Genomic DNA, 57,671 nt, shown 5'->3' with positions numbered 1-57,671 from the left:
TGCCATATCGGATGCTCCTTTGGAACCTCCACCTGAATTTATCAATCCTATCTTGCCCATATAGCAATTGGCAACCTGTAATCGACAAAGGTCTATAGGGTGCTCTGTCGTCAGATTCTCGTACATGGCATCGTCGTATTTTCCAAATTTCAGGTCTTTAAAACCAAAATTTGTGGTGGGCAACTTTTGTTTGATGATATCTGCCTGTATCGTTACCCCAAGGTGATTGGCCTGCCCCGTTAAATCTGCTGCTGCGTGGTAGTCCACTTTATCCGTTTTAAAAGCGTCGTTCCGGGTGTAGCACCATAAGATCGTAGCCATGCCAAGACTATGGGCTTCGGCAAATGCATCCGAAATTTCCTTTAACTGTCGATTACTTTCCCTAGATCCAAAATAGATGGTGGCCCCGATCGATATAGCACCCATGTTCCAAGCTTCCCTGACCTTTCCGAATAAGGTTTGGTCGTAGGCATTGGGGTATGACAGGAGTTCGTTATGGTTTATCTTAACAATGAAAGGAATTTTATGCGCATATTTACGGGCATAGAGACCCAACGCCCCGAAGGTTGAGACGACCCCATTACAACCAGCACTGATGGCTAATTTTATGATATTTTCCGGATCAAAATAATCGGGATTCTTATAAAAGGAAAAGGCTGCACTATGCTCAATACCTTGGTCAACGGGCAGTATACTTAAATATCCTGTATCTTTCAGATTGCCATGCCCGTAAAGCTGGGCAAGACTTCTTAGCACTTGTGGATTCCGATTACTATTGACAAAAACTTTAGAGACAAAATTTTCATCAGGCAAATGGAGTTCATCCTTGGTAATCCTTTCGCTTACGTGGTCCAAATAGAAAGATGCTTTGTCCCCTAAATGATTCACTAAATTTTCATATGTTTTCATAACGCTATGTTTATATGATTCCCAAACTTATATTGGTTTTGGCGATGGATTTTGCTGCATCTGTCTCAATCCCAGTAAGTGCACGAATGGCATCTATAGTCTCTGGGATAACAATCGCCTGGTTATCCACCACATAAGCATAAAAAAGCTCATCACCCACTACTTTAAGCATATCTTCCCACAGGGCCACCTCGTACATATCTCCCCAAGGCCTGCCCATATCCAAGAACATTTCTTTTATTGTATTGTTTGAAACCAAACCTTGGTCATAATTAATTAGCTTAATCCTTGTAGAAGTTTTAAAAGCATTTAGCACTTCTTCTTTTGTGGCTTGTTTTTTTAATTTCACGTTCCAGTAATGCATATGGCTCAATGTTTCGGGCACTTTTACTGCGGCAGTGATGACATCCAGTTCGGGATCCACACTTTTAGCGTCAGGACCTTGATGGCTTGGAATATCTTTTTCGGGAACCATTGTATTCATAATACCACCTAAATGGCTTTCCCATGGGTCGGTGGCCCTTCTTAATAATGTTCCCCGTGCATAGTCCAATAGATCTGCTCTCTTCAAAGTTGTCAGGGTTCGAAGAATAGAAGTGGTATTGCAAGAAACTACCCTTGTAGCATCTAAATTTATCGCGGATTGATAATTATTTTCTGCACTAAAGGAATGGCCAGTAGTATGGTGTTTTTCACCACCTTGAAGAATGAATTTTATACTCAGTTTTTTATATATTTCCACATTCTTTGCCGCTATATTCTTTGGGGTGCAATCCACCACTAAGTCTGTCTTTTTCAACAGGTCTTGCAGGTTACCCTTTGCTGGAATACTTGCGGCCTTCATTTCTTTTTCGGCCTCGGCGGTTGCCGCGTAGATATCATACTCTTTTCTTATGGCATTCTGTATCCGCCAATCGCTGATGACATCGCAAACCCCGATCAAGTTCATATCGTCTTGTACATTAATGGCGTCGGCCACTCTTTTTCCGATGACCCCATAACCTACTACTGCAATACTTTTCATATCCTTATTATTTTACTGTTATTAATTTTTTACTGTTTCTATGTAATAGTATAGCGCCTATTACACCTGCTAACATAGAAGCGAATAGGATACTTACCTTGGCCGTGAATATCAAAGACTCGTCTGTGAAGGCCAGCTCATTTATAAACAATGACATGGTAAAACCAATACCTCCAAGAAAAGCTATACCATAAATCATGTTCCAATTCACTTTTTCCGGTAGTTTTGCAAGTTTAAGTGCGACCAGTATTCTTGAAAAAGCGGCAATACCGATAAATTTTCCAAGAATCAGGCCCAGACCAATCCCCAAACTAACGGGGCTGGATAGTACTTTCAACAAATCACCATGAAGATGTATTCCTGTGTTTGCCAAAGCAAACAAAGGGAGAATGATGAAGCTAACTATTGGGTTTAAGGACCTTTCCAATTTTTGAAGGGGAGTCTCCGCCTCTGAACTTGTAGTCTTGATATCCTCCAAAATATCCAACTGCGTTTTTGAGATAAGCGCGCCCCTTATCGACTTGGTTTCTTGAAATTTTTTGTGTAAGTTGTCTAAACGGTTCAAAAAGGTATTTTCCTTAATTTTTACCCTGCCTGGAATTGCAAATGCGGTAAGAATTCCAGCTATCGTTGGATGTATTCCTGAGAAAAAGAAGGCCAGCCAAACACCACCTATACCAATAATGGCATAAAACCATGTGCTTCTTACTCCCGCATAATTTCCGATAATCAAAGCTCCGAAGAACAATAGTCCATGAAGTAGATCCATCTCGGAAATACCGGAGGTATAAAATAGCGCAATGACCAAGACACCACCCAAATCGTCCACTATAGCAAGAGTAATAAGAAAGACCCTCAAAGCGGAAGGCAGTCTTTTTCCGACAATGGCCAATACCCCTAGAGAAAAGGCAATGTCCGTAGCCATGGGAATGCCCCAACCATTTGATGCCTCGCCCGAGCTATTGAACATAAAATAAATAAGGGCAGGAAGTACCATGCCTCCAATAGCCGCTCCAATAGGTAATACCGCACTCTTTGGAGATGAAAGTTTACCGCCGATTATTTCACGTTTCAGCTCTAAGCCAACTTGTAGAAAGAATAGGGCCATTAGGCCATCGTTGATCCATAACAATAGCGGCTCCGATAGCTGAAGGGTGCCAATAGTGAAGGCAATATCGGTTTGCATTAAGTCGATATAATATTCCTTCCATGGCGAATTGGCCCAGACCATTGCGATGACTACAGTGATAAATAGAATAACACCATTGTTATTGAGTTCTTTGGCCGTGTTGCCAAAGAATTTCATAATACCGCTATTTGTATCTTGTTTATGCATCAGTGCTGGATTTTTTGTGTGTTTGTATCCTTTTCTTGAGCATTGCTAGTATTGTTTTTTGATGGAGTTTCCACGGTAGAATCACGTTTGAAATTCCGGATTATTACCCTATTGCTCTTTTCATAAGAAAAATAACTTATGGCCCAATTGAAGCCGACCAAAAGTTTATTTCTGAATCCACTGATTGACATCAAGTGCACCACGGACCATAACAACCATGCAAAGTATCCGGTAAACTTTAGTTTTCCCAGATCCGCTACCGCTTTTCGCTTTCCAACGGTCGCCAAAGACCCTTTATCAGTATATTTAAAAGGCTTTGATGGTATGTTGCTATTTAGGTTGTTCAACATTAGGGCAAGATAATTTCCTTGTTGAATCGCAGCCTGAGCTACCTGGGGATGGCCTTTTGGAGTCTCTTCGGAAATCAGAACCGCAATATCCCCGATGGCATAAATGTTTTCTTGCCCTTCAACCTTCAAATAAGCATCAGTTTTTAAGCGATTGCCCTTAGCTACATGCTTCTGATCGATACCCTTTGGAAAGTCCCCTTTTACACCTGCCGTCCAAATAAGGTTTTTGGCCAATATTCTCTTCCCGTTTTTGGTTTGGACAACTTTACCGTCATAATTGCTAACGGATTCATTCAACAAGACAGTCACATTTAGATTTTCCAGATAGGTCAATGTTTTTGAAGAAGCTTTGTCGGACATTGCTATAAGTAGTTTATCCATAGCTTCCACCAAAAAAATATTCATTATTGAAGAAGGATATTCTGGATAGTCCTTTGGAAGGATGTATTTGCAAAACTCAGCAAGTGCACCTGCCATTTCTACTCCCGCAGGGCCACCGCCCACGATTACAAAATTGGTAAGGGCATCACGTTCCACATCATCGCATGTAATTGCCGCCTGCTCCAAATTCTGCAACATCATATGACGGATATTTAGGGAATCCCGGATATCTTTCATGCCCAAACTATTTCTTTCCACTTCTTCCATACCAAAAAAGTTAGTTTTAGTTCCAGTCGCCAGTACCAAATAATCATAGGTAAGTTTTCCTTTGTCCGTTATGACAGTATTAGTAGAGGCCTGGATTTCCCGTACCTCGGCCAGTCTGAAGCTTACGTTTTTGTACCCTTTAATTTGTTTCCTAAATGGAAATACAATACTATCGGGTTCGAGGCCGCTCGTAGCTACCTGATAAAATAAGGGCTGGAATTGATGAAAGTTGTTACGGTCTATAAGCACTATCTGAACATTTTTGTTTTTTAGTCCTTCCACCAATGCCAAACCCGCAAAGCCACCTCCAACTATAACTATTCTCGGTTGCTCGGAATCGGGCAAGCAAATTTCATCTTCCACTTTACATTTATCATGATCTATACCGCCTAATATTTGATTATTGCACATGCCAAATTGATTTTAATACGTTTTCCGATACAAGTGCTTAAATAGTCCATACCCGCACTTACTAAACTTTTTTCTCTTATATGCTGCGTTTTCTTACAATCAAAACCGAGCAGTCCGCATGTGTTGCCAAGGACTGGGAAACCGAGCCAAGCAAAAATCTAGAGAATGCACCATGGCCCTGAGACCCGACTACGATTAAATCTGCATCAAAGGCTTCGGCCTTTTCTAGAATTGCACTTTTGGGAATCCCATTGACCACTACTGTTGAAATCGACAATTTGTTATTTTCGATTTTTAATAATTTTGAGGCATCATTAACAATTGCCTCTGCCGAATTTCTTGCATTGGATATAGCTTCTTCGTAATAATTACCAAGCGTGCCACCCATTGGAACGGCCAACATGGGATTTTCGAACACATTTAATATACATACTTCCGTGCCTGCAGGCAATGGCATCGCTCCAAGTTCATTTACGGCTATCTTGCTATAATCAGAACCGTCTATTGCTAATACTATTTTCATCTTATGATTTTTATTTTTTGTTTATATCTACGCTATGTCTCCTAATCTCAACTTATGATAATAGGCTTCATTAACTTTTTCCAATACAAGTGCTCGTATAGCCCTGACCAATACATTCCGAAAGTGAACGCGAACAGCAGTTCCTCAATTGGGATACCTAGAACAAGGATTTGGGTCAGATTTTCTAGGTTCCAGTACAGTTCTACATAATCTGGATAGAAGGGAAGAATACTTCCAAAATACACAAAGTAGAGCAGCGTGAACAAAAGACCCCCAACCCATATTTTCCCCTTTAGATCTGGCCGGCAATACAGCGTTGTCAAACCTCCCATGAACATGGCCAAAATCCCGCAATAAATATGGTTCAAATCGGTAAAGAGACTCAAAACCAAAAACACAAGAACTGGGACGAAAAGGATGTATATGTGAAGTCTGTGCATGGCATGTCCGCGTTCCGTATGCGGCATTTCAATGTATCTTCTCTTAAATAGAAGGTTATATAACACCATACCAATACCCCCAATGGCGAATGAAAAGATGAGACTTTCAATATCGAAGCCGGTCTTTATCGCTAAATCAAAAAGGGACGGCGGATGCCAATATTCAGGGACGAACAAAGTTTCTGTAAGCCCAAAGGGTATGGTAATCCAACTCATTTTGAGCATCTCTTTCCTAGAATCCTTTTTCAAAAGATAAACCAGGCCCCAGAGGGCGAGGAGAATAAGGGACCATATGAACCAGACGTATTGCATTTATTTCTTTAGTTGCACATTGTAAAAAGCCGCTATACAGGCCCCAATAAGCCATCCAAGGATAAAAGTTTGAATGATTCCGAAGAATGCTTCCGATAACGGCACATCCATTCTTATAATACTGGAAGTATCCAAACCGTGTAAAAGGCTGTTGAAAAATGATATTGTACCTTCTTGACCTGCTGTTGTCATTACAATCATACAGCCCAGATAAATTAAGGCGCCTGTTAGGCCAAAAGCAAATCCTAATTTTTTTACATTAAATCGATTCATAATTCTTGTTTTAAAATTAATTGTCCAGTTTTTAAATATAATTTTTGAAACCCGTACAAACTATTTACAGGTCCCTGTTAATGATCCATCTTTTTGTTGCCATCCATCTTTTCGTGCAAGGTCTTTTCCAAATTTTCATGTTCCAATGTGTGGTCGCAAAAAGTGTCGCTTAATTCACCGTGAGCCGCTATGACGGGCATAAAGTGGTGAGTTGTAAGGAGCATCAGGTCAGGGTATCTGGTAATCATATCGCTAAGTTTACCGGCCAGGATGGTATCGTTTGCAGCCGTTCTTACTAGTTCATCTACTATCATGCCCGTGGCATGGTCATTTTCCATCATCTTGGCAATATACTTTTTGCCCAAATCGTGGTCTTCTACCATCAATGTCAACACCTTCTCTTGTTGTGAAGGGTCTTTAAGCATATCCTTTACAGAACTTTCTTGTTTTTGTGCACAAGCCGACAAAGTGAAAGTGGCCAAAACAATTCCTATTGCTTTTTTAATTTTTGATTTCATTTCGATTAATTTTAATTGTTAAAATTTGTTGATACTTCCTATTCGGATTTTAGAATCTTTTTTGATTCTTCATATTCCTCTTTTGTAATCTCCCCTTTCGCAAATCTTTTTTTGAGAATTGTGAGCGGGTCTTCTTTTTTTGATTTTTGGTAAGGGATATCATATGGAACAAAGAATATCCATATTAAGAAGATGAACCATATGATCCACCATAAAAAGTGCATACCACCAAAGTGTCCGTTGAAAAAATGCATAGTTTTTAGTTTTAAAGATTAGACTTATTGCTTAAATAATTGTTGTTGATGTACTGACTGTTTTCTGTAATTATTTTTACGTTAAAAAACTATTTCAAGGTCTCCTTTACCGAACCGCATCCGGGCATTTTCAGCCCCATATAGGGATTGTTGATTTTTTCGCTCAGAGCTAGCCAATTTGCACCCTTACCATCCATGGCCATGGGACAATGATTCCAATAAAGTGTTTTCCCCTTCAAATCCCTTTTCTTGAAAATAGTGTACAGTTGTTTGGACAATGTTGCAAAGTATAATCGTTGTTCAGTAAGACTGGAGGCTATGGAAAGTTGATTCAAGGTCTTTTTCAGGTAGGTCTCGTTCACGGCGGTCGAGTCGTTAATCAATTTTATTGCCGCTTCCTGTACGGACTCGTAATTATCTTCGGCCAATGCATTTTCGATGTTCATATATCCCGCCAAAATTGAATCCATGTCCTCCTCTATACTTTTCTCCTTAAAGAAGCAATGTACTGCACAGGCATGAAGTTTGTAGTTTTTATGTATATAACCCAAGGAATGGCCCTTAGTATCCAATATTTTACATTTTTCATCATTTCCTTCAACATAGAGCACAAACTCACCACTATCGTTATAATACTGACCTCCTTTTTTTGCCTTTCCCAAGGAATTGCCCTCAGCATCATATACCTTCCCGTTTTTAATGAAACCGATTTTCCTTCCCAGGTTATTGAACACAATATCTTCCTTACTTATATAGCCAAGGGTTATACCACGGTCCGAGACTTCACCTTTACCGTTGATATACATCTGCCTTTTGGTTTTATCGCTTGCCTGTGCAGATATAGATTGTACCGAGAGCAGCATTCCAGTCAGGAATACAAGGCTCATGATGAGATGTTTTTTCATTGTTACTGTTTTTGCGTGTGTTTATGGCTTATTCATTTTAGGTATTGAAATCCCTCTTTAGGGCTTTATTTCATTTTCCGATTTTAATGTTCTTTTTAATTCCTCGTATTCTACCTGAGTGATCTCACCCTTGGCGAACCTTATTTTTAGAGTTGTGGACAGATCATCTTCCTTAGTTTCTGTGGAAGATGGGCTGGAGGGCGTAAAGAAAATCCACCATAAAAATATGAACCAAATTGTCCACCAGATAAGGTGCATTCCCCAAAAAAATCCATTGTTATAGAACATATTCTTAGTTTTAAGATTATTAATATTTTAAATTATCTCCGTAATGGTATAACCTTCAAGTTTGTTGAGTTGCTGTTGTAATTCCTCAACTGAAAGCCTCTCTTTCATACTGATGATCGTTTTGCCTTTCGGGTTCAAAAAGATTTCCGTTTTCTCAATGTCCGGATGTTCTTCCAAGGTTTTTCTTACCCTTGCCACACATCCGCCACAGCTTATTCCGTTTATTTGATATTTATGTTTCATCTGTTTTTCCATTATTAATGGTGACTATGGCCCTTATGCTCCTCCTTAGTTTCTGCCGACAATGGTTTTTCTTTACCATGTTCGTGTTGCTTATTATTCTGTTCCGTATGGTCATGCGCCCCGTGGCCATGTGCACCATGTGGCATAAAGAGATGAAAAATGAACATTAGGACTATGAAGCCAAAAAGCCCATTATATCCGGTAATGCCCAGTGAGGGAGCGAAAAATATTAGTAACAACGGCAATCCACAACCGATAACCATCCATATCCAGTGACCTTTCATAATTTTTATTTTTAGGTTTAAATGTTATATTCTTTAATGATGATCGCCATGGCTTTGGCTTTTGCTCAATTCGAGTTCGCCTTGTTCTTTGGCATCCAATTCATTTTCTTCCATCAATCCCATTCCTTTCATGTCCATTCCCTTGTTGCCCATCATCTTCTTGCACGACTCCATACAATCTTCGCTCATCATGCCTTTTTCGTGCATCATTTTCATCATATTGCCCATCATCTTGCCATCTTTCATCATGGATTGCATCATGTTTTTCGTCATCATGCTATCTTTCAACATCGTTTGCATTCCACCACTCTGCATCATATTGCCCATCATTTTATGGTTACCCTGCATCATCTGCATTGCATGATCGTTATCTTGCATGTTGTCCATGAATTCCGCCATGTAACTGTGGTTGCTGGCAATCGCCTCAAAAAGTTCCATTCTAGTTTCCGGATTTTCGAGGATTGCTGTGGGGTCTGATTTCTGATCGCAACTGGATAGGATAACCAGTACGAGGACAGAAATAATCATTGTTACTGTTTTCATTGTATTTAGTTTTAATTAATATTAATTTCTTTTTATTAAAGTACATTTCCCTAAAGCCCTAAATTTCCATTCTCATGGAAAATGTGCTTTACCAATTCAATTAATTCGCGGATTTCAGAAATTCCTCGATTTTTGCAACGTCCTTTTCTGTAAGATTGGCCCTTACGCGCATGTGCAAACTGATGGTTTCCCAATCCGTGTCGTTATAATCGGCTGGAGAAGGTGCTAAATGGCATCGATTACAGGTTTCTCCCCATAATTGGGCTCCTGATTTTTCCAGTTTGAACTCCTCTTCCACCCCTGCCACAACAGGAATATTATTTTCTGTAAGTGTTTTCTTAGAAGAAGAACAGGCAACTACGGTTATTCCAATGGTCAGGAAAACCATCACGATTACTAAAAATTTATTTATTGTCTTCATGTTTTCTATTTTTATGTATTCTTAAAATCCTATTGCCCAGTGGAGAAATAGCCCATTAGTAGTCGTTATGCCTTCTCCGCCATGCCCACCTTCGGTTTCAGTGGTCTGATAACTTATTTTGATAAGGGATCTCCAGGTTAACCAGTAGTTCAATCCAAAGGCAAATTGGGTCGATTTCTCTTCCCATTCAGAACCCTCCGGAGCATTGAAATTTGAATATCTTCCAACAAACTCCAATTTTTTCATGAAGTCACTCTCCGCCATGGTAGGTCGATAACTCAATTGCCCATAAAAGGAATTACTTTGGTTATCGAACGAATATTCTTCCTCATCTCCATCCTCATGCATCTCAATGAAGGTTGCCGTGTCCACATTGGAACTGTTGTATTGAGCCTTAATGTCAATAAAGCCAATAAGGGGCGACACTTGTTTAACAAAAGCAAAATCGATGGCATATAAGAAAGCACCAACGTCCTCATATGGCGAATCTTTTGCCCCGGCACCATTTGTTGAATAGGCCGAAATCCCTAATTCGGTAGAAGAATCTGAAAATGGCAATAACCCCAATCGGCCCCCAAAAGCCTTACTTGTATTATTATCTTCATAATTTTGAAACATGAGCATTCCCGCTTCCTCCGGCTCAATACTTCCGTCCTTTAATCGCGGACCGTTGGTAGAATAAATGGCATAGTTTAAAGAAGGACCGCCAAGATCAAAGGCACCTCTGAGTTCAACACCGATCCCTGAGGCAGGAGCTATCCCATCATGGCCAAAGCCCAAAGGTCTTGTCGGAAGTCTGTTTATCCATGCGGGATGAAGCCTCTCCATAAATGTTCCGAAAGGAAGTAAAAATTTTCCTGCCCTAACGGTCATGTTCTTGTTAAGGACATACATAACGTCGGCATATTCCAAGCCCACCTCAAGTTCGTTACTTTCTAGAACAAACTCTAATTCGGCTTCAAACATGAGTTTGTCCGAATGTTTGAATAAAAAGATCGGCGCGAAGGCCGAGCCTACATAAGAGGATTCTTTTTCATCTCCGTTACTCATATAGTTTAGCCCTGTATGTCCATAACCACGGATCATGAACTGGGTCTTACTTGGTTCAAAATTGTTGTATGTTTGGCTATATATAGGATTACCAAAAACAACTACGGTTAGTAATATTATTAGCTTTTTCATTTTTTAAGTGTTCTGATATAATTAATAATTTCCCATCGTTTGTTCTCCGGTATTGAGGTTTCGTATGAGGCCATTGGAGCCCGTCCTATTTGAATTTTCCAAAAAATGGCTCCATCGCTCTGGGATTGGAATTCTGCGCTGGTCAAATTTGTCGGTTTTGGCGTTAGACCTGCACCGGCCACACCATCACCTTTTCCTTTTGCCCCGTGGCATACAACACATAGTACTTTGTAAAGTTTTTGACCGTTGGCAGCCGCATTGACATCACCTTTTAATGGGTTGACAATCTTATCCGCACTAAGGGGTGCTACCCATTTTTCCTGGGAATGGCTATTGAATCCCAGGAATAAAAAACTTACAACCATTACTATGGTCATACCCGGAAAAATTCTTTTTTTCTTCATTTTATTGGCATTTAATTGTTAATAAATCTATTTCTTATTGAATGTTTACGTCTGCATAATCTTCGTTCATATTTATATAATTTCGTCAAGGAAACTTCTATCCCACATTTGGCCATTTTTATAATCGGTCATGCTTAATCCCGTAATGGTCTTAAACTGTCTCGATAAATGGTTTATGCTGCTGTAATCCAACAAATAGGCTATATCCGAAAAAGTGTGCTGTTGCAATTGAATAAGTTCCTTTGCTCTCTCAACCTTTAATTTTATAAGGTATTTTTCTATTGTGGTATTTTCATTTTTTGAGAATATTTTGCTCAACAACTTATAATCCCTATGAAGTTCAGATGCCAAATGTTCAGAGGTCTTTTCCTTAATATGAAATGGCAGGTCACCTACCAGTTCAATCAAAGCAATCTTTATATTTTCAACGATCATTTCCTCCTCGTTTTTCGCGATTTCAAATCCGTTGGAGTGAAGAACCTCGGTTATATTCGAATCGATTAGATTGTCAATACCAGTACTGATACGGACAGTAAGTTTCCCCAATTCGACGGAAAGTACTGCTACATCGATCTCTTCAAGCTCCTGTTTTATGACTTTCAGGCACCGCCTGCAAACCATGTTCTTGACCCAATATGTTTTTATGGATTCCATGTTCACAATATGTTATTGTTCCTTAAGTATAAGGTCCGTCAGAGTATTTAATCCCTGATAAATTAAAATTGGAAAAAGGTTGTCGTTGGAAAAAGGGTACGACATGAGGTAGCCTACAACTTGTTGCAGACTAATAGGAAGTACAGATTATCGTGACAATAATCTGCTCAATAATATTCAAATTAAGAAAGTTTCGTGAAGTACAAGGATGTCCTTCTCGATCCAAGGTGGATTGTAGTTTATAAAGGAAACCACATTAAATTCAAGTCCTTCAAAAAGATTTACGTAGGAATGGAAAAATGCCTGTAGGAAAACAATTTTATTCGTATCCAGTTCAACTTGTGACTTTTTAAGATTGTCTTCGGCCTTTTTTACAATAGATTTATTGCTACAGCAATCCATTTGCCCTATGGAACATTTTTTAAAAGGTTTTGATAAATTCTGCTTTTTATCTTTACAAGGCTTTGCTTTGCCAAAAACCGCAACATCTACCAACTTGTTGCAGCAAAAATGCATATCCACCATGAAAGACGAAGTTGCAAAAAGCACTGCGAAGGCTAGAGTAACGGACAATATTTTGGTCAAAATCTGTTTCACTTCCTAAAGATTTGAATTTTTTTTGTTCCAGTATCGGGTATTAAATTATTTTCAAAAAAATCATAGTTATTTTAAAAATAATATAGTTCGTGTTCTAAATGCAAAGAACAGTATCAAAAGTAGAACAAGGTTTTTAACCATCACATGATAAATGTCATATTGGTAACCTAAATTAGAAATTGGATGGCATTCTATTAAAGGCCTATGTAAGTAGATTGCCATTGCCATCCCATTCTGCCATGACCCCTCTTTGACTTTGATCTACACATTTTGCCAACCATTCTTCTTCATAGGCAACGCCATGCTGTTTCAATACGTCTGCGGGCACTCCGTCCCATACATTTGGGGTATTGCCCTTATACCCCAAATCCTCTAGGCCGATCTTCGATGTGTAATAACCTGTTAGCGTCAGATTTCGCAACATGGAAAAAAACTGTATTTCCAAGGGGCGTTCGCCCTCTGGAATTAATATATCGGGATAGGCTATAGTATCCAATAGTTTTTTTTGCCAAGCCTCAGCACTCGATTTGAATTCGGTACCGAATTGGGTATTGCTCTCATGGTCCAACCACATGAGGCCGCCCCTGAGGGTCGTTTGCAATTCTGGGATATCCTTGGCCATGAATTCTATAAAATTTGGTACTCCTGCGTCCGTAGCACTACCAAATTTATCATTGGAAGGCAATATCAGATCACTCAAAACGGCAATAGTCCCCAACTCGTGTCCGTTAAAAAATTGTACCGCTTCCAGTTCCATGATCCGTTCTTTCTCCTTCTGGGTCCGACCATATTTGTAACTATAGCCCTGCAGCACTTCAGTGTTCTCCGCTTTGGCCTCATCTTCAGGTTTGCAGCCGTGGACTGCCAATCCGCCAGCGACCGACCCTATGATAATCGATTTTATACTATTTCTTCTATCCATTTTCCTATATATTTTGCTGTTTCAATTTTTCTACAATATAATCAGATGTTCTCCAGGCTAGCGCTAGGATGGTCCAAGTGGGGTTCTTGTCGGCCTGTGACACAAAAGGCCCGGCATCGACGATAAATACATTGTCGGTATCGTGAAGTTGCTGAAACCTGTTCACTACAGAGGTCTTGGGATCATCGCCCATTCTTGTCGTACCCACTTCATGGATGATCCACCCTGGTGGGGATATACCATAATCTTGTTCCTTGGTGGGTTTTTCTCCTAAAGCTTCTCCGCCCATGTTGTGGATCAGTTCTTCAAAAGTGTCCTGCATGTGCCTTGCCTGCTTTCGCTCGTGGTCGGACCATTTGTAATTAAACCTAAGTACCGGAATTCCAAACTCATCTACTTTGGTAGAATCTATTTCACAATAGTTATCCTTCATGGCGATGGACTCTCCCCGGCCACCAAAACCAAGGACGGCACCATAGTATTTTTTAACATCGTCCCTGAGGCCATTGCCATAGCCCCCCACTTTTGTGCCGAAGAATTTATTGAACTCGTTCGCATTGAAACCAAACCCATAGTTGGGCATGCCCATTCCGCCCCATACCTCGATATGGTATCCGCGGGGGAAGTCCAATTTCCTGTTGTCGCCCCACCAAGGGGAATATACGTGCATGCCCCCCACGCCATCCTCGTTATAGGAAACTTTCCGGTTCATCAGATCCGGAATGAAGGCCACCCTGCTCGCTCCCGTGGAATCGTGAAGATATTTTCCAACAATATCGCTGCTGTTGCCCAATCCGTTAGGATGTTGGGCACTTTTGGAATTCAAGAGTATCCGGGCCGAGCTGCAGGCGGATGCGGCAAGGACTACGACCTTCCCTTTTAACTTATATTCCTTTCTATCCTCTTTATTGATGTACGAAACGCCCGTTGCCTTACCTTCTTGATTGGTAGTAACCTCCCTTACCATGGCATTCAGGAACAGATCGATCTGACCGCCGCTTTTTTGTGCCGGGAAAATCAAACAGGTTTCCGACGAGAAATCGGCATATACCATACATGCCCTGGAGCATTGCGCGCAATAAAAGCAGATGCCCCTATCCTCGTTTATCATTTTGGTCAGGATCGACATCCTTGAGGGATAAACGGGAATATTTGATTTCCGTGCCCCACGGATGTAAAAAAGCTCGTGCAACCGAGGTTTCGGTGGTGGCAGAAAGAAACCATCGGGATCATTAGGCAGGCCCTCGTTGGTGCCGAAAACCCCGATCAATTTATCTACTTTGTCATAATAGGGTTTGACATCTTCATAGCCTATAGGCCAATTATCGCCCAGCCCGTCCTCATTTTTGTGTTTAAAATCCCTTGGCCCGAAGCGCAATGAAATCCTGCCCCAATGATTGGTCCGACCGCCCAACATTCGCGAACGGAACCATCTAAAATTGCTTCCGTTACTATTTGTGTAGGGTTCTCCCTCGATATCCCACCCACCGTATGCGCTGTCGAAATCGCCAAAAGGCCGGACGGTACCTGCACCTCTTCTAGGCGATTCCCACGGCCACTTTAATTGGGTTATCTGTTCCGGGTCTTTAGGGTCAAAGAACGGCCCGGCCTCCACAACGGCAACCTTTAGACCTGAATCGGCAAGTATTTTGGTCGCCATGCCTCCGCCTGCCCCAGAGCCGACTATGATTACATCATATAGTGTCGAAGATTCCTTTATTTGCATGTTAATTTTTCTTTTGTAATATACTTAGCAGTAAGACCTGTTCATTTTAAGCGAAACCCCACATTCGGCTTGGGTGAACAGGCCTTTGGAATATAGATTTGAATTATGTTTCCTTTTCCGTTAAATAGCATAAAGATTTATAGATGCTTAGCATATCGTCATCTAGATTTTTTGTTTACACCCCAAGGGAACATAGGCAATAAAAAGACAAAAGCTTTTCTACTATTTTCAGAACATTGTATTGAACTGATAATCCTACAATCTATTACGTTTCCTTTTTTGCCATTATTGTTTGGCCGCTGTTAAAAGTATTAGTTCCCCGCAACCTTTATCTACATAATTTTCTTTCTTTTTTATATAATTTCTCTTTAGTACTTTCTCTTGAATTCTTGGTTTTCAAAAAAGACTATGGTTGTTTTTGTATAAACACTCTCAGCACAGCACTAAAAATAGGTGTGTGGTTTTGGGCATATTACAGTATATATGGGGGTGGTCAAATACTTAAATTTGGCCCATGTCTAGATATTGTAAATTTTATTTCATTTACAATATGCACTGAAGACCACATATGTGTTATCTGCATACGATTTTCAAGTAAAAGACGTTTAAAATTTAAAAGTTATATGTTATGGAAAGAAAACAGTTTTTAAGAAGTCTAGGGGCCGGTGCGGCATTCGCAATTGTTTTTCCATGTGTTCAAGGTTGTTCCAAAGATGGTAACGGAGACGTTTCACCAGAGGATATGAGGCCTATCCCTGTCGGAATCGATTTTAATATAGACCTTAGCTCCGATGAAGGAGTGGGTCTGCAGAACAATGGGGATTTTATATTAAAAAATTATGTGGTCGTAGTTAAAAATTTAGAAGGTAATTATGTGGCGGCAAGTCAGGTATGCAGCCATCAACAGACCGAGGAAGTGAGGTTTGTAGCCAAGGATGGAGGTGTGTATAAATGTTCCACCCATGGGGCGCGGTTTGACCAAACCGGAAAGCCCTTGAACAGTATTACGAGCAACCCTTTGAAAATATTCCAGACAGAACTTTCGGGAAACATACTTCGGGTTTTTGAATGAATTAGACTGTGCTAAGGTTTGGGTATCGTTTTGATTTTTACATTTTTCAATATGATTAGTGATAGTTCCTCCAGTTGTTCGTTTTCAAAAGCCTTCTCGATTTCATCAAAATCAATGCCTCCTTCTATTTTAGGCTGTAGGTTACGGTAATCCTGTAGGAGTACACCATTGACCTTACGAGTATTATAAGCTTCCCGAAATCGCATTCCACCTTTTCCGGTAAAATATTTGTACGCAAGATAGTCCATACTGTAATCCTCAACATCGAACCAATATAGGAACACATCCTCAAAATCATGGCCACCGCCCTCTTGTTTGAAAGTAACAAGGATTTTATGGTACTCCTTACCTTTTATCACACTTCTACCTTGATCTTCTAAAATGACTGCTGGGTCTTTTAGCCATAGGGGCAAAAACGCAAAACAGATGACCGAATTCACAGAATTGGTATAGGCATTTTTTCTTTTCTCGGTAAGGTTTACTAGCGTATCGGTAACATGGCGGACAAAATTTTTGTTGGTGTAAACATCGCGGACCAGTCTGTTTTCTTTATTCTTACCGATTCTTGTATAAGTAAATTGTCCGTTTTGACGTCTGTACTCATAGGTATCTTCACGGAAGATAAAGGTAGCCTCGGCATTCCTCATTTTTACCATTCCGGAAACCTCGATGGCCTTATCAACTATGTTCTCTTGTGCGATGGATAAGTTAAATAATAGTATGAATACGATTACTGGAATCGAAAAAAGCGATAGTTTATGATTTATTTGTTTCATGTATTCCTTAATCGGTCAATTTGTTTTTAACAATATATATTATTCACTGTTTACAGATACTTTCTTATTTTTCTTCATCAACAGCTTCGGCCTCTGCCCTTTAAAAAGTTGGGTGCCAAGAACTGTATCTGTTCCCGTGTTTTTTTTGCTTATCCTGTTCGCCTGCACTTACATACTGAACATAGCAATAGATATTTTTAAATTTTTGGTCGTCCCTTCAAAATAAATATTGGACTAGTGCAGTTTTAGGCCGTCATTAAATCACTAAATCAATTAAAACCCATAAGCCATAGTAAAATTAATCCCAAACGGGTGACCGGGTCTTAGTCCGGCCGGAACCCTAGATACCGCATAGGTTTTATCCAATACGTTTATGACATTAGTAGAAAATGTAATATTCTTATTGAAAAAATTGACTGATTTAATTCTAAAATTTTGTTAAATACAAACCATGAGTTAAAATTTTTGTAGTTTTGCATATCTGATGAAAAGAGTTTTATTTCAAATATCATCTTTTTTAATGGCACTTGTAGTGTTGTTCTCGACCTTCTCTTTTACGGTTGCACAACATTATTGTGGTGATGATCTTGTTGATTTCTCTTTCTTCGGCCAAGCGGAATCTTGCGGAATGGAGATTCAACAACCTTCGGATTCACACAAACACAATTTCGTAAAAAAGGATTGCTGCGACGATGTAACACTTTCAATAAGTGGACAAAATGACTTGAAACTTTCACTTGAAAAATTAAGTTTTGAACAACAACAGTTCGTTGTTTCATTCGTTTATAGTTATCTAAACCTTTTTGAGGGACTGCAAGAAAATATAGTTCCTTTCAGCCATTACCCACCACCTCTTTTGGTCAGGGATATTCAAATCCTAGATCAAACCTTCCTTATTTAAGAGCATTTTTATGAAGTATTACCATGCTATTGATTTAGTATGGTTATAGGCATTTTTCGCCTTTGGAACATTTCTTTTAATTCCAAATCAACATTTCATAATATGCTTAATAAACTAATCAAATATTTTTTGGAGAACAAGCTGGTTACGGTTCTCATTCTATTAACAATTATAACCTGGGGCGTTGCCACCTCGCCCTTTAATTGGGATACGGGATTCCTGCCCAAAGACCCGGTTCCTGTCGATGCCATACCTGATATTGGGGAAAACCAGCAGATTGTCTTTACCCAATGGCCCGGACGATCGCCACAGGATATAGAAGATCAAATATCCTACCCTATGACTACTTATTTATTGGGGATACCGGGCGTTAAGACTATCCGTAGTTCTTCGATATTCGGATTTTCCAGTATCTACATAATATTCAACGATGATGTAGAATTCTATTGGTCGCGTTCCCGGATATTGGAAAAACTAAATTCACTCCCAGCCGGGCTCTTACCGGATGCTGTGACGCCGACCTTAGGGCCCGATGCCACTGCTTTGGGCCAGGTCTATTGGTACACCTTGGAAGGTAGGGATAAGGACAACAATCCTACGGGTGGATGGGACTTACACGAAATACGTACCGTTCAGGATTTTTATGTTAAATATGGTCTAAATGCCGTTGAAGGTGTCTCCGAAGTGGCATCCATTGGAGGGTATGTTCAGGAATACCAGATAGACGTGAACCCCGACGCCTTAAAGGCCTATAATATCCCGTTGCACAAAGTGATGCAGGCTGTACAGAAATCCAATAAAGATGTTGGGGCAAAGACCATAGAGATCAATCAAGCGGAATATTTGGTTAGGGGCTTGGGCTATGTTAAAAAGACAGAGGACATCGAAAAGGCGGTCGTTGCAGTTCAGGACAACGTTCCAGTTCGAATCAAAGACATTGGTGTCGTAAGTTTAGGCCCGGCCACTAGAAGAGGTGTACTTGATAAAGGAGGGGCAGAGGTTGTTGGGGGCGTTGTTGTTGCCCGGTATGGCTCCAACCCATTGGCGGTCATTAACAATTTAAAAGAAAAGATCAAGGAAATTGCCCCGGGACTTCCAAAGAAGACGTTGGCCAACGGGACGGAAAGCCAATTGACCATCGTTCCGTTCTATGACAGGACGCAGCTTATCCACGAGACCATAGGGACATTGGAAAATGCGCTATCCCATGAAATCCTTATAAGTATTATTGTAGTATTGATTTTAGTACTTAATCTAAGGGCCTCCATTATCATTTCAGGGCTTTTGCCCGTTGGCGTTTTAATGACCTTCATTGTTATGCGGTATGCCGGTGTTGATGCCAACGTAGTGGCACTTTCGGGTATTGCCATTGCTATCGGGGTCATGGTCGATGTCGGGATTATTTTCATTGAAAATATTATTCGCCATCTAGAAATGCCAGAAAACCATGGTGTAAAGGGGAAGGAACTCATGCAGGTTATCTATAAGGCGACCATTGAAGTGGCATCGGCAATAACAACGGCCTTGGCTACTACCGTGGTCAGTTTTGTGCCTGTTTTTGCAATGGAATCTGCCGAGGGAAAACTTTTTAGGCCATTGGCATTTACCAAAACTTTTGCCTTGTTAAGTGCTTTTGTACTTGGTCTCGTGGTATTACCTGCCCTTGCACATTTCATCTTCGGCATCAACTATGACAAGAAAAGGGTCCGCAGGTTCTGGGGTATCCTTTTGATTGTGGCTGGAATTATTTTTGCGGTCTATGCCTCGATGTTGTTGCCACTTGCACTTACTTTAATTGGAATAAACAATCTTTTGGAACCCAGGTGGCCCAAAAAATATAAAGCATATCCCAATTATATCAATTTAGGGCTTACCATTTTTATAGCCTCTTTTTTCCTTACGGAGGAATGGATGCCCTTAGGGCCTCAAAATGGCATTATAATCAACTACTTCTTCGTATTGTTTTTGATAGGAATCATATTGGCAGCCTTAATGGCGATAGTGCATTTTTATGAACCTGTACTCAAATGGTGCTTGCAGAACAAAGGGAAATTTATGTTGATTCCCTTCGTAACCATATTTTTTGGAGTATTGATATGGCTAGGGTTCGACAGTACTTTTGGAATTGTAGCTAAAGGTTTCGAATTCGTAGGTTGGAAAAACGTCAGGCAAACTTCTGGCTGGCAAGCTTCCTCAAACAGATTTCCTGGAATAGGCTCTGAATTTATGCCATCTTTGAATGAAGGCAGCTATTTGTTAATGCCAACTTCAATGCCACATTCAGGGGTGGAATATAACCGAAATGTAATTGGTCAATTGGATATGCTTCTTGATGGAATTCCAGAAGTGGATATGGCAGTCGGAAAATTAGGACGTGTGGAATCGGCACTCGATCCTGCACCTATTTCCATGTTCGAGACCATTATCAACTACAAACCCGAATTTATCCTAAACGAAGCAGGTCATAGGGTCCATTTTAAAGTGGACCGTAAAGATCGGTTCATTACCGTTCAAAAGGATACCCTTACCAATGGAGAGGCATTGGAAAGGGGTATTACAGAAGAAGACTTGATTGCGGACGAAAATGGAGAATTTTATCGAAATTGGAGGCCCCACATCAAATCGGCAGATGATATTTGGGACGAAATCGTCAGTGTGACCAAAATACCCGGAATCACTTCAGCACCAAAATTGCAGCCTATAGAAACTCGTTTGGTAATGCTCCAGACAGGGATGCGCGCCCCTATGGGTATCAAAGTTTACGGCCCGGATTTGAAAACAATAGAAGATTTTGGGATGCAGTTGGAAGTGATATTAAAAGAAGTCGCTTCCGTAAAGTCAGAAGCGGTATTTGCCGATCGGATCGTTGGTAAACCGTATTTGCATCTCAATATCAATAGGGATGAAATATCACGATATGGTCTCAATGTTGAGGACGTGCAACAAAGCATTGAGACCGCCATTGGAGGAATGAAAATATCCTCTACCGTCGAAGGTAGGGAGCGGTTCCCAATTAGAGTGCGCTATCCAAGGGAACTAAGGGATGATCCTGAATCTTTAAGTAAGATATTGATTCCTACCCCCGTGGGGGCCCAAATTCCGCTTTCACAAGTGGTCGATTTTGAATATGTAAGAGGGCCACAGGCCATCAAGAGCGAAAACACATTTTTGGTTGGTTATGTTCTTTTTGACAAAAGGGATAGTTTTGCGGAGGTCGATGTGGTAAACGATGCACAAGATGCCATCCAACAAAAAATCGATGCAGGGGAATTAACGGTCCCTGCGGGAATAAGCTACAAATTTTCTGGCAGCTATGAAAACCAGATAAGAGCGGTCAAAAGATTGTCTATAGTAATACCGATCAGTTTGGTAGTCATATTCTTGCTGCTGTTCTTTCAATTTAAGACAGTTATTGCATCATCAATCCACTTCTCGGGGGTATTCGTCGCATTTGCGGGCGGATTTATCATGTTGTGGCTCTATGGGCAGGACTGGTTCCTAAATTTTGCCATATCGGGTGTGAATATGCGAGATCTTTTTCAAATGCACACCATCAATTTGAGTGTTGCTGTTTGGGTAGGATTTATTGCCCTCTTCGGTATAGCAACAGATGACGGGGTTATTATGGGGACCTATATTCATCAAGTTTTCGAGGAAAAAAAGCCAGATACTATAGAAGGGGTAAGGGCAGCTGTTTTGGAGGCCGGTAAAAAAAGGGTCCGCCCGGCAATGATGACCGCAGCCGTTGCTATTATTGCCCTCCTCCCAGTATTGACATCGACTGGTAAAGGCGCTGATGTAATGATTCCCATGGCAATCCCCACCTTTGGAGGAATGACCATCCAGATCATGACCATGTTCGTCGTGCCAGTTCTTCAGTCGTTTTGGAGGGAAACGGTCATTAATAATAAGAACAAAAAAAATAGAATAAAATGAAGAACATAATCGCACTGTTACTATTATTTACCTGTTTAGGATTGCAGGCACAGACATTGGAAGATTATTTCAAAATAGCTTCGGACAACAATCCGGGCCTACTTTCCCAATATAAGGAGTTCGAAGCGGCTTTGGAAAAGGTACCACAGGTAAGCACCTTGCCAGATCCATCCATTTCTTTCGGGTATTTTATATCTCCGGTAGAAACAAGGGTCGGGCCACAAAAGGCACGGTTTTCATTGACCCAAATGTTCCCATGGTTTGGCACGCTGAAGGCCCAGGGCGATGTGGCCACACTTATGGCAGAGGCAAGATACCAATCTTTTTTAGATACCAAAAACAAACTCTATTTTGAGGTATCCACGGCTTATTTTCCTTTATACGAATTGAGGGAGTGGATGAAAATCGAGGAAAGGAACATTGCCATACTAGAATCATATAAGTCCATTTCCAACTCAAAGTTCAAAAATGGTAATGGGACACTGGTTGATGTGTTGAGAGTGGATATCATGCTAAAAGAGGCAAAGACAAATTTGGGAATTCTGAATAAAAAAGAGACGCCCCTGTTGGCATCGTTCAATAAACTATTGAACCGCGACGAGATAGAACCAGTTATTATCGCCGATACCATTGAAATAGATCATATACTATTGGATTATGCGAAGGATTCCCTTGTTGTGGACCATCCACTTTTGAATTCACTTGAATTAAAAATAAAGGCAAGCGAGGCATCTGAATATGCTGCAATAAAACAAGGCTTTCCAAGGCTCGGGCTCGGGTTGGATTTTGTAATAGTCGATGAACGGACCGATATGGCTTTGCCTGACAACGGGAAGGATGTATTGATGCCAATGGTAACCGTAAGCCTTCCCATCTTTAGGGGAAAGTACAAAGCAGCTGTCAAAGAGGCGCAATTGATGCAAGAAAGTTATTCGCTTCAAAAAACGGAAACCGTAAATGCGCTGAATTCAAATTATGAAATGGCACTGTTCGATTTACGACAACAGACCGATTTGATTTCACTTTTTGATCAGCAGATATCGGAATCAGAACAAGTTCTCAATCTCTTGTTCACGTCTTATGGAAACTCGGGAAAGGATTTCGAGGAGGTACTTCGGATGCAGCAACAACTGCTTAAATACGATAGACTTAAAATAACCGCATTTACGCAATATCGCATTGCGCAAGCAAAACTGAATTACATCACAGCAAAAAAATAGTACTATGAAAACAGAAACTAAAAAAATAATAGGTATAGCTGCAATTACCTTGATCATAGGGTTATTGCTTGGATGGCTGTTTTTCGGAGGTTCGGAAAACAGGACAGTGGACGAACACCAACACGACGGCGAAATCGTCAGTGAGACCATTTGGACCTGCTCCATGCACCCACAGATCAGACAGAACGAACCGGGTAACTGCCCCATCTGCGGCATGGAATTGATTCCTTTGGATAACGATAGCAATGCTGAATTGGATCCCATGGCAATCAGCATGTCTCGGACCGCAATGCAGATTGCAAATGTCGGTACAGAAATTGTCGGAAAGACCAAGCCTGTAAAGTTATTGCGATTGAATGGAAAGGTACAGGCCGATGAACGGTTGGTCTATTCCCAATCTTCCCATATTCCTGGCCGCATTGAAAAATTGATGGTTAATTTTACCGGCGAATACGTTAATAAAGGGCAGGTAATCGCCTCTATTTATTCTCCAGATCTGGTCAATGCCCAAGAAGAACTTTTCGAGGCCCGAAAAATAGTCGAGACCCAGCCAATGCTTTTTAACTCGGCAAAGGAAAAACTTAAAAACTGGAAGCTTTCGGATATCCAGATTACACAAATTCTGGAATCGGGTACAGTTCAAGAAGAACTCCACATACTGGCCGATATATCTGGCTATGTGACAGAAAAGAAGGTCAATCTTGGGGACTACGTCAATAAAGGCATGCCTATATACCAGATTGCCAACCTGAGCACTGTTTGGATATTGTTCGATGTTTATGAATCCGACATGGTCTGGATAAAAAAGGGTGATGAGGTAAGTTTTACGGTACAATCTGTACCAGGCGAAACCTTTAAAGGAAAGATTTCGTATTTGGACCCTGTGATCGATCCTATGACCAGGGTTGCAAAAGCAAGGGTAGAAGTGAATAATCGGAATCTACAACTGAAACCCGAAATGTTCGTTTCCGGCACTGTTGAGGCTAAATTGCCTTTAAAGTCCGATGCAATCGTTATTCCCAAAACAGCGGTCATGTGGACAGGAAAGCGTTCTGTGGTCTATATAAAGAATATTTCGGACAAAGGTGTAAATTTTATGATGCGCGACGTCACGTTAGGCCCGGCTTTGGGCGAAAGTTTCGTAGTGAACGAAGGACTGGAAGAAGGTGAGGAAATTGCCATTAACGGAACCTTCAGCATAGATGCCGCTGCACAACTTGCCGGCAAGCCCAGCATGATGAATCCCGAAGGGGGCCCAGCCATGACAGGGCATAATCATGGAGGTATGGATAAGGGAGGAGAAAAAGAATCGGAAAGTGGAATGAGATCCAATGAATCTACGGACCATTCTGAAATGCCCGATAAGACTGACCACAGCCGTATGGAAAAGAGAATGGAAGTGTCAAAAATCTTTGTTGGGCAGCTTGAGAAAGTCTTTGACAACTATCTGGACCTCAAAGACGCCTTGGTAAAGGACGAGGCCACTGCGGCAAAAAAGGGGGCCGATAAATTGTTGGCCACATTGAAAAAGGTAGATATGAAACAATTGACCGACCAGGAGGCCCATAATCACTGGATGGCCATTTCAAAGGAGATCAAGTCATCTTCAGAAGCTATTGGCAAAACCTCTGATATTGAAAAGCAAAGGGGTCACTTTAAACATCTATCGGCACATTTATCAAAAGGTGTACGCCTGTTTGGTGTAAACAAGGAAGTATATGAGCAATTTTGCCCAATGGCAGATAACGAAAAAGGGGCATATTGGCTTAGTATCCATGAGGAAATCAGGAATCCTTATATGGGAAACAAAATGTTGACATGTGGCACCACGGAAGCTATCATCAGTAAGTAGCAATAACATTTTAGAAAATTAAAATATAGCTTAAAGTTGACATATAAAAGAATTAGGACCCTCTACAGTAAGAAATATTAATTGGAAATTAAAACAAAAAATGATAAGACAATGCGAATACTACTTTCAGGAATTTTAGTATTGACCTTAATGGGTTGTAAATCAGAAAATAAGAACGTGTCGGCACAAGATACTAAACAAGTGGTTGCCACTGTAGAACCTGAAGATATCATAAATAAAAATCCTCAGGTGGGCTCCCAAGTACCAAAGGAGTTGGTCTGTATGGTAAATGATGCCTTCATGGGAAAAATGCAAATTCCCGTTCCCGTAAATGGCAAGACTTACTATGGCTGTTGCGAAATGTGTGTTAAAACATTGAACAACAATGATGAAGCCAGAACGGGCATTGACCCTTTTAGTAAACATAAAATCGATAAAACAGAAGCATTCATTGTACTGATGGGCGTGGACAACAAAGTTGCCTACTTTGGATCAGAGGAGAATTTTTTAAAGTTCAAAGAAGTTAGCCGAATGGACCATTAGGACAAGTCTCCATAACAAATTGAGATTTATTTTCGAATATCAGCTTAGTGAAAAATTCAGAAAAATGATAGCGAAATTAATTTCAAAATGATTAGAAAAGAACACAAACTATGAAATGATGGAAATGTACTGGTGGGCTTTGGGTGTTGGTATTCTCGTGTTCATAATATCAATAGTCGTGGGTAGGTTCAAAGGACGGTCGGACCGTTCAGAGTAATACATAGCGTTTGATTGAAAATACAATGATGTTCAACCATATGTTTCTATTTCTTACGGAAATGGATAATGAGACAACTTTAAAATCAATCAAACCAATATATGTGCTAACCAAGGAATAATATGAACTTGAGAAAATAAAATATTAACTATGATTAAAAAAATGACAATACTATTTGTGTTTCTCATAACATCTATGAGCATCGCCCAAGTAGGTACCAATGGTAAGGATAGAAAGGAAGAAGGACGTGCCGTTAAGGAATACAGCCTTATTTTAGAAAACAATAAAATAACGCTTGGAGGGATAACTGCCCACGGGATGACCATCAATGGCAGTATTCCCGGACCAGTCTTGAAATTTACCGAAGGTGACCTTGCCATAATCAACGTAACCAATAAAATGGACGTTGAAACATCGGTACATTGGCACGGATTGATTCTTCCAAATTTCTATGATGGTGTACCGTATTTGACAACACCACCTATTGAACCTGGAGAAACATTCCAGTACAGAATTCCTATCAACCAGTCAGGGACCTATTGGTACCATTCCCATACGATGCTACAAGAACAGAAAGGTGTGTATGGTTCCATTATGATTCAGCCCAAGGAAAAAACCTTGGACTATGATAAAGATTTAGTTGTAGTACTGTCTGACTGGACCAACGAAAAACCGATGAACGTACTGCGTAACCTAAAAAGGGGAAACGAATGGTATCAAGTTAAAAAAGGTACAGCGGTCCCTTTGGGCAGGGTCATCAAGGAAGGTGCTTTTGGTGCACAACTTAAATTTTGGAGAGACCGTATGGAAGGAGCGGATATTGCCGATATCTATTATCCAGCATTTCTGACCAACGGGAAAATATTGGCAGAATATCCAGAATTCAATCCAGGGGAAAAGGTGCGGCTTCGCTTTATCAATGCTTCGGCCTCTACCTATTATTGGATGGATTTTGGAGGGGGTAACCCAATGGTGGTTTCCGGCGATGGTATTGATGTGCAACCTGTATCCAAAAGCCGATTTCTATTTGGTGTTGCCGAAACCTATGATGTAATCGTTACCATACCTGACGGTACTTTGGAAGTTAAGGCAACAGCACAAGATGGCTCTGGGCATACATCATTGCGTTTAGGACAAGGGACACTTTATCCTGCAAAAACGATTGACAGACCGGACAAAGTGGAAATGATGAAGCAAATGGCAAAAATGGATATGAAAATGGGAGCACCTGCAATGGCTGGTAATAAAAAGAAAAACACCCCTGAATTTTTAATGCAGAAGTATGGAATGAAGATGGATATGAAAGACGGTCAGATGAATATTGGGATGCACGATAAGATGTCGATGAACAATGGTAAGATGAATGATCAAATGGAAATGAAGATGGATGATAAAAAGCCTGTGAAAAGTGACCATATGAATATGGACAATAGGTCGGGAATGAAAAAAGACTCGATGCCAATGAACCATAACGGAACATCGGATAAAATGAAAGGCCATATGGGTCACAATATACCCAAGATGCAGCAGGATGCTTCCTCATTTAATTACGACACTCGTAAAACTTATTTCAACTACGACTTTTTAAAGGCCAAGGAAAATACCACCTACAATGCGGATTTGCCGACAAACGACATACTGTTGAACCTAACGGGAAATATGCAGCGCTATGTATGGAGTATGAACGGTGTACCACTTTCAGAAGCCGATAAAATAAAAATCAAGGGAGGTGAAGTAACGCGGATTACGCTCAATAACCTTACGATGATGCACCACCCGATGCACCTGCACGGTCATTATTTTAGGGTCATCAACGAAAATGGCGAACGTTCCCCATTAAAGCATACAATAAACGTACCGCCAATGCAAAAAGTGGTCATAGAGTTCTATAACGAAGAGTATGGCGATTGGTTTTTTCATTGCCACATACTGTATCATATGATGGGAGGTATGGCAAGGGTTTTCAGTTATGATACGCCAAGGGATGAAAGAATGAAGGATTATCCTGTTCAGAAACTTATTGATGAAACAGACCATTATTATTCTTGGGGAAGAGCACGTCTAGGTTCAAATTTTAATGAGCTCAATTTAATATCGAGTAATATTCGAAATGAATTTGGCCTACGTGCCGAATTTGACTACAACCAAAACACCGAAATAGAAGTGAATTATAATAGATACCTGAATGATTGGGTCCGTGTGTATGCAGGAGTAAATACCGAAACTTCTTCTCCGGATTCTTACGACACATTTAATACAGTAGGATTGGTTGGTGTTAAATATTTTATGCCTTATAGATTTAATGTAGATGTGAGTATGGATCATCAACTGCGCCCAAGAATACGTTTGGACAGAGAATTATTGATTTTTCCTAGAGTTTTTCTGGAAGGTGAATACGAGTATAGAGCAGACTTTGGGTGGGTAAATGATATAGAGAATAATAAATCCTTTGAAAGTGAAACCCAATGGTTGGTAGGGGTAGCATACATTCTTTCCCGCAATTTTTCAATCCAAGGAAACTACAATAATCGATATGGTTGGGGTGGTGGACTATTAGCCAGATTTTAAATATGTCACAGTACAAAAAAAATAGTCTCAGTTTAACAGGTGCCGTATCTCTTGGTACGGGAGTAATGATCGGTGCCGGTATCTTTGCATTATTAGGTCAGGTAGCCGAATTATCTGGCCAGTGGTTTCCGATTGCATTTTTAGTTGGTGCGATTATCTCTGGCTTTAGTGCCTATTCGTATGTTAAGATGTCAAACGCATACCCCTCTGCCGGGGGAATTGCCACCTATCTTAAAAAGATTTATGGCAAAGGTGCACTTACAGCTTCGGGGGCTTTACTGATGGCTTTTTCCATGGTCATCAACGAGAGTCTTGTCGCCCGTACTTTCGGCTCGTACACCTTGCAACTGTTCGATGTTAGCGATAATAGTGTCTGGGTTCCTGTTTTGGGGGTCATACTTTTGATTACGGCGTTCTTGATCAATATTTCGGGAAATAATGTTATCGGGAAATCTTCGTTGGTAATGGCCATCCTGAAAATAGGTGGTATTTCCATTTTTGCGATAGGCGGTCTATGGGCCGCAGGATTCTCCTTTTCGGAAGTAGTCCCATCCAGCAGTTTGTCCGAGTATCCGGTCTCCAGTTACCTAGGGGCTTTGGCATTGTCCATTTTAGCCTACAAAGGTTTTACTACTATAACCAACAGCGGTGGGGAAATCGTTAATCCTAACAAGAATGTCGGTAGGGCCATTATTATTTCATTGGCCATTTGTACCATTATCTATCTTTTGGTCGCTTTTGCGGTTTCCTCTAATCTTTCGATTGAGGAAATCATACGGGCCAAGGACTATTCCTTGGCGGAGGCATCTAGACCTGCCTTTGGTAAATACGGTCTTTGGTTTACGGTAGGTATTGCCATTGTTGCTACAATTTCGGGAGTTATAGCCAGTGTTTTTGCCGTTTCAAGAATGACTGCCATGCTAACGGATATGGATTTGATACCCCATAGGCATTTTGGAATGCCTGGAGGCATACAGAAGCATATGCTGGTATATACTGTAGTCTCGGCAATCGCATTGACCGTTCTGTTCGATTTGACAAGGATTGCATCTTTAGGTGCTATTCTCTATTTGGTCATGGATATTGGAATCCATTGGGGCATTTTGAGAAACCTTCGAAAGGAAATAAAGGCGAATGCAGCCATTATTGTAACCGCCATTATCCTTGACCTTATCGTTCTGGGAGCTTTTTTATGGATTAAAGTATCAAGTGATCTGTTGGTGGTCGTTGTAGCGGCGGTACTTACGGTACTCGTTTTTACTGGGGAAAAATGGTTTTTAAAAAAAACGGATAACATTTAAAATTTCAAATGATGATGATGTACGGGTGGGTAATTGTTTTAGCTGTTTTGGTTCTAGGCATATGGATGTATGTTGGGAAGAACGGGAACACGCTAAAAAGAAAACAGAAACCTATGGATATTCTGGACGAACGTTTCGCTAAAGGCCAGATATCCAAAGAAGAATATGAAGAACAAAAACGAATGTTGAATTCTAAAAATTAAAACAATGAAATATTATTTCAACAAGACTATTAACGAAGATTTTGAAAAAGTAATCGACAAGGTTACGGAAGAGCTGAAAAAAGAAGGTTTTGGTATTCTGACCGAAATCGATGTCAAAGAAACACTGAAAAAGAAACTCGATGTAGACTTCAAAAAATATCGAATCCTTGGTGCCTGTAATCCGCCCTATGCCCATCAAGCTTTGGAGGCCGAAGACAAGATTGGCACCATGTTACCTTGCAATGTGATCGTACAGGAAATTTCAAAAGGGGTTGTTGAAGTTGCGGCAGTAAATCCAATGGCATCGATGCAGGCTGTCGATAACAAACAATTGATGGAAATTGCCGATGAAATAACAGCTAAGCTTGAAAATGTAATTGAAAAACTTTAAGAGGCCAATCTTTAAATTATGTAAAAAAATTATATAAATAAATCTAAATCTAAAATCAGGTATTATGGGAAAATTAAAAGTGACTACAAGTATAATGGCGATTGCATTCGTAACCCTTATGGCTACTTCATGTAAAGACGCAAAAAAAGAACACAGTACTACAGATGGGCACCATTCAGAAATGGGAAGTGGCGAAAACCATCATGATGAAGGTATGGACATGCCCCATGATGGATCCCTGGAGTCAAAAAGCATGATGGGTGACGGGCAAAAGTCATCAAAATCGGATATGTTGGTGGCTAATTATTTGGAACTTAAAGATGCTTTGGTGGAGGATAACCAGAATGCTGCATCGAAAGCAGGTGGAAAAATGGTTATGGCTTTTAACAATTTTGATATTAGTTCTTATGCTTCCAAACAACAGGAAGAATTAAAGGACATCATCGAAGATGGCAAAGAACATGCAGAACATATCGCCGAGAGCCCAATCGAACATCAACGTGAGCACTTTGATGTTTTGAGTATAGATTTAATAGATCTGATAGCTATTACAGGAACGGAAAAAACCTTGTATCAGGATTTTTGCCCTATGTACAACAATAATAAGGGGGCACAATGGTTAAGTGCCACGAAAGAAATCAAGAACCCCTACTATGGTAGTAAAATGATGACTTGTGGCAGTGTGCAAAAGCAAATTAACTAAGAAGGTAGTTACGATCATAGGATCAATTTTGCTGGTAGTTTTGGTGGGTATCCAGTTTGTGCCCACCAAACCCAATCTGAGCGAAATTGTACCTGAAACTGACTTTATGGTAATCAATTCGGTACCTAAAACGATTCAAAACAAGTTACAAGTAAGTTGTTATGATTGCCACAGTAACAATACGGAATATCCGTGGTACAATAAGATCCAGCCGATCGCTTGGATTTTGGAAGACCATGTAGTACAAGGTAAGGAAGAACTTAATTTTAACGAATGGGGAAACTATTCAGCACGGAGGAAAAATAGCAAATTGAAGTCCATTATCAGCCAAATAGAAGACGATGAAATGCCGCTTTTTTCCTACACCATTGTACATGGGGATGCAAAACTCTCAGAAGAGGATAAAAAGGAAATTATAAAATATTTGACACAGGTTAAAAAAGACTTATAACAAAATGAAAGAATTAAGTCTCAGCATTTACGTCGTACCGACCATAGCATTGGTTTTGGTAATTCTCTTCTATTACCATTTTGTCAATCAAGTTGGGAACAAGCTAAATTATAGAAAGTCCATAATTACGGTGTCTTTATTGGCGTTTATTTTGAATTTTATTTGGGAATTCGCACAAGGTCCATTATACAAAGGATTTAAATACGATTGGCAGCATATTTCATTCTGTATGTTGGCATCCATAGCAGATATGTTGATGGTACTCATATTGCTCTTCTCGTTTGGATTGATTTATAAAAATTTGTATTGGATAAATAGTATGGATTTGAAAAAAGTGTTGCTTTTGGTCTTTGTCGGCTTTTCGGGTGCAATACTTGCGGAAGTTTTTCATACCATACGGGGCGATTGGTCGTATACCGATGCAATGCCTTTACTGCCAGTAGTGGAGGTAGGTATGTCGCCCGTGCTACAGTTTATGATATTGCCTTGGCTAATTTTTTTGTTAGGTAAGCATATGGTGAAAGAAAAATAATATAAAGCTCTGGGAATGATGGGGTAGTTTTTCCCACTAATGTACAGACCTTTATTGATTAAGACAAAGTCCTGTTATGGGAAGGGAATATTTAGTTAGTTATTAGTGTTTAATGCCCTTCCCTTGACAGGCACAATAAACTAAATGAGTTGTTATGACATGAGCCATTACAATTTTAGATACCAATAGATATTTTCAATGGCGCATTACACCCGCCTGAAAGAAATAGTCTGCCAGGTCTGATTTACAAAAAATAAATAGATATCATCAGATGAAAGATTGTTGTAAAAATAGACCTCCAAAGTCGAAAAAACGAGGTTGGAAAATTTGGTTCAACTATGCAATTTACATCATTATAGGCGCTATTGTCATAGGTGCACTTATTTTACAAATAATTAAAAACAATTGAACATGAAAATATCGATTTTATTTTCATTGCTGCTTGTAAGCCCCGACTCTGGTAGCTCGGGCTATTAGTTGTGCATTTTATTCTCCGTGGCTTTATAAACTATTTAGAAAAAACTGGTACTATCAAAAGAAAAGGTGAAACTAAAACTAATTCGTATGAATAAATTTATTACAGTTGAAAGTGATAGGGATTTATGTCTATCCAGAAACTTGATTATTTTATTATCGACCTTGTTACTGCTTCTTAGCAGTAATGTGTCGTCTGCACAAGTATATACCACCAAGGAAGGAATTGCGAATTTCAAGGCAAAAATGTCATTTAATTCATATACTGGCGTGTCCGACCGGTTAAACGGAACCATTAATTTTGCAACTGGAGAAGTAGCTTTTAGGCTACCAGTTAAATCCATAAAGACAGGTAAGGATAAACGTGATGAACACATGTACGAGTTACTTAAATTGCAAAAATATCCCGATGTTGTCTTTGAAGGAAAACTAATCGATGACTTTGATTTTGATAAAAAGGCCAAGCAAACGGTCAAGGTAAAAGGAGATTTTACCCTTGCGGGATCCACCCGACAAATAACGGTTCCCCTAGATCTGGATCCCGTGTCAAAAGGCATACAACTGAACGCAACATGGTCGCTGTTGATTACCGATTACGGTTTGGAACGCCCAAGTTTGGCATTTATAAAAGTTAATGATAAGCATGATTTAATGGTTGTTGCAGTGCTTAAAGAGAAATAAAATTCAAAAAAATATGACCTTACCAAAGATGATATCCAACGTATAATTTCCTTTTTCAGTAATCCAATAGTAATGGTAACAAGACAAACAGCAATAAAAATCAGAAAAGCACACCGGTATTTAGGTCTTTTTTTGGGTATCCAGTTCCTAATATGGACGATTAGTGGCATGTATTTTAGCTGGACGGATATTGATGAGATACACGGCGACCATTTCAAAAAGGAAATTCTGGAACAAACCGCTTTTTCCGATTTATTGGGCACAACACAATTAGAAATTGAACAACCAGTTCGATCTATGGAATTACTTGAAATTGCAGGCAGTCCCTATTATTGGATTAATGGAACAACCCTGTACAATGCCCGAACAGGGAACAAAAAAAATGAAATTACCCAACAGGAAGCCCAACAAGTAGCCAACCGGTATATGCAACCTGAATTAAAAGTGTCAGGAATCAAACGTATAGAAGAAGTGGATAAGCACCACGAATACCGCGGTCGCCCCTTGCCAGCTTATGAGATTTCCTATGAAACCCCTCAAAATCTCAAGGCCTATGTAGCGATTGAAAATGGGGAGTTCCAAACGGTACGACACCGCAAGTGGCGTTGGTTCGATTTTCTGTGGATGACACATACCATGGATTATGAAGGTAGGGATGACTTTAACACCTTTGTACTAAGGGCATTTTCCCTATTGGGATTGATTACCGTAGTAAGCGGATTTACCTTATGGTACATATCCTCGCCAACCATCATAAAATATAGAAGATAACAGTGAATAGCGAAAAGTTATAATACAATACAGCAAAATCAAGATGATAAATAGTATCCGAATGAAAAAATGAGAGGATGAAATTATGGCCATTATTGAACTAATATTAATTAACTATTAGGGTACTTTTAATAGAGAACTACGAGAGTATGGGTTTAGAATTAATTGAGGAATTATCATAGCGAAAATGTCTGTTGACAACCACAATCGTTATGAAATTTGTTAGAATGCGTTGATTATGCATTGATTAGAATTCAATTTTTTATTAAAATGCGTTGGAGTTATGTCCCAGAATAGAAGAAATAGAAGAAAAAATCAAGAGAAACGACTAAAAGGAAGTATTTCCAAACGAGATAAAATATACGGAATACTGGCGATAGTGTTGTTATTTCTTTTAGCGGCAATATTGGTTATTATCAATGCAATTAGATAATCGAGTGGCGTACTATACAATTTGAAACTGGAATTATATGAGCAACATCATCCACATAAAAAATATGGTCTGTCCAAGATGTATCTCTGCAGTATCCAATATTTTGGAACAACTTGAGATACCGTATGTTTCTATCAATTTAGGAGAGGTCAAATTACTTTCCTCTTTAGATACCAAAACTAAAAGCGATTTATCTAAGGCCCTTCAAAATTGGGGTTTTAATTTGATCGACGATCGTAAAAGTCAACTTATTGAACAAATGAAAACATTGGTTATAGATAAGATCCATCATTCAGCGAACGAATTGGATATTAAATGGGCAAACTATATAAGCGAAAAACTCCATCTTGATTACAAGTACTTAAGTTCCCTTTTTTCATCCGTGGAAAGCATCACTTTTGAACAGTATATCATCAACCAAAAAATTGAACGTGTAAAAGAACTTATAGTGTATGATGAATTAACTTTGAGTGAGATAGCTTTTAAACTTCACTACAGTAGTGTTGCCTATTTAAGCAACCAGTTTAAAAAGATAACTGGGATGGCACCTTCGGAATTTAAAAAAAGGACGAATAAGAACCGTAAATCTATAGATAGGATTTGATTGAAGAACCTTAAAGTTTGAGGTGGATTTAAACGCAAGTTCTTACTTTTCATAATTCCGTATTTAAGTATTTGCTTAATTACGTAATTAATTATATGTTTGTGCGACAAAGCAAATAACTTTAATAAAAATATATACACAAATGAAATTAGAAATTACCTGTACAAGAGCGGAAGCCAACCATAAGCAGTTACAAACCTGTATGGAGACATTGCATGAAATGGAAGGAAGTTTTCAAAAAATGACAAAACTTTTATCAATTGCCGGAAGCGATGTAAGATTGAAAATTCTTTATTTATTGAATTTAGAAAATGAGCTATGCCCTTGTGATTTAGCAGATATTCTAAAAATGAGTATGCCTGCAATCTCACAACATATGCGCAAAATCAAAGATGCAGGAATAATCAATTCAAGACGAGATGGTCAAACGCTTTACTATTCTTTAAATAGAGATGAAACAGAGATATTTAGTAGCATTTTTAAATCAATAGAATTAATTAGAAAAACAGCATAATTCATAAACAAATGAAAACAGAAAAAACATCAAAAAACGCTGCATACACAGGTTTATTTGCTGCTGTAGCAGCATCGTCTTGTTGCATACCACCTGTTATAGCATTAATTGCTGGCGTTGGAGGAAGTGCGTCTGCCCTATCTTGGATGGAACCATTTAGACCATATTTAATTGGTTTAGCTATAGTCGCAATTGGCTATGCCTGGTATAATTATTTAAAACCAAAAAATGCCGATGATTGTGGTTGTGAAGTTGATGCAAAACCAAAATGGTTTCAAACCAAAGGGTTTTTAGTTGGTATTACATTGTTTGCAACGTTTTCAATTGCTTTTCCTTATTATGCTCATATTTTTTATCCTGATAATAAGAAAGAAGTGGTTATAGTCAATCAATCCAATATTCAAACATTAAATTTTGATGTTAAAGGGATGACTTGTGCCTCTTGTGAAGAACACGTTAAACACACAGTTAATGAGTTAGAAGGTATTGTAAATATCAAGGCTTCCTATGAAAAGGCAAACGCAGAAGTGGAGTTTGATAATTCAAAAACTACTAAAGAGGATATAGAAAAAGCAATAAACTCAACCGGATATAAAGTAATTAATAAAGAAAAAGATGAGTAATAAAACAATAAATCTACATATAGATGGAATGACTTGTAGTGGGTGTTCATCACATATTGAAAAAGATTTGAACCATAAAGATGGTATTGTAAGTGGTACTGTAAATCACGAAACTGGAGAAGGTAAATTTGTTTTTGATACCAATATAATAAGCAATCACGATGTTATTAATGCAGTTAATAGTGTTGGTAATTATTCAGTTGTTGAAGATATTGAAAAGGAAGATTGCTGTGTTACAAATTCTAATTTCAAAAATCAATTCGATTTAATTGTTATTGGTGGTGGTTCAGCAGCATTTTCAGCAGCCATAAAAGCGGAAAGCATTGGTTTAACTACTTTAATGGTAAATGAGGGATTAGATTTTGGAGGAACCTGTGTCAATGTTGGATGTGTGCCTTCTAAAAATTTGATTAGAGCTGCCGAAACAGCGTATCACGCAACACATTCTAATTTTAAAGGAATTAAACCAAAAGGTGTTGAAATTGATTTCACGCAAATTATAAAAGACAAAAAAGCATTAGTTGCCACATTACAACAACATAAGTATATGGATGTGGTAAGTGATTTCAAAAACTTAACAATGCTTAAAGGTTGGGCAGAATTTGTAGATAATAAAACCATTCTTGTAGATGGAAAAAATACATACACCGCAACTAACATCATTATAGCAACAGGAGCAACAACAAACATTCCAAACATTGAAGGACTCAATAAAGTAGGCTACTTAACCAATGTTTCTTTATTCGATTTAGAAGAAAAACCAAAAAGCTTAACCATAATGGGAGCTGGATATATTGGATTGGAAATTGCAATGGCATATAACCGCTTGGGAGTAAAAGTTCGTATTATGGAATTTACAGATAGACCATTACGTAGTCAAACCAACGATATTACAGATGTTTTAGAAGCACAAATGAAAAGTGAAGGGATTGAAATCCTTCCGAATTTTAGAGCCATTAAATTTGAAAAAAATGGTGATAATACCATTATTCATTGCAAATGTCCTGATGGTTCTACCACTCAAATAATTGAAGAAGGCCATATTGTCGTAGCTACAGGAACAAAACCAAATACATCTAAATTAGGTCTTGAAAATATTGACTTAAACCTGACAGAAAAAGGACATATTTTAGTTAACGAAAAAATGGAAACTAATATTTCCAATATTTATGCAGCTGGCGACGTAACAAACACACCTCCTTTTGTTTATACAGCAGCAAAAGAAGGAAGTATAGCAGTAAATAACGCCTTTTCATTATCAAAAAACAGTGTAGATTATACATCGTTACCTTGGGTAGTATTTACAGATCCACAAATTGCAGGAGCAGGTATGGATGAAGTGGAAGCAGAAAAAGTAGACATCCCTTTTGAAGTATCTAAATTAGATTTAATTCACGTTCCAAGAGCATTAGCAGCACAAGATACCAGAGGTTTTATAAAGCTAATTCGCAATACGGTAACAGATAAATTAATTGGTGCAAGAGTAATAGCACCAGAAGGAGGTGAACTCATCCAACAATTAAGTATGGCTATTAAGTTTGGTATCACAGTAAAAGATTTGGCTGAAAGTTTTTATCCATACTTGACACTTGGAGAAGGAATCAAATTAGCAGCAATTACTTTTGGAAAAGATGTTTCTAAATTGAGTTGTTGTGCGAGTTAGTTTAAGCATCCAAGAAAAATAATTTAATATGAAAAATTGCGATGTATTTATAATTGGTTCAGGAATGGCAGGAATGACCATCGCCAATAAATGCGCCTCAAAAGGCCTGAAAGTCGGAATAACGGATGAATTACCATACGGTGGCACTTGTGCATTGAGAGGTTGTGACCCTAAAAAAGTGATTATAGGCGCTACGGAAGTACGAGACTTTGCCAAAAGGCTTAAAGGTAATGGCATTGATACCATACCTAAAGTCAATTGGAAGGATATAATGGGCTTTAAACAATCCTTTGTGGATGAAATGCCACCAAAAATTGAAAAAGGATATAAAAAAAACGGAATAGACACTTTTCATAGTTCAGCTAAATTCTTGTCAGAAAACTTGTTAGAAGTTGGAAACGATAAAGTAAAAGCTAACAAAATTGTAATCGCATCGGGTTCCAAGCCACGGGTTTTAGAATTTGAAGGTGGTCATTTTGCCAAATCCAGTACCGATTTCTTGAATTTGGCAGAATTACCAAAATCTTTATTATTTATCGGTGGCGGGTATATCGCTTTTGAGTTTGCGCATATCGCGGCTCGATGTGGAGCAGAAGTAACCATTGTTCATCGTGGAGAAAACCCCTTGGAAAATTTTGAACAGGACATCGTAAAACATCTTGTTTCTGCCACAAAAGAATTAGGTATAAAACTCATTCTGAATACAGATGTTACGGCTATTGAGAAAGTGGATAACCAGTATCGAGTGAAAGGTAAATCCGCGAAAAAAACAGCATATTTTGAAGCCAAAGCTGTTTTTAATTCTGCCGGCCGTCCACCAGCAATATTCGATTTAAATTTAGACAAAGCGAACATAGCCTTTACTAAAAAAGGTGTTACGGTAGACAAATACCTTCAAAGTACTTCAAACCCTCATATTTATGCAGCCGGCGATGCCGCAGATTCAGAAGGTTTACCTTTAACGCCAGTTGCGGTTTTAGAAGGTCATACGGTTGCCTCAAATATAATCAAAGGCAATTCTAAAGAAATAAGTTACCCACCAATGCCAACGGTAGTTTTTACATTGCCTACAATGGCGTCTGTTGGCCATTCTGAATCGAAAGCGAAAGAGCTTAATTACAATATTCGGATAAATTATAAAGAGGTCGGCAATTGGTTTAATGCTAAACGCTTGAACGTAGAAGAATATGCGTTCAAAACTATAATTGACGTAGAAACACAAACAATTTTAGGTGCGCATTTAATCGGACCACATACAGAAGAAACCATAAATCTCTTCGCAATGGCCATAAAAACAAAAATGAAAGTTAATGATATTAGAACAATGATTTTCTCATATCCAACATTGGCCTCGGACATACCACATATGCTTTAGTTAAAAAATGAATGCAAACCATATAAGACCGTGAGGCATAAGTTTAAAACAAAAGATATAGCGATGAAATTAGACAGAAAGAAACATTGGGAGACAGTTTATGAAACTAAAAGCCCAGACCAAGTAAGTTGGACACAGGAATCGCCTAAAACTTCTCTTGAATTCATTCATTCATTCGGACTAAAGAAATCTGCAAAAATAATAGATATTGGTGGTGGAGATAGCAAACTTGTCGATTACTTACTTGATGAAGGATTTGAAAGTGTGACTGTACTTGACATTTCGGCTAAATCACTCGAAAAAGCAAAAGACCGACTTGGAGAAAAAGCAAATAAAGTAAATTGGATTGTAAGCGACATAACAGAATTCGAACCCAATATGACTTTTGATGTTTGGCACGACAGAGCAACCTTTCATTTTCTTACTACGACTGAACAAATTACAAAATATATAAAAACTGCAAGAAAATCTGTAAGCGGATTCCTGACAATTGGAACCTTTTCCAAAAATGGACCTGAAAAATGTAGCGGTCTCGAAATAAAACAATACAATGAAGACGAGTTAACATTAAAGTTGATAAATGGATTTGACAAAATTAAGTGTGTAACGGAAGACCATTTAACACCATTTGACACAACGCAGAACTTCTTGTTTTGTAGTTTTAAAAGACAATTGAACTAAAAAACTAGTGGCTAACAAAGAACCGAGTGAATAAAACAGTATTTGAAATTACCAAAATGGATTGTCCATCGGAGGAAAATCTAATTCGGATGAAATTGGACGAAATTTCAAGTATTGCGAATTTAGATTTTGATATTCCCAATCGAAAATTGACTGTTTTTCACAACGGAGAAATTTACCAAATTGAAAAGTCAATAAACGAACTTAATTTAGGCGGAAAAAAATCTCAACTGAAAAAACTGAGCAAACCGATTTTGAAGAACATACTAACCAACGAAAATTACTTTGGACTGTTCTTGGAATTAACTTTGCTTTTTTTGTTATTGAAATGACAACGGGCTTGATTTCAAAATCAATGGGACTTGTTGCGGACAGTTTGGATATGTTAGCAGACAGTTTTGTTTATGGAATTAGTCTTTTTGCAGTTGGCGGAACTTTAATCAAAAAGAAGCGAATTGCAAAAATTGCAGGATATTTTCAAATCACACTTGCAGTTATTGGATTTATAGAGATTTTAAGACGATTTTTGGGAAACGAAAGACTTCCAGATTTTACGACAATGATTGTTGTTTCAATTTTCGCTTTAATCGCAAACGGAATTTGTTTGTATTTATTGCAAAAGTCAAAAAGCAAAGAAGAAGTGCATATGAAAGCAAGCATGATTTTCACTTCAAATGATGTGATTATAAATTTAGGCGTGATAACAGCAGGACTTTTAGTGAATTGGTTAAATTCAGGAAAACCTGATTTGATTGTAGGAACAATTGTCTTTGTTTTAGTTATCCAAGGTGCTTTTAGAATATTAAAATTGAGCAATTAAAGTGTCGTTAGTTTCCATAATCAGCTAATTCTACAAATTTTTCAGTAAATAACGTAATACATTAAAGTCCTTTAATTCCGAAATTTGAAGTGTACAAATAAGAATGGGATTATGGAGACAGTTAACATATTGGAAACCAAAGAAAAAAGCAATAAACAGGGAATAAAAGAATCATTCCCAGTTACAGGTATGACCTGTGCGTCTTGTGCAGCGAGTGTTGAATCTGTATTAAAACACACAGAAGGCGTTTTTGATGCCAGTGTCAACTTTGCCAATAGTTCTGTTCTTGTGGAGTATAATCAAGAGTTGAGCCCTAATCAACTTCAAGATGCGCTTCGCGAAGTTGGTTATGATATCATTATTGATGCAGAAGATCCTTCAGAAGTGCAACAAGAACTTCAGCAGAAGCACTACCAAGATATTAAAGAGCGTACTATCTGGTCGGCGATTCTTACACTTCCCATTTTTGTATTAGGAATGTTTTTTATGCAATGGGAACCTGGGAAATGGATATCCTTGGTATTAACTTTTCCTGTCCTCTTTTGGTTCGGTCGCAGCTTTTTCATCAATGCTTTCAAGCAAGCCAAACACGGTAAGGCGAATATGGATACATTGGTAGGCTTGAGTACAGGAATCGCTTTCCTCATTAGTGTATTTAATACTTTTTTCCCTGAATTTTGGTTGAGTCGCGGTATCGAGCCTCACGTTTATTTTGAGGCGGCTACGGTAATTATAACCTTTATTTCATTGGGGAAACTATTGGAAGAAAAGGCTAAATCCAACACGTCTTCTGCTATTAAAAAGCTGATGGGTCTGCAACCGAAAACCCTCAAAATTATTGAGAATGGGGAAGAAAAGGAAATTCCTATTTCCGCTGTGCAAGTGGGTCAGACCATTTTGGTACGTCCGGGAGAAAAGATACCTGTAGATGGAGAAGTTTCCAAAGGAAGCTCGTATGTAGATGAAAGTATGATTACGGGAGAACCTCTTCCAGTAGAAAAAACAAAGGATGAAAAAGTCTTCGCTGGTACGGTAAACCAAAAAGGGAGCTTTCAATTTACCGCTGAAAAAGTAGGTAGGGAAACCTTACTGTCCCAAATCATAAAAATGGTTCAAGAGGCACAAGGTAGCAAGGCTCCCGTTCAAAAACTTGTAGATAAAATTGCTGGAATATTTGTTCCAATCGTTTTGGGTATTTCTATCATTACGTTCATTGTATGGATGTCAGTAGGTGGCGAAAATGCATTTTCACAAGCCTTATTAACCACAGTAGCGGTATTGGTTATAGCCTGTCCCTGTGCATTGGGATTGGCAACACCTACCGCGATAATGGTAGGTATCGGTAAAGGAGCCGAGAACAATATCCTAATAAAAGATGCCGAAAGTTTAGAACTCGGTCATAAAGTAAATGCGGTCATTCTTGATAAAACAGGTACAATTACAGCAGGAAAACCATTAGTAACTGATATACTTTGGAATGGTAAACTTGAAAATAATAATGACTACAAGCAAATTCTTTTAGCCATTGAAGCGCAATCAGAACATCCTTTGGCGGAAGCAGTAGTCAACCACTTAAAGGAGGAAGATATTGAACAAGCTGAAATTGCTTCTTTTGAAAGTATCACGGGACAAGGTGTGAAAGCTCAAACAGAAAATGGTTCACAATACTATGTTGGAAACCATAAATTAATGCTTGAAAAAAATATCCGGATCGACCCTTCCTTAATGCAAACAGCAGAAAGTCTCGAAGAGCAAGCGAAAACGGTTATATTCTTTGGGAATGAAAAACAAGTACTGGCGATACTCGCCATTGCCGACAAAATAAAGGAAACCTCAAAATTGGCCATAGCAACACTTCAAGAAAGAGGTATCGAGGTATATATGCTTACCGGAGATAATAATAAAACCGCATCTGCTGTCGCAAAACAAGTAGGAGTAACAAATTACCAAGGCGAAGTAATGCCTTCAGAGAAAGCAGCTTTTGTTGAGAAATTACAAGCGGAAGGAAAGATAGTAGCTATGGTAGGTGATGGCATCAACGATTCCCACGCTTTGGCACAGGCCAATGTTAGTATTGCTATGGGTAAAGGTTCGGACATAGCGATGGACGTCGCGAAAATGACATTGATAACGTCAGATTTACAATCCATCCCAAAAGCGTTGGAACTATCAAAGAGGACTGTATTGGGGATACGTCAGAACCTGTTTTGGGCATTCATTTATAATCTCATTGGTATTCCTATTGCAGCAGGCGTTTTGTATCCTGTAAATGGATTTTTATTGGACCCAATGATTGCAGGAATGGCCATGGCTTTCAGTAGCGTATCTGTAGTTCTAAATAGCTTAAGACTTAAACGAGTAAAACTTTAATATTAATTATAAATTCAAATACTATGAAAACTTTAAAATTTAAAACAAATATTAATTGTGGTGGTTGTGTATCAAAAGTAACCCCATTTTTAAACAAGCAAGAAGGTATAGAAAGTTGGGAAGTGGATACCGATAATCCTGACAAAATTTTAACCATAAAAAGCGCTGGTGCTTCAGAAGAAGATGTAAAAACTACGTTGCAAAAAATTGGGTTCAAGGCAGAAAGTGTAAGTTCGAATTAGTGGCATTTTTTTGGTCAATTGGGAGAAAACAGAGCATTCAAAAACCATAATAAATTTGGAGCTTAGTATTGGCCATTTTGAATGTAATATTTAAATATCGTGAGGGGTGAAGGAGTACTATTTAGAAGTTTTAAAGAGTTTAATAAGTTATTGAAAATTCTCTATGGTGAAGTTTTGGATGATATCATTCGGATATTTAAACGAAAATAAAGAAGGAGTCTAAGAAACAACAAGCTCATTGGCCTCATCCAAAACAGAGTTGGTAAAACTTTTCAAATAGATTTCGGTAGTTCTTAAGGAACTATGACCTAAACCTTCACTGATTATTTCTGTAGATATGCCCATAAATTTGGCTATCGTGGCCCAGGAATGGCGGATGTAGTAGGTCGTGAATTCTCCTTCTATCCCCGCATCTTTCGCAATGATCTTAAGACGTTCGTTCATTCTCCTCCTTTGGGATTTGTACTTTTGAAAATGTTTGGTGCTGCCGTCGTAGTTCGTGGGAAACAAATAATCCTCTGGTTGTTTCCCCTTAAGGTAGAACTCCAGGGTGTTCCCCAGACTTTCGGTAATCCTGACGGAGAATGGGTCACCCGTTTTGCTCCTGCCATATTGAAGTCGGCCGTCCTTGATATTCTGCACTTTAAGCTTTACAAGATCTATAAAGTTCATTCCCCTGCAGTAGAACATGATCAGGGCATAGTTCTTTGCATGCCAAAGAGGGCTTTCGTGCTCATATTCCAATTCCTTTATATCCATAATCTTGACTTTTGCCACGGCCTTCTTTTTGGTCCTCGCCATTGATGGCGTCCTATAATGATCGAACGGATTTTTGATCGGAACAAATTGGTCCTCTTTAATGGCACTATTGTATATGGACCTAATCGCCCTGATGTACATCCCTATCGTGTTCTTGGAATTTCCCTTGCTCAGTTGTTGGGCCTCGAAGTCCTTGAGAAATGTCACGGAAATATCGTAGAGAAATATATCCTTTCCATTGTTAAATTTAGTCATGGCATCCAAGCCACTTTGGTACCACTGTGCCGTGCCCGGAATGTTCGCTGCCCGTTTTCTTTTTATCAACACACTTCCCCATTGGGATAATGAAATATTATTTTCCACCTTCTTTTTTATCTCAAAATCCAGTTCGGTATCCCATCTGCCCTTGATATGGCCCAGAAGGAGGTCTACGTCCATCCGGTCGATACTATCGCCGAGCTCGTATACCACTTGTTTGGCCCAATGGAACTTATCGCCAAGTTCAGCGTTTATCTTTTGGCAATCCGAACTATTGTTCACTGCTGCGGATTTGCGCAGAAGATGGTTTTTTGAGTCCCATCCTGCAGGGGAGGTGTAATGGCCAATGCCAAGCAGTCGATTCTTTATATGGAAGACCCTGAGGACTATGGGATATAGGCCGGTAATCCTACTTTTGGATTTCTTCCTTGTGTCGAGTATCAGACTTACCTTGGCCATTGATCCTTGGATATTATAAGTAAAAGGTAAGAAATAAAAACGCTCACTTTACGCTCACTTTTCCTTGATATCAAAAGGCTACAAATGACTACAAAATAAGTCAAAATGATTTAAATTGTTGATATTCAAGTACATAAGATAGGCATATAACATGTTTTGATGTCCTATCTTATAGACTTACAAGCAGGGGGTCACTGGTTCGAACCCAGTAGGGCCCACAGTAACAAAGATAAGCTTTTCAAGAAATTGGAAAGCTTTTTCTTTTTTACGGGTACAACATAGGTACAACAATATTATTTTTTATTTATTAAATTTAGTTCAGGCATACACTTCTTCAGGTTTGAACATAATAGATGAAATAATAGATCGGCTGGACGCTCTGGATAAATTTAAAGAGCGGGTCAAAACCTGGTATTACTTCAGAGATACCCAAGTAGCACTGGCGATCGTTCTGTTTTTGATCCTGATCGGAACGGTCCTTTATTTTATTTTTGATGTAGGCCTTCCCTGGTATTGGTCCCTGATCTTTGTTTGCTCATTATGTATTGGTATATTTTATTTGTTAGTCCGGCTTACCAAAAAGGAAAGGAAAAATATTGGAACGGTGGCTGTAGAACCCATTAAAACCATTGGGCTGGATTTTAACCGGATGGTTCTGGACAATATTTACTATGTCCTTAGGGGCTATGAAAAAATCGATGTTGAAAAGACCGGAATCGATAATTTCCATTCCGTGCTTACCCAGCGATTTGAGGAGACGGACTCGGAAATACATTTCACGGATATGAGCTGGGCGGAGGTACGATACCTATTGGAAAAGTTCAAGGAAAAATGTGGTGTGGAATATTCAACTTTTGAGAGATCCAATAAATTGTTCCTGGAGGGAAAGCCGGTTACTGCCAGGAAACTGTCCAACAATGGTCTAAGAAAGCACCCGGCCAAATACTTCAGCGATAAGATCGATAACTGTTTTCCAAAGTAAACAAGGGTGTGTTTGCAAATTGTAGGGGTGCATGTCCCCTTTTGTTGTGTCTTTGCCTGTCATCCAGCTATATTGGTCTTCGAATTCAAAATTGTAAACGGCCTTTTACTCATCATTAATTTCTAAAACCTGAAATCATGAATGAGCAAACAAATGTAAAGTCCGACCCGGACACGGACAAATCGGTCATTGAACTGTTAAAGGAAATAAAGGGGCTTATGGCCTTCAATAAAAAGGTCCTTAATCTGGAGGACCTGGTGCAATACACAGGGATGTCCGAAAGCACCATCTACAAACTTTCCAGACTGAATTTGATCCCCAAGGGCGATAATAGGGAAATCCGCAAACTCTTCTTTGAGAAGGATAGGATAGATGATTGGTTATTGGGGAAACCTGACGTTTCGGATGAATATCTGGAACAAAAATTCAATGAGCAGCTCTTGAAAAACAGAAGGCGTTAATCCACCCCATCTTTCTTAAACTGCTTATTATGATAGATATACCCTACATCCGGGTGGGCACTGCGTATTATAAAATGGTCAAGGTGCCCACCATCTCCGGCCATTTCAATGAAGTGCTCACCCACTGGAACATTGAGACCATTCGCCAGGACCATGGCAAGGATTACCTGAGCAAGGTGCCCAAGTACGATGGGTTCACCTGTATACCGAACCACATCGACTTCAAACAGGAATACCAAAAATTCTATAATACCTACTCCCCATTGGGCAAAGAACCGAAAGAGGGGGACGTCTCGACCTCCCTCGGATTTATCCGGCATATTTTCGGGAGGCACTATGAGCTGGGATTGGACTATTTTCAATTGCTCTACACCAAACCGGTTCAGATGTTGCCCATACTGTGCCTGGTCTCCAAGGAGCGATCCACAGGGAAGAGTACTTTTTTGAAATGGTTAAAGGCTATTTTCGAGAACAACCTTACCTATCTGACCAATGACAGCTTTGGTAGCCAGTTCAATGCCGATTGGGCCAACAAACTGCTAATCTGTATCGACGAAGTGCTGTTCAATAAGGAAGAGCTTACCGAACGGATCAAATACCTGAGCACCACCAATATCAATAAGTTGGAGGCCAAGGGGAAGGACAAAAGGGAAGTGGAATTCTTTGGCAAGTTTATCCTTTGCAGCAACAATGAGAACAACTTTATTAAGATAGATGGGAACGAGACCAGGTTCTGGGTATTGAAGATACCCCATCTGCAGAAAGAGAATACCCATTTTTTGGAAGCCCTTATTGAAGAAATTCCCGCTTTCCTATATTTTCTGAAGGGTCGTAATCTGACCACACGGCATATCACCCGCATGTGGTTCTCTCCCGGGCAGATCAAAACACCTGCCCTGAGGAACCTGGTGAGGCACAACCGTAACCGGGTGGAAAAGGAATTGGCCTCACTGATACTGGGAGCCATGGAGCATTTTGATATTACGGAATTAAACATATGTCCCTTGGATGCACTTCAGCTATTGAGCCGTACACGAATCAAGACCGATATTACCCATTTAAGAAGAATGCTGAAAAAAGATTGGAAACTGGAGAACAAGGACAATACCCTCAGCTACTACAAATTGGTGATCTGGCAGGATGCCACCATGCATTTGATGGAAGCCAAGGGACGCTATTTTACGGTGGATAAATCCTTTCTGCTGGAAAATTTTGATGAATCGATGACAGACTGATGTGAGGTCAATGCCCGTCGATGTTGGTGCGCTCATCATTATATCATCATTTGTTCATCAAAATAAAAAGTGATGACGACCAGGAAAACCTAAAACCATAATAGTGATGAATCGATGAATGTTTTGATGACCGGAAAAGCACCGTGAATAGGGGCTTTGGGACGGATTGTCATCAAAACATCAAAAAAATGGTTAAAAAGTATTGCTAATGAAAAGAAAAAGATTCCATAAACTATCGTGCGAAAGAGCCCGAGCCTTTCCCATCGAGAAAGCGCTGGCAAAACTCGGGCACTTTCCGACCAGATCAACGGAAAAAGAAGCTTGGTTCCTGAGTCCTTTCAGGCCAGAGGCCCAAGCCTCTTTCAAGGTATCCAAGGAACTCAATAGATGGTACGACCATGGTGCGGGCAAAGGGGGCAATGTGATCGATCTGATATGCCTATTGACCGATGGGACCGTCAAAGAAGCACTGAGCCTCATCCAACAGGGCCAAATCTTTTTTTCTTTTCAACAGCAACCATCTTTTAAAAAGAAGGCCCGGTCCCGGGTTATGATCCACTATGCCGCCACTATTTGTCATCCCGGGTTGGTCAACTATTTATATAAAAGGAAAATATCCATTGCCACAGCAATGTTGTATTGCAAGGAGGTTCATTACCTATTTAAAGGGAGGAAATACTTTGCCATTGGATTGAAAAACGATTCGGGCGGTTGGGAACTTCGGAACCGTTATATGAAGAATTCGAGTTCACCCAAAGATGTCGCACATATCAATAATGGTAGTGCCAAACTTATAGTTACCGAGGGCATGTTCGACCTATTGTCTATTGCGGAGATCAATAAAAAGCTAGAGGGCGGGCATGATTTTTTAGTATTGAACTCGATCGCATTTGTTGAACGGGCGAAGAAGATCTTGGATGGGTATGACCATATTGAACTGTATTTGGACAATGACAGGAACGGTAAAAAGATAGCCCAAACCTTAATCGGCCATTCCAAGAACATTGTGGATAGATCTGGTTTGTACGCAGGATTTAAGGATATGAACGAATGGCTCATTTCGGGATCAAAGGATTTAGGAGGGCAGCAAATTCAAGATGTGTTTTTGTTGCCACAAAAACGATCTTGCTTTGCTCCCGATGGTCGCAAAGAAACAAAAAATGAAAAGGACCTACATCAAATTCCGATGTTCCCTCTTCGAGAAGAAACTGCTTAGGATCAAGGCCAAAAAGAGCGGGCTCAGCCTCAGCGAATATTGCCGTCGTGCCGCCTTGGGGGACAGGATCGTCGAACGCTTGACGGAGGAACAGATAGATATCTATAAGATGTTGATCCAGTATGCTACAAACTTTAGACTGATCGGGAACATGTTCCGAAAACGGAATCCCAAACTGGCCGAAGAGGTCACAAAGCTGGCCGAAGAAATACGGGACCACCTTAAAAATTTCAAAAAATGATAGGTAAGGGAAAATCGATATCGCACACCAGGGCCTCCATGGCCTATGGCTGGAACCAGGAGAAGGATGCGGAGGTGGTATACTCCAAACATCTGGCCGGGGAAACTCCCGAACAGATTACGCAGGAATTCAAGATCATCCAAGGTCAGAATGCCAAGTGCACCAACAATACCCTGAGCTTTGTCCTCAGCCCTACCATCGAGGACGGAAAGAAACTTAGCGCCAAGGCCCTCAAAGAGATTACGGAAAAGTTCCTCAAGGAAATGAAATTGAAGGAATATCAAGCCATCGGCTTTGTACATAGGGACCGACAACACACCCATGTCCATGTGTACGTGAACCGCATCGATTTTAACGGCAGGGCCTATAACGACAGTTTTATCGGAAAGAGGAGCCAGCAGGCCGCGGAAAATGTAGCCAAGGAAATGGGGCTTACCACGGCAAGGGAGGTGCAACAGGAAAAATTGGACCGGATCAAACTTATACGATTTGAGATCAAACAGTTACATGAAAAGGTCATGGCCGAACACCGCCCCCAGGACCTGGACCAGTATGTCAGATTAATGGGGGAAAAGGATATAAAGGTTGTGCCCAGCATCAACAAGTCGAACCGATTACAGGGGTTTAGGTTTGAATTTAAGGGGCACAGCCTAAAGGGGAGTGAGGTGCACCGTTCCATGTCCGGCAGCAGATTGTTGATGGGGATAGGGGAACATGCCGGAAAGGGCCTCGTCAAAAACAAGGACAATACAATTAGCCTCATGGGAAAGGCCGTACAGCTCAGTGGCAATATTGCTATGAAGTTGGCAAAACAGGCCATCAAACAGGCGATCCAAAAAAGTGCTGGATTCGAGATAGGATATTAATAATAAAAGGAAAACAATATGGCAAAGTTGGACGAGATTACGGAACTATTGACCGACGAACTGGAAGGATTGAAACAGATGTTGGTGAAATTGGAACAGCTGAGCGAGGAATTGACCAGTTCGGAAACGGTACAGGACATTTCGCTAATAAGAAGTGAACTGGAGGAACTCAAGAGAACGCAGGAACATCATTTCCAAGGGCAGGATACTAGAACCATCCAAATTGAGGAACAATTGAAAAAGTCGCAAATTATCCCTGAATGGTTATTATTCATGGTCTGTCTGGTACTTATCCTATCCCTGTCAGTTTCCATTTATTTGGGCTATCAAGTGGCACAGTTCGGGGAAGAAAAGGAGAAAGCCTTTAATGAGGGTAAGACCACTATTTCAACCGAATTGAAGAATTACTTTGGAGAATATACAGAGGCTTATACGACCTTCTTGAAGTGGTCCGAAAAAGAAATAAATCTAAACCCATAGTAGGTTGCGCCCTATGCTGTTTTTGCTTGACGCTTATCTGCCTGAACACTACAAAAACAGCACAGGATCCGTGCGCAAAAGTTTTTGTAAGATTTGGGTTTGAAAAAGTTGGAAATAATTAGTTCGAATTTTATACTGTCCTATTTTTAGGGAAGGCTACACATCTGACCAATATTAGGTTATTACTTCTTTAAAGAAATTCGAAAAAAGAATATTCAACTATTTGCGCAATATGTAGTCAACGAGCTTACTGAACATTTCTTTTTTCACTTCTATATCGCTAGTGCCGAATTGGTCGGGCTTTCTATTAGCTGTTATATCGCCAATAAAAATATCATTTTCGCTTTTTACAATTTTAGCAATAAAAATACAATGCCCTAACCAGCTACGATGGAAGTAAATTGATTCATTTTGACTGTAGATGAACCATTTTTCATCCATGCTAGTAGGTTTGAACCCCATTACAAGCTTGGAATATTCTTCAGACAACAACTTCCGCCCAGAATAAAAACTCTCGGTCTCTTTGGGCATTGGTTCAATTTTCCAATCACTAGATTTTGTCATGAGCCATGTTCGTTAAGGCACATAGTTTACACAAGTTAAAGATTAGCCTTTACACTAAATTAGTCTCTAACCTTGTTGCTTGTTCTTTATTTCTTAAATACTTTTCATCAAAGAAACCTAAAAATGTGTTTCTATAAAATACCCTCCAAATTCCGTTGCCCATTTCCTGGATCCCCACATATTTTCCCATTAATGCTGCGGTCACGTATACCCAATAATAGGATTTCCACCTTATAGATCCATTTTGTGTCACCTTAAGAACTTTATAGTTGGCATCGTAATCAAAGTTAGGTATTTTTTCAGGGAACGGCCTAGTGGAAAAATCATGCATATCAGCAGGTGTTTTCATGTCCAGTGCTTCATGTGGTCTTATGTGGTTGTATTCCTTTACAAAGTGGTTGAGACGTCTTTGCTGCGCTTTCAGGTCATAGGCTGAAGGTTTGGCACAAGCTGCCTTCAGATCGCGGTGCATGCGTTCATGTCGTCCGTTCTGTTCGGGATGGGCCGGGTCCGAAAAAACAGGTGTAATCCCCAGTTCTATGAACCAATAGGAGAGTTGCGTAAATCTTTGAATGGTACGCACTGAACCAAAGGGGCTGCCATTGTCCGTATGTATTTGTTCTGGAATGCCAAATGTTCTAAAGACCTTTGTAAACTCGGCCTTGGCAGATCTTAGGTTTTCATGGTAATGTCCTTTTGCAGTGAACAGAAATCGGCTTTTGGAGTCCGCAATGGTGAGTGGGTGACAGTAGATCTTATTGCCCATTAAAAACTTTCCCTTGTAGTCGGCACTCCAGACCTCATTGCATGATTTTGGATCAAAAATAGGGTATACCGGTTCGACTCTCCGCATCCGTTTTTGCGGACATACAAAACCGTTTTTCTTTAGGATGTTATGGACGGTGACCACTGAAGGGACTTCTTGTTGCGTAAAATCTTTAAACATCAACTCCCTGATTTTTTTTGCTCCCCAATGCTTGTGTTTCTTCTTTAAATTTAGAATGCCATCAACGATATATTCACTGGTGGCATTGGGATGTTTTCCAGGAGCTCTGGACTGTTCCCTTAAGGCCTCAAAACCTTGCTTTTCGAACCTGGCTATCAATTTATAGGCCGTTGGCCTGGAGATCTCGAAGCCTTTGCACAATTCTGTGATGGTGTATTTCCCTGTACGCCATTCACAGATAAATTCAATTTTCTGTTCCATAGTTGTTGTTTCTTTCCAAGGCATGATAATTTGATTTTGATCTCAAATTATAACCTAAAAAAGTGTAAACTATGTGACTTTAACTTTGTAAAGGATGTCCCTTTAACGTACCAGCTTGTGCCTAACGGTTAGGCTAAGGTTCGTTGCTGTGATTCGTCCGAAGGACAATCCAGCCGAACCTAAAGATAGCTTTTTGCGCGTGATTTCCGTTTAGGAAATCCGCAAGCAATGAATTTTAGCCATTGTTACCTGTAGTTTTTTTTCGCATTAATATTTTTAAGTCCGTGTACAGATAAATCCCAACAAGTCCTAAACTAACTATTGTAAGTATAAATTGACCTTTCGGAATAACGAAAAGTATATTCACAATGATTAAAAAAATACTGAGCGGATACATGATTAGTCTAGTTAGAATTTTAGTCCAACTCCATTCTTTTTCAATTTTTTTATCCGTTTCAATATCCAATATTTCATAAATCTGTTCCAGTTGGATTTGCTTTTCCATTCGGTAGACTTTGAAACCTATTAAAAGGAAAATTCCAAGGAAGATTACCCAGCCAAAAAATTGAATCCAGTGATTGGATATGTCAAAATCTTCAAAAACCCAATGAAGCCAGGGAATTGAGAATAAAACGCAGAAAAGAACATAAATAATTCGCCCAACAGGGTTAATTCTGTCGGATATATTTATTAAGTGTCCTTCCTTATTTAGGTCAAACTTAAAAATCGGGTAGAACATCTTATTCCAACCGTTTTGTCGCCATACCCTGATTTCACGATTCCTTATTTCTCCAGATGGGCGACAATCCCACTTAAAGACTTTCAAAAGGTGAGTTGTAAAGCTGTCAGTTTGCTTTTCTTCAATTAACTTAACTATGTCGGATTTAGTTATTTCCAATTAACAATTTCAAAATTACAGGTAACGTGTTTGTATATGGAAAGTTGCGGGTTTGCGTGCGAGGAATTTCCGAAGGAAATTCAGACTTAGCAAACTTGCAACGACCTTTGTTATAGCACAACACCAGCAATTTTTTATATACGGTGTTGTAGCCAGTTTTTATTATTTTTCTATTCCGAAATTTGCCCAATTCAGCGTATTGAAATTTTCATTCCGATAGTTGGTTAATTCCGATTTATTAAATATCAGTTCTACCTCGTTTTCTATTCGGTCAAAATTTAGAATCCAAGGCGAACAAATTCTGTCAGTCAATTCAATCGATTCTGAAATCGAATTATTTTGGTTAGCCATTTTTCCAATAATTTCAATTCGGTATGAGTTTTTCAGTTTCTCATATTTTGAGATTTCAAATCCGTTTTCACAATTCAGAGTTTCGCATATCAAATCCGCAAACTTTTTCCCTTTTTCAAGAGAATTTTGGTTTTCAGTAATTAAAGTTAGTCGAAAGTTCTTCATTTTCTCAAATTGGCTACAACGAATTGGTATAAGAATAGTGCGCCAAGTTAAAAAAGACACTGTTCGTAACGGACATCGTAGCGCATTATTTTTATACGGTGTTGTAAAACGTTTTTATTATGTCGGGGGAAAGCAAATTATCAAGCGTTATAGACGAAATAAACGATTCATGGTCAAGCCTTAAATCAAGTATTGATAAGCATCCAAAAGAAACGTTTAAATTTATGTTTATAGAAGAAAAGGGATGGTGCATTGAAATCAATTTCGATCTTTTAGGACTTCCGAAGGAGACAACAATGAGTTCTCTTTACAAAGACTAGAGATATCTATTTTTATTAATTATTAATCTTTAAAACGTTTTTTTATGTCGGGAAACACACAATCATTGGAATCCACAGATTTATCAACACAACACCCAAAACATAGTCAGGTACGTTCTTTAATGGTAGGTGAGTCTATTGAAACTGTCGAAAAAATTTTACTTGGAGTTATCTCCGATTGTCGAGCTTCCTCAAAAGTTCTTTAATAGTTTCGTGTGATGTTATCATTTCCGCAATTCTCAATCTGATTGTGTCAGGCAGTTGATTTAGCTGGTTAATTTGATGTAGGTTCATTTGTGATTGTTGGTCGGTCTGTCTAAAATTTATATATTGAAGATATTCAGATATAGTGTCTTTAGAATAATCTAGACCTGTGTCTTTTTTGAAGTCTGCTTTAAATGCGTCATAGTTGTTTTGAATCCTGATGCTCATAGTGCTTAATTTTAATTATTATTTACCATGTTTGGTCGTTTAAGAGATTCCCATAAAGAAACATTGTTGTATTTAATAATGTATTTCATTTTCGTTTCTATATACGACTGGTTTTTTTATATATTAAAAAAATTATCTTCCGCTTTTAACAGGTTCAGAGAATGGTTTTGGTGTACTTTCTTTTACATTGGTATCTCTACTTCTGATATTGTATTCTTTGTCATCTGTTATATTATTCTTTTCTACTGGATTTGTTACGCTATCTTTATTAATTATGTCTATTTTGTATATGGCATTGTCCCTCCCAAGATATTCTAATACTCCAATACTCGCTTGGGATAATGATATTACTGATGCTAATGTCAAAAGTATTATTGTTAACTTTTGATAAAAGTGGTCTTTTTCTTTTTTCCGATGTTCAATTAAATAATCAACCCCTTTAGGTAATAACTTAACTTTTAAGACACATTCTTTGGCAGGTGTCTTATATCTTTGTCCTTGTAATTTAGAAAACAGCTTGTTCTCTATTATCCGTATAAATTCAAGTTGCTCGAGCTCCTTAAATAATTCATCATTTCTATGTCGGTCAGTTATTGACCCACCACTACCTTCTTCAATCATTGATCCTTTAGGGGCCATTAGTTTTATTTTTATTAAAAAAGGAATAATATCGTAAGCGCTTAAACCTGCTTTATCTTCTATTTCGGACAGTATTTTAATTAAATCACTACTCTTTGGTTTGTAGTATCTTTTTTCCAACTCGGAATTCAACCGTTTAGCGTTTCGGTCATGATTTCGATTATACTTAAAGTCGCTAAACCAACTTTTAATATTCATTGCGCTCTTTAGGATTTAACGAATCAATTTCGGGTTTCGCCAATTTCTTCTTCGCCATAAAATTCTTAAACGCCTGCAACTTTAATCTTTCGATTCTACTCATTCTGGGTCCATCTGTATTTTCCATCCTCTATTTGGGCTAAAATGTTTTACAACAATTGTATATAGTCACTAGTGTGTATATTCCTATTTTGTCTACACCACTAATCTAGTGGATTTTTTATATTTTTAAAAGTATTTGTGGCTACATGGGTATATATTTCCGTCGTCTTGCTGGATCCATGTCCCAACAGCACTTGTATTTGTCTGAGATCTACCCCAGACTCCAATAGATGGGTGGCGAAACTATGTCGTAAAACATGTGGGGTCACGGATTGTTTTATTTTAGCTTTTAATGCTGCCTCTTTAACAATTTTAAGTACACTTTGAGCACTGTACCTACCGCCTCTCTGGCCTTCGAACAAATATTCGCGAGGCTTCCATTCCCTAAAATATAAACGCAGATCTTCCAGAACAGTCTGTGATAAAAGGGTATGTCGGTCTTTATTGCCTTTCGAACCCTGTACTCTGATCAACATACGTTTACTGTCTACATCTTCCAGTTTTAGGTTTAACAATTCGCTGCGACGGAGACCTGAACTGTACAATAATTCAATGATACACTTATGTTTTATATTATTGGCACTGCCAATTATGGACAGCACTTCTTCCTTAGAAATAATGGTAGGCAGTTTATATTCTTTTCTTGGACGCTCTATCTCATAAAAACGATTGGGCATACCTAAAACAACCTCATAGTAAAATTTAATAGCGTTTATACATTGATTGAGATAGGAATTGGAAACATTCCTATGGACAAGTTTTTGAAGGAATGCCCTTATATCACTTTCGTTTATTGCATTTAGTTCTTTGTCCTTGTAATGATTTATGAACATTTCGAAAAAGGAAACGTAGGTCCGAACAGTACTATTGGCGTACCTTTTAAGTTCCAGTTTCAATAGATATTCTTCAGGACATAGTCTGTATTGCGGTATAGGGTTTCTTTTCCTGAACCACTCGACATCTACGGCATCATTATGGGTGTTTATAGGTTTATTCGACAAAAACCTATTATAATTGATCCATACGATTCCTTTAAAAGTATTGAAAATTATACCGAGATTGTTCTTGGTATTGGGGATATAGGCCATATTATGTTCCTTGCTCCATTTTGGATCAGGAAGGCCCCTGACCAGTCCTTGTATGAGCTTGTCCGGCAAAAATTTAATGCCGATCATTTTTTCATTCCTGATCATCAAATGGTAAAGCGTTATGGATTTAACCGGATTCATATAACAAGTTTAGTGAAGAATTCGATTTTAAACGGTATATTATACCTATAATATACGTTTACAAATGAATAATGATAGAACGTGTCCCGTATGTGGTATAGTGGTAAAAGGAAGATCTGACAAGATATTTTGTTCTCCAAAATGCAGATCTATAGACCAATATGAACAACGTCAGGAAACCGAAACTTTTTATATTAGGGTGGATAGGCAATTGAAAATAAACAGAAAACTACTCAAGAAATATAATAGGTCGGGGATTACTACCATAAGAAAATCTGAATTGATCCTGGAGGGATTTGACCCCCAATTTTTCACCCATTATTGGAAGAACCAAAAGGGCGATGTCTACCTCTTTGTTTACGAGTATGGTTTTTTGAATAAAAGGCATAATGGAAAGGATAAATATATTCTGGTAATCTGGCAGGATTATATGGACTCTTCCCAAAAATCAATATAATTGGGACATTGAACATAATAATGCTTATATAAAAACTGAAATTGTCAGGAGAACGTGGTACCATATTGATTTTTCGCTTTAATTACCTCAAATTTTAAAGGAAGGGTCAACCATAAGTGCTTATAGCAGAAGTTCGACAGCTTTATCCAAGACATTGCTTCCTAGCTCCTTTAAGTACACTTGGGTCGTGGTCAAATCTTTATGCCCCAAAGATTCGCCGATAACATCCGTCGCAACACCTTTTTGTTTTAAACAATTGGCAAAACTATGTCGGGCCACATAACTGGACAACGATTTTTTTATGCCGCATATACCAGCTATTTCCTTTAGGTCCCGGTTATATTTGGCCAAGGTCTTCTTTTTGCGATGATTGATTTGGGCAGGAGTGAGACCGTCCTGTAATAGGATGGGAAACACATATTTAGTGGGCAACGAATGTTGCTCGTAATAGTTTAAAATTTCACGTACCGGTGGAAGTATGGTTATAACAAACCTACCCTTGGTTTTGTTTCGAATGTAAGAAATCGTTTTTGCATCGACATCTTGCCATTTAAGTACCATCATATCGGTATAATTCATCCCCCTTGTATAAAAGCTGAATATAAAATAATTTCTGGCATCTGCTAGGTGGGGAAATTTGGATATATTGAAGTTGATGATTTTGGTTACCTGATCAAAGTCCAACGCCTTTTTAATACCCTGACCTTTTAGCTTTGATATCTTATAGGTCTTGAAAGGATGGTCAATGTCCTTTATGATGTTACGTTCAATAGCCTTATTGTACAATGCTCTTAATGTGCGTTGCTTAATGCTGATTCCTCCATCCGTTCCGCCCCTGGATCTTAGCCATGCCTCATATTTATTCAAAAAGGTATTGGTAATGTCTTGAAACTTTATTTTTCTATGTCCGCAAAAGTTTTTGACCGATTTCATGGTCTCTTCATACATGGTGGCATTTCCCATTCTTCCTGCGAGTTTCAATTCAGCAACTATTTCTTCCCAAAAAGAAAAAACTGCATCGTTTACAGGATTACTCTCCACCCGGAAGCGCTGACCAAAATCATCCAG

At 39.1% G+C, this 57,671-nt stretch carries 64 protein-coding genes and 1 pseudogene (2 of these 65 running past the window's edge); 34 read left to right on the top strand and 31 right to left on the bottom strand.

What is annotated here, in order from left to right; translation table 11 throughout:
• From CWD91_RS10355 to CWD91_RS10255, 21 genes are all read right to left on the bottom strand, one after another.
• A protein-coding gene (locus CWD91_RS10355) for a class I fructose-bisphosphate aldolase (protein WP_103440874.1) crosses the window boundary here: on the bottom strand, positions 1-909 show its 5' portion. The gene continues 153 nt to the left of window position 1, outside the view; only the first 909 of its 1,062 coding nucleotides appear in the window; its start codon is at positions 907-909; its stop codon lies beyond the left edge, outside the window.
• 10 nt (positions 910-919) lie between these two features.
• Positions 920-1,933, bottom strand: a complete 1,014-nt coding sequence (locus CWD91_RS10350) for a type II glyceraldehyde-3-phosphate dehydrogenase (RefSeq protein ID WP_069858902.1) — start codon at positions 1,931-1,933, stop codon at positions 920-922.
• Positions 1,934-1,940: 7 nt separating this feature from the next.
• Complete coding sequence (gene nhaA, locus CWD91_RS10345; protein WP_069858900.1) at positions 1,941-3,269, bottom strand: Na+/H+ antiporter NhaA; 1,329 nt, start codon at positions 3,267-3,269, stop codon at positions 1,941-1,943.
• Entirely contained in the window at positions 3,269-4,678 is a 1,410-nt protein-coding gene (locus CWD91_RS10340) for an NAD(P)/FAD-dependent oxidoreductase (protein WP_069858897.1), read from the bottom strand. Before CWD91_RS10340 ends, nhaA begins: the two co-directional genes overlap by 1 nt.
• Positions 4,679-4,754: 76 nt before the next feature.
• Positions 4,755-5,201 carry a universal stress protein gene (locus CWD91_RS10335; RefSeq protein WP_069858894.1) on the bottom strand — a complete coding sequence of 149 codons (447 nt, stop codon included), beginning with the start codon at positions 5,199-5,201 and terminating at the stop codon, positions 4,755-4,757.
• 47 nt (positions 5,202-5,248) lie between these two features.
• Complete coding sequence (locus CWD91_RS10330) at positions 5,249-5,953, bottom strand: lycopene cyclase domain-containing protein (RefSeq protein WP_069858892.1); 705 nt, start codon at positions 5,951-5,953, stop codon at positions 5,249-5,251.
• Complete coding sequence (locus CWD91_RS10325) at positions 5,954-6,226, bottom strand: DUF5676 family membrane protein (protein ID WP_069858890.1); 273 nt, start codon at positions 6,224-6,226, stop codon at positions 5,954-5,956.
• 77 nt (positions 6,227-6,303) lie between these two features.
• Complete coding sequence (locus CWD91_RS10320) at positions 6,304-6,744, bottom strand: hypothetical protein (RefSeq protein ID WP_069858888.1); 441 nt, start codon at positions 6,742-6,744, stop codon at positions 6,304-6,306.
• 38 nt (positions 6,745-6,782) lie between these two features.
• Positions 6,783-6,998 carry an SHOCT domain-containing protein gene (locus CWD91_RS10315; RefSeq protein WP_069858886.1) on the bottom strand — a complete coding sequence of 72 codons (216 nt, stop codon included), beginning with the start codon at positions 6,996-6,998 and terminating at the stop codon, positions 6,783-6,785.
• 89 nt (positions 6,999-7,087) lie between these two features.
• Positions 7,088-7,903: a DUF3347 domain-containing protein gene (locus CWD91_RS10310; RefSeq protein ID WP_083260644.1), complete on the bottom strand. Its 816-nt coding sequence runs from the start codon at positions 7,901-7,903 to the stop codon at positions 7,088-7,090.
• Between the two features lie 57 nt (positions 7,904-7,960).
• Entirely contained in the window at positions 7,961-8,191 is a 231-nt protein-coding gene (locus tag CWD91_RS10305) for an SHOCT domain-containing protein (RefSeq protein WP_069858882.1), read from the bottom strand.
• Between the two features lie 27 nt (positions 8,192-8,218).
• Positions 8,219-8,434, bottom strand: coding sequence for a heavy-metal-associated domain-containing protein (locus CWD91_RS10300; RefSeq protein ID WP_069858955.1), 216 nt, complete (start codon positions 8,432-8,434; stop codon positions 8,219-8,221).
• Between the two features lie 14 nt (positions 8,435-8,448).
• A complete protein-coding gene (locus CWD91_RS10295) occupies positions 8,449-8,718 on the bottom strand; it encodes a hypothetical protein (RefSeq protein ID WP_239985733.1) in 270 nt (89 codons plus the stop codon).
• 33 nt (positions 8,719-8,751) lie between these two features.
• The gene (locus CWD91_RS10290) at positions 8,752-9,261 is read right to left on the bottom strand and encodes a hypothetical protein (protein ID WP_069858878.1); all 510 of its coding nucleotides are present in this window, start codon (positions 9,259-9,261) and stop codon (positions 8,752-8,754) included.
• A gap of 100 nt (positions 9,262-9,361) precedes the next feature.
• Entirely contained in the window at positions 9,362-9,682 is a 321-nt protein-coding gene (locus tag CWD91_RS10285; RefSeq protein ID WP_103440872.1) for a hypothetical protein, read from the bottom strand.
• A 21-nt stretch (positions 9,683-9,703) separates the two neighbouring features.
• Positions 9,704-10,864, bottom strand: coding sequence for a hypothetical protein (locus tag CWD91_RS10280; protein WP_069858874.1), 1,161 nt, complete (start codon positions 10,862-10,864; stop codon positions 9,704-9,706).
• Positions 10,861-11,268, bottom strand: a complete 408-nt coding sequence (locus CWD91_RS10275) for a c-type cytochrome (protein WP_239985732.1) — start codon at positions 11,266-11,268, stop codon at positions 10,861-10,863. Before CWD91_RS10275 ends, CWD91_RS10280 begins: the two co-directional genes overlap by 4 nt.
• A gap of 72 nt (positions 11,269-11,340) precedes the next feature.
• Entirely contained in the window at positions 11,341-11,922 is a 582-nt protein-coding gene (locus CWD91_RS10270; protein WP_069858871.1) for a helix-turn-helix domain-containing protein, read from the bottom strand.
• 177 nt (positions 11,923-12,099) lie between these two features.
• Positions 12,100-12,519 (bottom strand): HYC_CC_PP family protein, encoded by a 420-nt coding sequence (locus CWD91_RS10265; RefSeq protein WP_069858869.1) that lies wholly within the window; start codon positions 12,517-12,519, stop codon positions 12,100-12,102.
• Positions 12,520-12,721: 202 nt separating this feature from the next.
• Positions 12,722-13,441 carry a gluconate 2-dehydrogenase subunit 3 family protein gene (locus CWD91_RS10260; RefSeq protein WP_069858867.1) on the bottom strand — a complete coding sequence of 240 codons (720 nt, stop codon included), beginning with the start codon at positions 13,439-13,441 and terminating at the stop codon, positions 12,722-12,724.
• Between the two features lie 4 nt (positions 13,442-13,445).
• A complete protein-coding gene (locus CWD91_RS10255) occupies positions 13,446-15,167 on the bottom strand; it encodes a GMC family oxidoreductase (protein ID WP_103440871.1) in 1,722 nt (573 codons plus the stop codon).
• 628 nt (positions 15,168-15,795) lie between these two features.
• Between CWD91_RS10255 and CWD91_RS10250 the strand changes: the two genes are divergently transcribed.
• Positions 15,796-16,239: a QcrA and Rieske domain-containing protein gene (locus CWD91_RS10250; protein ID WP_103440870.1), complete on the top strand. Its 444-nt coding sequence runs from the start codon at positions 15,796-15,798 to the stop codon at positions 16,237-16,239.
• Positions 16,240-16,250: 11 nt separating this feature from the next.
• Here CWD91_RS10250 and CWD91_RS10245 read toward each other — a convergent pair whose 3' ends face one another.
• Positions 16,251-17,015: a DUF6503 family protein gene (locus CWD91_RS10245; protein ID WP_103440869.1), complete on the bottom strand. Its 765-nt coding sequence runs from the start codon at positions 17,013-17,015 to the stop codon at positions 16,251-16,253.
• 484 nt (positions 17,016-17,499) lie between these two features.
• Between CWD91_RS10245 and CWD91_RS10240 the strand changes: the two genes are divergently transcribed.
• The 24 genes and pseudogenes from CWD91_RS10240 to CWD91_RS10130 all read left to right on the top strand — a co-directional run bounded on the left by CWD91_RS10240 (position 17,500) and on the right by CWD91_RS10130 (position 43,084).
• Positions 17,500-17,916, top strand: a complete 417-nt coding sequence (locus CWD91_RS10240) for an HYC_CC_PP family protein (protein ID WP_103440868.1) — start codon at positions 17,500-17,502, stop codon at positions 17,914-17,916.
• Positions 17,917-18,018: 102 nt separating this feature from the next.
• On the top strand, positions 18,019-21,852 hold the full coding sequence (locus CWD91_RS10235; RefSeq protein ID WP_103440974.1) for an efflux RND transporter permease subunit: 3,834 nt from the start codon (positions 18,019-18,021) through the stop codon (positions 21,850-21,852).
• On the top strand, positions 21,849-23,072 hold the full coding sequence (locus tag CWD91_RS10230) for a TolC family protein (RefSeq protein ID WP_103440867.1): 1,224 nt from the start codon (positions 21,849-21,851) through the stop codon (positions 23,070-23,072). Before CWD91_RS10235 ends, CWD91_RS10230 begins: the two co-directional genes overlap by 4 nt.
• 4 nt (positions 23,073-23,076) lie before the next feature.
• Positions 23,077-24,924: an efflux RND transporter periplasmic adaptor subunit gene (locus tag CWD91_RS10225; RefSeq protein ID WP_103440866.1), complete on the top strand. Its 1,848-nt coding sequence runs from the start codon at positions 23,077-23,079 to the stop codon at positions 24,922-24,924.
• A 111-nt stretch (positions 24,925-25,035) separates the two neighbouring features.
• Entirely contained in the window at positions 25,036-25,467 is a 432-nt protein-coding gene (locus tag CWD91_RS10220; protein ID WP_069858851.1) for a hypothetical protein, read from the top strand.
• Between the two features lie 379 nt (positions 25,468-25,846).
• Entirely contained in the window at positions 25,847-28,252 is a 2,406-nt protein-coding gene (locus tag CWD91_RS10215; RefSeq protein WP_239985729.1) for a multicopper oxidase domain-containing protein, read from the top strand.
• A 2-nt stretch (positions 28,253-28,254) separates the two neighbouring features.
• Positions 28,255-29,553 (top strand): APC family permease, encoded by a 1,299-nt coding sequence (locus CWD91_RS10210; protein ID WP_069858847.1) that lies wholly within the window; start codon positions 28,255-28,257, stop codon positions 29,551-29,553.
• Between the two features lie 8 nt (positions 29,554-29,561).
• Positions 29,562-29,756 carry an SHOCT domain-containing protein gene (locus tag CWD91_RS10205; RefSeq protein ID WP_317045611.1) on the top strand — a complete coding sequence of 65 codons (195 nt, stop codon included), beginning with the start codon at positions 29,562-29,564 and terminating at the stop codon, positions 29,754-29,756.
• Positions 29,757-29,760: 4 nt separating this feature from the next.
• On the top strand, positions 29,761-30,147 hold the full coding sequence (locus CWD91_RS10200) for a DUF302 domain-containing protein (RefSeq protein ID WP_103440864.1): 387 nt from the start codon (positions 29,761-29,763) through the stop codon (positions 30,145-30,147).
• 64 nt (positions 30,148-30,211) lie between these two features.
• The gene (locus tag CWD91_RS10195; RefSeq protein ID WP_069858842.1) at positions 30,212-30,850 is read left to right on the top strand and encodes a DUF3347 domain-containing protein; all 639 of its coding nucleotides are present in this window, start codon (positions 30,212-30,214) and stop codon (positions 30,848-30,850) included.
• Positions 30,822-31,301, top strand: a complete 480-nt coding sequence (locus CWD91_RS10190) for a heme-binding domain-containing protein (RefSeq protein ID WP_236822241.1) — start codon at positions 30,822-30,824, stop codon at positions 31,299-31,301. Before CWD91_RS10195 ends, CWD91_RS10190 begins: the two co-directional genes overlap by 29 nt.
• 4 nt (positions 31,302-31,305) lie before the next feature.
• Positions 31,306-31,833, top strand: coding sequence for a hypothetical protein (locus tag CWD91_RS10185; protein ID WP_069858839.1), 528 nt, complete (start codon positions 31,306-31,308; stop codon positions 31,831-31,833).
• Positions 31,834-32,397: 564 nt separating this feature from the next.
• Positions 32,398-32,988, top strand: coding sequence for a YceI family protein (locus tag CWD91_RS10180; RefSeq protein WP_069858836.1), 591 nt, complete (start codon positions 32,398-32,400; stop codon positions 32,986-32,988).
• Positions 32,989-33,060: 72 nt separating this feature from the next.
• Positions 33,061-33,759, top strand: coding sequence for a PepSY domain-containing protein (locus tag CWD91_RS10175; RefSeq protein WP_069858834.1), 699 nt, complete (start codon positions 33,061-33,063; stop codon positions 33,757-33,759).
• Positions 33,760-34,042: 283 nt separating this feature from the next.
• Positions 34,043-34,192 (top strand): hypothetical protein, encoded by a 150-nt coding sequence (locus tag CWD91_RS22790; RefSeq protein ID WP_192877652.1) that lies wholly within the window; start codon positions 34,043-34,045, stop codon positions 34,190-34,192.
• Positions 34,193-34,229: 37 nt separating this feature from the next.
• Positions 34,230-34,796 (top strand): helix-turn-helix domain-containing protein, encoded by a 567-nt coding sequence (locus CWD91_RS10170; RefSeq protein WP_069858832.1) that lies wholly within the window; start codon positions 34,230-34,232, stop codon positions 34,794-34,796.
• A 142-nt stretch (positions 34,797-34,938) separates the two neighbouring features.
• Positions 34,939-35,310: an ArsR/SmtB family transcription factor gene (locus tag CWD91_RS10165; RefSeq protein WP_069858829.1), complete on the top strand. Its 372-nt coding sequence runs from the start codon at positions 34,939-34,941 to the stop codon at positions 35,308-35,310.
• Between the two features lie 11 nt (positions 35,311-35,321).
• Positions 35,322-35,933 (top strand): mercuric transport protein MerTP, encoded by a 612-nt coding sequence (gene merTP / locus CWD91_RS10160; RefSeq protein WP_103440863.1) that lies wholly within the window; start codon positions 35,322-35,324, stop codon positions 35,931-35,933.
• Positions 35,926-37,596 carry a mercury(II) reductase gene (gene merA, locus CWD91_RS10155; RefSeq protein WP_069858825.1) on the top strand — a complete coding sequence of 557 codons (1,671 nt, stop codon included), beginning with the start codon at positions 35,926-35,928 and terminating at the stop codon, positions 37,594-37,596. Before merTP ends, merA begins: the two co-directional genes overlap by 8 nt.
• Positions 37,597-37,624: 28 nt before the next feature.
• Complete coding sequence (locus tag CWD91_RS10150; RefSeq protein ID WP_069858823.1) at positions 37,625-38,971, top strand: dihydrolipoyl dehydrogenase family protein; 1,347 nt, start codon at positions 37,625-37,627, stop codon at positions 38,969-38,971.
• Between the two features lie 63 nt (positions 38,972-39,034).
• The gene (locus CWD91_RS10145; protein WP_069858821.1) at positions 39,035-39,652 is read left to right on the top strand and encodes a class I SAM-dependent methyltransferase; all 618 of its coding nucleotides are present in this window, start codon (positions 39,035-39,037) and stop codon (positions 39,650-39,652) included.
• Positions 39,653-39,678: 26 nt separating this feature from the next.
• A pseudogene (locus CWD91_RS10140) lies at positions 39,679-40,472 on the top strand (cation transporter).
• A 111-nt stretch (positions 40,473-40,583) separates the two neighbouring features.
• The gene (locus CWD91_RS10135; protein ID WP_103440862.1) at positions 40,584-42,842 is read left to right on the top strand and encodes a heavy metal translocating P-type ATPase; all 2,259 of its coding nucleotides are present in this window, start codon (positions 40,584-40,586) and stop codon (positions 42,840-42,842) included.
• Positions 42,843-42,865: 23 nt separating this feature from the next.
• The gene (locus CWD91_RS10130; RefSeq protein ID WP_103440861.1) at positions 42,866-43,084 is read left to right on the top strand and encodes a heavy-metal-associated domain-containing protein; all 219 of its coding nucleotides are present in this window, start codon (positions 42,866-42,868) and stop codon (positions 43,082-43,084) included.
• Positions 43,085-43,303: 219 nt separating this feature from the next.
• On the opposite strand, the gene CWD91_RS10125 is transcribed toward CWD91_RS10130, so the two are convergent.
• Complete coding sequence (locus tag CWD91_RS10125) at positions 43,304-44,560, bottom strand: tyrosine-type recombinase/integrase (protein ID WP_103440860.1); 1,257 nt, start codon at positions 44,558-44,560, stop codon at positions 43,304-43,306.
• Between the two features lie 340 nt (positions 44,561-44,900).
• Between CWD91_RS10125 and CWD91_RS10120 the strand changes: the two genes are divergently transcribed.
• The 7 genes from CWD91_RS10120 to CWD91_RS10090 all read left to right on the top strand — a co-directional run bounded on the left by CWD91_RS10120 (position 44,901) and on the right by CWD91_RS10090 (position 50,041).
• Positions 44,901-45,542 carry a hypothetical protein gene (locus tag CWD91_RS10120; protein WP_103440859.1) on the top strand — a complete coding sequence of 214 codons (642 nt, stop codon included), beginning with the start codon at positions 44,901-44,903 and terminating at the stop codon, positions 45,540-45,542.
• 137 nt (positions 45,543-45,679) lie between these two features.
• Positions 45,680-46,003 (top strand): helix-turn-helix transcriptional regulator, encoded by a 324-nt coding sequence (locus CWD91_RS10115; protein ID WP_103440858.1) that lies wholly within the window; start codon positions 45,680-45,682, stop codon positions 46,001-46,003.
• 29 nt (positions 46,004-46,032) lie between these two features.
• Positions 46,033-47,238 carry a primase-helicase family protein gene (locus CWD91_RS10110; RefSeq protein WP_103440857.1) on the top strand — a complete coding sequence of 402 codons (1,206 nt, stop codon included), beginning with the start codon at positions 46,033-46,035 and terminating at the stop codon, positions 47,236-47,238.
• 208 nt (positions 47,239-47,446) lie between these two features.
• A complete protein-coding gene (locus CWD91_RS10105) occupies positions 47,447-48,454 on the top strand; it encodes a toprim domain-containing protein (protein WP_103440856.1) in 1,008 nt (335 codons plus the stop codon).
• Positions 48,399-48,695, top strand: coding sequence for a mobilization protein MbpA (gene mbpA / locus CWD91_RS10100; RefSeq protein ID WP_103440855.1), 297 nt, complete (start codon positions 48,399-48,401; stop codon positions 48,693-48,695). Before CWD91_RS10105 ends, mbpA begins: the two co-directional genes overlap by 56 nt.
• Complete coding sequence (locus CWD91_RS10095) at positions 48,692-49,561, top strand: relaxase/mobilization nuclease domain-containing protein (protein ID WP_103440854.1); 870 nt, start codon at positions 48,692-48,694, stop codon at positions 49,559-49,561. The genes mbpA and CWD91_RS10095 overlap by 4 nt, the downstream gene beginning before the upstream one ends.
• A gap of 18 nt (positions 49,562-49,579) precedes the next feature.
• A complete protein-coding gene (locus CWD91_RS10090) occupies positions 49,580-50,041 on the top strand; it encodes a DUF6730 family protein (RefSeq protein WP_103440853.1) in 462 nt (153 codons plus the stop codon).
• A 219-nt stretch (positions 50,042-50,260) separates the two neighbouring features.
• Here the strand turns inward: CWD91_RS10090 and CWD91_RS10085 are convergent, their stop codons facing one another.
• From CWD91_RS10085 to CWD91_RS22785, 4 genes are all read right to left on the bottom strand, one after another.
• The gene (locus tag CWD91_RS10085) at positions 50,261-50,605 is read right to left on the bottom strand and encodes a hypothetical protein (protein ID WP_103440852.1); all 345 of its coding nucleotides are present in this window, start codon (positions 50,603-50,605) and stop codon (positions 50,261-50,263) included.
• A gap of 49 nt (positions 50,606-50,654) precedes the next feature.
• Entirely contained in the window at positions 50,655-51,836 is a 1,182-nt protein-coding gene (locus tag CWD91_RS10080) for an integrase core domain-containing protein (protein WP_103440851.1), read from the bottom strand.
• Positions 51,837-52,047: 211 nt separating this feature from the next.
• Complete coding sequence (locus tag CWD91_RS10075; protein ID WP_103440850.1) at positions 52,048-52,710, bottom strand: hypothetical protein; 663 nt, start codon at positions 52,708-52,710, stop codon at positions 52,048-52,050.
• Between the two features lie 162 nt (positions 52,711-52,872).
• The gene (locus CWD91_RS22785; protein WP_103440849.1) at positions 52,873-53,226 is read right to left on the bottom strand and encodes a hypothetical protein; all 354 of its coding nucleotides are present in this window, start codon (positions 53,224-53,226) and stop codon (positions 52,873-52,875) included.
• Between the two features lie 119 nt (positions 53,227-53,345).
• Here CWD91_RS22785 and CWD91_RS10065 point away from each other — a divergent pair, with 119 nt between their 5' ends.
• Positions 53,346-53,546 carry a hypothetical protein gene (locus CWD91_RS10065; RefSeq protein WP_103440848.1) on the top strand — a complete coding sequence of 67 codons (201 nt, stop codon included), beginning with the start codon at positions 53,346-53,348 and terminating at the stop codon, positions 53,544-53,546.
• Between the two features lie 564 nt (positions 53,547-54,110).
• On the opposite strand, the gene CWD91_RS10055 is transcribed toward CWD91_RS10065, so the two are convergent.
• The 3 genes from CWD91_RS10055 to xerA all read right to left on the bottom strand — a co-directional run bounded on the left by CWD91_RS10055 (position 54,111) and on the right by xerA (position 56,146).
• The gene (locus tag CWD91_RS10055; RefSeq protein ID WP_157943760.1) at positions 54,111-54,737 is read right to left on the bottom strand and encodes a hypothetical protein; all 627 of its coding nucleotides are present in this window, start codon (positions 54,735-54,737) and stop codon (positions 54,111-54,113) included.
• 67 nt (positions 54,738-54,804) lie between these two features.
• Positions 54,805-54,942 carry a hypothetical protein gene (locus CWD91_RS22675; protein ID WP_157943759.1) on the bottom strand — a complete coding sequence of 46 codons (138 nt, stop codon included), beginning with the start codon at positions 54,940-54,942 and terminating at the stop codon, positions 54,805-54,807.
• Positions 54,943-55,018: 76 nt separating this feature from the next.
• On the bottom strand, positions 55,019-56,146 hold the full coding sequence (gene xerA / locus CWD91_RS10050) for a site-specific tyrosine recombinase/integron integrase (protein WP_239985727.1): 1,128 nt from the start codon (positions 56,144-56,146) through the stop codon (positions 55,019-55,021).
• A 64-nt stretch (positions 56,147-56,210) separates the two neighbouring features.
• Between xerA and CWD91_RS10045 the strand changes: the two genes are divergently transcribed.
• Positions 56,211-56,603: a hypothetical protein gene (locus tag CWD91_RS10045; protein ID WP_103440845.1), complete on the top strand. Its 393-nt coding sequence runs from the start codon at positions 56,211-56,213 to the stop codon at positions 56,601-56,603.
• A gap of 120 nt (positions 56,604-56,723) precedes the next feature.
• Here the strand turns inward: CWD91_RS10045 and CWD91_RS10040 are convergent, their stop codons facing one another.
• Positions 56,724-57,671, bottom strand: the 3' portion of a protein-coding gene (locus CWD91_RS10040) for a site-specific integrase (RefSeq protein ID WP_103440844.1). 261 nt of this gene lie beyond the right edge of the window; the window shows 948 of its 1,209 coding nt (coding positions 262-1,209); the start codon falls outside the window, past its right edge; it ends in the stop codon at positions 56,724-56,726.

Source organism: Arenibacter hampyeongensis (genome assembly GCF_002909255.1).
Classification (GTDB): Bacteria; Bacteroidota; Bacteroidia; order Flavobacteriales; family Flavobacteriaceae; genus Arenibacter; species Arenibacter hampyeongensis.
Note: the sequence above shows the minus strand (reverse complement) of the source record. Positions and strands in the feature narration are given on the sequence as shown.

Bases quoted from the DNA above. Each gene is read 5' to 3' on its own strand.
- CWD91_RS10350 (WP_069858902.1), bottom strand. From the start codon at position 1,933: ATGAAAAGTATTGCAGTAGTAGGTTATGGGGTCATCGGAAAAAGAGTG.
- CWD91_RS10285 (WP_103440872.1), bottom strand. From the start codon at position 9,682: ATGAAGACAATAAATAAATTTTTAGTAATCGTGATGGTTTTCCTGACC.
- CWD91_RS10260 (WP_069858867.1), bottom strand. From the start codon at position 13,441: ATGGATAGAAGAAATAGTATAAAATCGATTATCATAGGGTCGGTCGCT.
- merTP (WP_103440863.1), top strand. From the start codon at position 35,322: ATGAAAACAGAAAAAACATCAAAAAACGCTGCATACACAGGTTTATTT.
- merA (WP_069858825.1), top strand. From the start codon at position 35,926: ATGAGTAATAAAACAATAAATCTACATATAGATGGAATGACTTGTAGT.
- CWD91_RS10145 (WP_069858821.1), top strand. From the start codon at position 39,035: ATGAAATTAGACAGAAAGAAACATTGGGAGACAGTTTATGAAACTAAA.
- CWD91_RS10245 (WP_103440869.1), bottom strand. From the start codon at position 17,015: ATGAAACAAATAAATCATAAACTATCGCTTTTTTCGATTCCAGTAATC.
- CWD91_RS10325 (WP_069858890.1), bottom strand. From the start codon at position 6,226: ATGAATCGATTTAATGTAAAAAAATTAGGATTTGCTTTTGGCCTAACA.
- xerA (WP_239985727.1), bottom strand. From the start codon at position 56,146: ATGAATCCGGTTAAATCCATAACGCTTTACCATTTGATGATCAGGAAT.
- CWD91_RS10335 (WP_069858894.1), bottom strand. From the start codon at position 5,201: ATGAAAATAGTATTAGCAATAGACGGTTCTGATTATAGCAAGATAGCC.
- CWD91_RS22785 (WP_103440849.1), bottom strand. From the start codon at position 53,226: ATGAAGAACTTTCGACTAACTTTAATTACTGAAAACCAAAATTCTCTT.
- CWD91_RS10080 (WP_103440851.1), bottom strand. From the start codon at position 51,836: ATGCCTTGGAAAGAAACAACAACTATGGAACAGAAAATTGAATTTATC.
- CWD91_RS10240 (WP_103440868.1), top strand. From the start codon at position 17,500: ATGAAAAGAGTTTTATTTCAAATATCATCTTTTTTAATGGCACTTGTA.
- CWD91_RS10205 (WP_317045611.1), top strand. From the start codon at position 29,562: ATGATGATGATGTACGGGTGGGTAATTGTTTTAGCTGTTTTGGTTCTA.
- CWD91_RS10255 (WP_103440871.1), bottom strand. From the start codon at position 15,167: ATGCAAATAAAGGAATCTTCGACACTATATGATGTAATCATAGTCGGC.
- CWD91_RS10210 (WP_069858847.1), top strand. From the start codon at position 28,255: ATGTCACAGTACAAAAAAAATAGTCTCAGTTTAACAGGTGCCGTATCT.
- CWD91_RS10310 (WP_083260644.1), bottom strand. From the start codon at position 7,903: ATGAAAAAACATCTCATCATGAGCCTTGTATTCCTGACTGGAATGCTG.
- CWD91_RS10065 (WP_103440848.1), top strand. From the start codon at position 53,346: ATGTCGGGGGAAAGCAAATTATCAAGCGTTATAGACGAAATAAACGAT.
- CWD91_RS10295 (WP_239985733.1), bottom strand. From the start codon at position 8,718: ATGAAAGGTCACTGGATATGGATGGTTATCGGTTGTGGATTGCCGTTG.
- CWD91_RS10200 (WP_103440864.1), top strand. From the start codon at position 29,761: ATGAAATATTATTTCAACAAGACTATTAACGAAGATTTTGAAAAAGTA.
- CWD91_RS22790 (WP_192877652.1), top strand. From the start codon at position 34,043: ATGTCCCAGAATAGAAGAAATAGAAGAAAAAATCAAGAGAAACGACTA.
- CWD91_RS10180 (WP_069858836.1), top strand. From the start codon at position 32,398: ATGAATAAATTTATTACAGTTGAAAGTGATAGGGATTTATGTCTATCC.
- CWD91_RS10280 (WP_069858874.1), bottom strand. From the start codon at position 10,864: ATGAAAAAGCTAATAATATTACTAACCGTAGTTGTTTTTGGTAATCCT.
- CWD91_RS10185 (WP_069858839.1), top strand. From the start codon at position 31,306: ATGAAAGAATTAAGTCTCAGCATTTACGTCGTACCGACCATAGCATTG.
- CWD91_RS10045 (WP_103440845.1), top strand. From the start codon at position 56,211: ATGAATAATGATAGAACGTGTCCCGTATGTGGTATAGTGGTAAAAGGA.
- CWD91_RS10230 (WP_103440867.1), top strand. From the start codon at position 21,849: ATGAAGAACATAATCGCACTGTTACTATTATTTACCTGTTTAGGATTG.
- CWD91_RS10235 (WP_103440974.1), top strand. From the start codon at position 18,019: ATGCTTAATAAACTAATCAAATATTTTTTGGAGAACAAGCTGGTTACG.
- CWD91_RS10115 (WP_103440858.1), top strand. From the start codon at position 45,680: ATGAATGAGCAAACAAATGTAAAGTCCGACCCGGACACGGACAAATCG.
- CWD91_RS10105 (WP_103440856.1), top strand. From the start codon at position 47,447: ATGAAAAGAAAAAGATTCCATAAACTATCGTGCGAAAGAGCCCGAGCC.
- CWD91_RS10085 (WP_103440852.1), bottom strand. From the start codon at position 50,605: ATGACAAAATCTAGTGATTGGAAAATTGAACCAATGCCCAAAGAGACC.
- CWD91_RS10195 (WP_069858842.1), top strand. From the start codon at position 30,212: ATGGGAAAATTAAAAGTGACTACAAGTATAATGGCGATTGCATTCGTA.
- CWD91_RS10175 (WP_069858834.1), top strand. From the start codon at position 33,061: ATGGTAACAAGACAAACAGCAATAAAAATCAGAAAAGCACACCGGTAT.
- CWD91_RS10090 (WP_103440853.1), top strand. From the start codon at position 49,580: ATGGCAAAGTTGGACGAGATTACGGAACTATTGACCGACGAACTGGAA.
- CWD91_RS10220 (WP_069858851.1), top strand. From the start codon at position 25,036: ATGCGAATACTACTTTCAGGAATTTTAGTATTGACCTTAATGGGTTGT.
- CWD91_RS10300 (WP_069858955.1), bottom strand. From the start codon at position 8,434: ATGAAACATAAATATCAAATAAACGGAATAAGCTGTGGCGGATGTGTG.
- CWD91_RS10290 (WP_069858878.1), bottom strand. From the start codon at position 9,261: ATGAAAACAGTAACAATGATTATTTCTGTCCTCGTACTGGTTATCCTA.
- CWD91_RS10340 (WP_069858897.1), bottom strand. From the start codon at position 4,678: ATGTGCAATAATCAAATATTAGGCGGTATAGATCATGATAAATGTAAA.
- CWD91_RS10315 (WP_069858886.1), bottom strand. From the start codon at position 6,998: ATGCATTTTTTCAACGGACACTTTGGTGGTATGCACTTTTTATGGTGG.
- nhaA (WP_069858900.1), bottom strand. From the start codon at position 3,269: ATGCATAAACAAGATACAAATAGCGGTATTATGAAATTCTTTGGCAAC.
- CWD91_RS10320 (WP_069858888.1), bottom strand. From the start codon at position 6,744: ATGAAATCAAAAATTAAAAAAGCAATAGGAATTGTTTTGGCCACTTTC.
- CWD91_RS10275 (WP_239985732.1), bottom strand. From the start codon at position 11,268: ATGAAGAAAAAAAGAATTTTTCCGGGTATGACCATAGTAATGGTTGTA.
- CWD91_RS10170 (WP_069858832.1), top strand. From the start codon at position 34,230: ATGAGCAACATCATCCACATAAAAAATATGGTCTGTCCAAGATGTATC.
- mbpA (WP_103440855.1), top strand. From the start codon at position 48,399: ATGAAAAGGACCTACATCAAATTCCGATGTTCCCTCTTCGAGAAGAAA.
- CWD91_RS10095 (WP_103440854.1), top strand. From the start codon at position 48,692: ATGATAGGTAAGGGAAAATCGATATCGCACACCAGGGCCTCCATGGCC.
- CWD91_RS10215 (WP_239985729.1), top strand. From the start codon at position 25,847: ATGACAATACTATTTGTGTTTCTCATAACATCTATGAGCATCGCCCAA.
- CWD91_RS10225 (WP_103440866.1), top strand. From the start codon at position 23,077: ATGAAAACAGAAACTAAAAAAATAATAGGTATAGCTGCAATTACCTTG.
- CWD91_RS10125 (WP_103440860.1), bottom strand. From the start codon at position 44,560: ATGGCCAAGGTAAGTCTGATACTCGACACAAGGAAGAAATCCAAAAGT.
- CWD91_RS10150 (WP_069858823.1), top strand. From the start codon at position 37,625: ATGAAAAATTGCGATGTATTTATAATTGGTTCAGGAATGGCAGGAATG.
- CWD91_RS22675 (WP_157943759.1), bottom strand. From the start codon at position 54,942: ATGGAAAATACAGATGGACCCAGAATGAGTAGAATCGAAAGATTAAAG.
- CWD91_RS10130 (WP_103440861.1), top strand. From the start codon at position 42,866: ATGAAAACTTTAAAATTTAAAACAAATATTAATTGTGGTGGTTGTGTA.
- CWD91_RS10135 (WP_103440862.1), top strand. From the start codon at position 40,584: ATGGAGACAGTTAACATATTGGAAACCAAAGAAAAAAGCAATAAACAG.
- CWD91_RS10305 (WP_069858882.1), bottom strand. From the start codon at position 8,191: ATGTTCTATAACAATGGATTTTTTTGGGGAATGCACCTTATCTGGTGG.
- CWD91_RS10110 (WP_103440857.1), top strand. From the start codon at position 46,033: ATGATAGATATACCCTACATCCGGGTGGGCACTGCGTATTATAAAATG.
- CWD91_RS10250 (WP_103440870.1), top strand. From the start codon at position 15,796: ATGGAAAGAAAACAGTTTTTAAGAAGTCTAGGGGCCGGTGCGGCATTC.
- CWD91_RS10330 (WP_069858892.1), bottom strand. From the start codon at position 5,953: ATGCAATACGTCTGGTTCATATGGTCCCTTATTCTCCTCGCCCTCTGG.
- CWD91_RS10165 (WP_069858829.1), top strand. From the start codon at position 34,939: ATGAAATTAGAAATTACCTGTACAAGAGCGGAAGCCAACCATAAGCAG.
- CWD91_RS10270 (WP_069858871.1), bottom strand. From the start codon at position 11,922: ATGGAATCCATAAAAACATATTGGGTCAAGAACATGGTTTGCAGGCGG.